General features: G+C 57.0%; 48 protein-coding genes, 2 tRNA genes and 2 pseudogenes (1 of these 52 cut by a window edge). 48 read left to right on the top strand and 4 right to left on the bottom strand.

Annotated elements, in window-relative coordinates:
- The 16 genes and pseudogenes from tuf to C5F52_RS27265 form a co-directional block, all read left to right on the top strand.
- A pseudogene (tuf, locus tag C5F52_RS27335) lies at window positions 1–228 on the top strand (elongation factor Tu); the annotation flags it as partial.
- 11 nt (window positions 229–239) lie between these two features.
- Window positions 240–313 (top strand) — tRNA-Trp (locus C5F52_RS27330).
- A 94-nt stretch (window positions 314–407) separates the two neighbouring features.
- Window positions 408–791: a preprotein translocase subunit SecE gene (gene secE, locus C5F52_RS27325; protein WP_104801523.1), complete on the top strand. Its 384-nt coding sequence runs from the start codon at window positions 408–410 to the stop codon at window positions 789–791.
- Entirely contained in the window at window positions 791–1,375 is a 585-nt protein-coding gene (gene nusG / locus C5F52_RS27320) for a transcription termination/antitermination protein NusG (protein ID WP_104801522.1), read from the top strand. Before secE ends, nusG begins: the two co-directional genes overlap by 1 nt.
- A 104-nt stretch (window positions 1,376–1,479) precedes the next feature.
- On the top strand, window positions 1,480–1,911 hold the full coding sequence (rplK, locus tag C5F52_RS27315) for a 50S ribosomal protein L11 (protein ID WP_100134397.1): 432 nt from the start codon (window positions 1,480–1,482) through the stop codon (window positions 1,909–1,911).
- Complete coding sequence (gene rplA / locus C5F52_RS27310) at window positions 1,912–2,607, top strand: 50S ribosomal protein L1 (protein ID WP_104801521.1); 696 nt, start codon at window positions 1,912–1,914, stop codon at window positions 2,605–2,607.
- A gap of 149 nt (window positions 2,608–2,756) precedes the next feature.
- On the top strand, window positions 2,757–2,891 hold the full coding sequence (locus tag C5F52_RS30380) for a hypothetical protein (protein WP_255416404.1): 135 nt from the start codon (window positions 2,757–2,759) through the stop codon (window positions 2,889–2,891).
- Window positions 2,872–3,378, top strand: a complete 507-nt coding sequence (gene rplJ, locus C5F52_RS27305; RefSeq protein WP_104801520.1) for a 50S ribosomal protein L10 — start codon at window positions 2,872–2,874, stop codon at window positions 3,376–3,378. Before C5F52_RS30380 ends, rplJ begins: the two co-directional genes overlap by 20 nt.
- Window positions 3,379–3,418: 40 nt before the next feature.
- Window positions 3,419–3,793 carry a 50S ribosomal protein L7/L12 gene (gene rplL, locus C5F52_RS27300; RefSeq protein ID WP_104801519.1) on the top strand — a complete coding sequence of 125 codons (375 nt, stop codon included), beginning with the start codon at window positions 3,419–3,421 and terminating at the stop codon, window positions 3,791–3,793.
- Window positions 3,794–4,051: 258 nt separating this feature from the next.
- On the top strand, window positions 4,052–8,164 hold the full coding sequence (gene rpoB / locus C5F52_RS27295; RefSeq protein ID WP_104801518.1) for a DNA-directed RNA polymerase subunit beta: 4,113 nt from the start codon (window positions 4,052–4,054) through the stop codon (window positions 8,162–8,164).
- Between the two features lie 73 nt (window positions 8,165–8,237).
- Window positions 8,238–12,464 (top strand): DNA-directed RNA polymerase subunit beta', encoded by a 4,227-nt coding sequence (gene rpoC / locus C5F52_RS27290; protein WP_104801517.1) that lies wholly within the window; start codon window positions 8,238–8,240, stop codon window positions 12,462–12,464.
- Between the two features lie 81 nt (window positions 12,465–12,545).
- On the top strand, window positions 12,546–13,103 hold the full coding sequence (locus C5F52_RS27285) for a LemA family protein (RefSeq protein WP_146100178.1): 558 nt from the start codon (window positions 12,546–12,548) through the stop codon (window positions 13,101–13,103).
- The gene (gene rsmB / locus C5F52_RS27280; protein ID WP_104801515.1) at window positions 13,100–14,452 is read left to right on the top strand and encodes a 16S rRNA (cytosine(967)-C(5))-methyltransferase RsmB; all 1,353 of its coding nucleotides are present in this window, start codon (window positions 13,100–13,102) and stop codon (window positions 14,450–14,452) included. Before C5F52_RS27285 ends, rsmB begins: the two co-directional genes overlap by 4 nt.
- A complete protein-coding gene (locus C5F52_RS27275; protein ID WP_104801514.1) occupies window positions 14,406–15,065 on the top strand; it encodes a DUF4390 domain-containing protein in 660 nt (219 codons plus the stop codon). The genes rsmB and C5F52_RS27275 overlap by 47 nt, the downstream gene beginning before the upstream one ends.
- On the top strand, window positions 15,062–17,332 hold the full coding sequence (locus C5F52_RS27270; protein WP_201747103.1) for an ATP-binding protein: 2,271 nt from the start codon (window positions 15,062–15,064) through the stop codon (window positions 17,330–17,332). Before C5F52_RS27275 ends, C5F52_RS27270 begins: the two co-directional genes overlap by 4 nt.
- Window positions 17,333–17,362: 30 nt before the next feature.
- On the top strand, window positions 17,363–18,025 hold the full coding sequence (locus C5F52_RS27265; RefSeq protein WP_104801513.1) for a response regulator: 663 nt from the start codon (window positions 17,363–17,365) through the stop codon (window positions 18,023–18,025).
- A gap of 5 nt (window positions 18,026–18,030) precedes the next feature.
- Here C5F52_RS27265 and C5F52_RS27260 read toward each other — a convergent pair whose 3' ends face one another.
- Complete coding sequence (locus C5F52_RS27260) at window positions 18,031–18,645, bottom strand: hypothetical protein (RefSeq protein WP_104801512.1); 615 nt, start codon at window positions 18,643–18,645, stop codon at window positions 18,031–18,033.
- A gap of 423 nt (window positions 18,646–19,068) precedes the next feature.
- Complete coding sequence (locus C5F52_RS27255; RefSeq protein WP_104801511.1) at window positions 19,069–19,500, bottom strand: hypothetical protein; 432 nt, start codon at window positions 19,498–19,500, stop codon at window positions 19,069–19,071.
- Here C5F52_RS27255 and C5F52_RS27250 point away from each other — a divergent pair.
- The gene (locus C5F52_RS27250; protein ID WP_104801510.1) at window positions 19,499–20,374 is read left to right on the top strand and encodes a hypothetical protein; all 876 of its coding nucleotides are present in this window, start codon (window positions 19,499–19,501) and stop codon (window positions 20,372–20,374) included. The genes C5F52_RS27255 and C5F52_RS27250 overlap by 2 nt on opposite strands.
- A gap of 149 nt (window positions 20,375–20,523) precedes the next feature.
- Here C5F52_RS27250 and C5F52_RS27245 read toward each other — a convergent pair whose 3' ends face one another.
- Both C5F52_RS27245 and C5F52_RS27240 read right to left on the bottom strand, forming a co-directional pair.
- A complete protein-coding gene (locus C5F52_RS27245; RefSeq protein ID WP_104801509.1) occupies window positions 20,524–21,501 on the bottom strand; it encodes a hypothetical protein in 978 nt (325 codons plus the stop codon).
- Window positions 21,502–21,629: 128 nt separating this feature from the next.
- Window positions 21,630–21,911, bottom strand: a complete 282-nt coding sequence (locus C5F52_RS27240) for a hypothetical protein (protein ID WP_104801508.1) — start codon at window positions 21,909–21,911, stop codon at window positions 21,630–21,632.
- Window positions 21,912–21,948: 37 nt separating this feature from the next.
- On the opposite strand from C5F52_RS27240, the gene C5F52_RS27235 reads away from it, so the two are divergent.
- The 31 genes and pseudogenes from C5F52_RS27235 to C5F52_RS27085 all read left to right on the top strand — a co-directional run.
- A tRNA-Phe gene (locus C5F52_RS27235) sits at window positions 21,949–22,024 on the top strand.
- 485 nt (window positions 22,025–22,509) lie between these two features.
- Window positions 22,510–23,313 carry a UvrD-helicase domain-containing protein gene (locus tag C5F52_RS30455; protein WP_104801507.1) on the top strand — a complete coding sequence of 268 codons (804 nt, stop codon included), beginning with the start codon at window positions 22,510–22,512 and terminating at the stop codon, window positions 23,311–23,313.
- Window positions 23,270–23,515 (top strand): annotated as a pseudogene (locus C5F52_RS30305) (recombinase family protein); the annotation flags it as partial. The gene C5F52_RS30455 and the pseudogene C5F52_RS30305, both read left to right, overlap by 44 nt.
- Before the next feature lie 59 nt (window positions 23,516–23,574).
- On the top strand, window positions 23,575–23,781 hold the full coding sequence (locus C5F52_RS30300; protein ID WP_236658029.1) for a hypothetical protein: 207 nt from the start codon (window positions 23,575–23,577) through the stop codon (window positions 23,779–23,781).
- The gene (locus C5F52_RS27220; protein WP_104801506.1) at window positions 23,778–24,248 is read left to right on the top strand and encodes a hypothetical protein; all 471 of its coding nucleotides are present in this window, start codon (window positions 23,778–23,780) and stop codon (window positions 24,246–24,248) included. The genes C5F52_RS30300 and C5F52_RS27220 overlap by 4 nt, the downstream gene beginning before the upstream one ends.
- A gap of 101 nt (window positions 24,249–24,349) precedes the next feature.
- On the top strand, window positions 24,350–24,676 hold the full coding sequence (locus C5F52_RS27215; protein WP_104801505.1) for a helix-turn-helix transcriptional regulator: 327 nt from the start codon (window positions 24,350–24,352) through the stop codon (window positions 24,674–24,676).
- Window positions 24,677–24,687: 11 nt separating this feature from the next.
- A complete protein-coding gene (locus C5F52_RS27210) occupies window positions 24,688–25,197 on the top strand; it encodes an ArsI/CadI family heavy metal resistance metalloenzyme (protein WP_104801536.1) in 510 nt (169 codons plus the stop codon).
- A 9-nt stretch (window positions 25,198–25,206) separates the two neighbouring features.
- A complete protein-coding gene (locus C5F52_RS27205) occupies window positions 25,207–25,713 on the top strand; it encodes an arsenate reductase ArsC (RefSeq protein ID WP_104801504.1) in 507 nt (168 codons plus the stop codon).
- 2 nt (window positions 25,714–25,715) lie between these two features.
- Window positions 25,716–26,786, top strand: coding sequence for an ACR3 family arsenite efflux transporter (arsB, locus tag C5F52_RS27200; RefSeq protein ID WP_201747102.1), 1,071 nt, complete (start codon window positions 25,716–25,718; stop codon window positions 26,784–26,786).
- Window positions 26,787–27,196: 410 nt separating this feature from the next.
- Window positions 27,197–27,487: an HNH endonuclease gene (locus tag C5F52_RS30095; protein ID WP_369954487.1), complete on the top strand. Its 291-nt coding sequence runs from the start codon at window positions 27,197–27,199 to the stop codon at window positions 27,485–27,487.
- A gap of 74 nt (window positions 27,488–27,561) precedes the next feature.
- Window positions 27,562–28,050 (top strand): phage terminase small subunit P27 family, encoded by a 489-nt coding sequence (locus C5F52_RS27185; RefSeq protein WP_104801502.1) that lies wholly within the window; start codon window positions 27,562–27,564, stop codon window positions 28,048–28,050.
- A gap of 5 nt (window positions 28,051–28,055) precedes the next feature.
- Window positions 28,056–29,768 carry a terminase large subunit gene (locus tag C5F52_RS27180; protein WP_104801501.1) on the top strand — a complete coding sequence of 571 codons (1,713 nt, stop codon included), beginning with the start codon at window positions 28,056–28,058 and terminating at the stop codon, window positions 29,766–29,768.
- 4 nt (window positions 29,769–29,772) lie between these two features.
- Entirely contained in the window at window positions 29,773–31,257 is a 1,485-nt protein-coding gene (locus tag C5F52_RS27175) for a phage portal protein (protein WP_104801500.1), read from the top strand.
- Window positions 31,254–32,180: a S49 family peptidase gene (locus C5F52_RS27170; protein WP_104801499.1), complete on the top strand. Its 927-nt coding sequence runs from the start codon at window positions 31,254–31,256 to the stop codon at window positions 32,178–32,180. The genes C5F52_RS27175 and C5F52_RS27170 overlap by 4 nt, the downstream gene beginning before the upstream one ends.
- 122 nt (window positions 32,181–32,302) lie before the next feature.
- Window positions 32,303–33,619 (top strand): phage major capsid protein, encoded by a 1,317-nt coding sequence (locus C5F52_RS27165; protein ID WP_104801498.1) that lies wholly within the window; start codon window positions 32,303–32,305, stop codon window positions 33,617–33,619.
- 29 nt (window positions 33,620–33,648) lie between these two features.
- A complete protein-coding gene (locus tag C5F52_RS27160; protein WP_104801497.1) occupies window positions 33,649–34,095 on the top strand; it encodes a hypothetical protein in 447 nt (148 codons plus the stop codon).
- Window positions 34,096–34,116: 21 nt separating this feature from the next.
- Window positions 34,117–34,740 (top strand): head-tail connector protein, encoded by a 624-nt coding sequence (locus C5F52_RS27155; RefSeq protein WP_104801496.1) that lies wholly within the window; start codon window positions 34,117–34,119, stop codon window positions 34,738–34,740.
- The gene (locus C5F52_RS27150; RefSeq protein ID WP_104801495.1) at window positions 34,737–35,087 is read left to right on the top strand and encodes a phage head closure protein; all 351 of its coding nucleotides are present in this window, start codon (window positions 34,737–34,739) and stop codon (window positions 35,085–35,087) included. The genes C5F52_RS27155 and C5F52_RS27150 overlap by 4 nt, the downstream gene beginning before the upstream one ends.
- Window positions 35,080–35,568, top strand: a complete 489-nt coding sequence (locus tag C5F52_RS27145; RefSeq protein ID WP_104801494.1) for an HK97-gp10 family putative phage morphogenesis protein — start codon at window positions 35,080–35,082, stop codon at window positions 35,566–35,568. The genes C5F52_RS27150 and C5F52_RS27145 overlap by 8 nt, the downstream gene beginning before the upstream one ends.
- Window positions 35,569–35,570: 2 nt before the next feature.
- Complete coding sequence (locus C5F52_RS27140) at window positions 35,571–35,921, top strand: DUF3168 domain-containing protein (RefSeq protein WP_104801493.1); 351 nt, start codon at window positions 35,571–35,573, stop codon at window positions 35,919–35,921.
- 16 nt (window positions 35,922–35,937) lie between these two features.
- Window positions 35,938–36,348 carry a phage tail tube protein gene (locus C5F52_RS27135; RefSeq protein WP_104801492.1) on the top strand — a complete coding sequence of 137 codons (411 nt, stop codon included), beginning with the start codon at window positions 35,938–35,940 and terminating at the stop codon, window positions 36,346–36,348.
- Window positions 36,349–36,362: 14 nt separating this feature from the next.
- The gene (locus tag C5F52_RS27130) at window positions 36,363–36,701 is read left to right on the top strand and encodes a phage tail assembly chaperone (RefSeq protein WP_236658026.1); all 339 of its coding nucleotides are present in this window, start codon (window positions 36,363–36,365) and stop codon (window positions 36,699–36,701) included.
- 23 nt (window positions 36,702–36,724) lie between these two features.
- Window positions 36,725–37,033 (top strand): DUF4035 domain-containing protein, encoded by a 309-nt coding sequence (locus C5F52_RS27125; RefSeq protein WP_146100177.1) that lies wholly within the window; start codon window positions 36,725–36,727, stop codon window positions 37,031–37,033.
- Between the two features lie 14 nt (window positions 37,034–37,047).
- Window positions 37,048–39,492, top strand: coding sequence for a phage tail tape measure C-terminal domain-containing protein (locus C5F52_RS27120; RefSeq protein ID WP_104801489.1), 2,445 nt, complete (start codon window positions 37,048–37,050; stop codon window positions 39,490–39,492).
- Window positions 39,493–39,509: 17 nt separating this feature from the next.
- The gene (locus tag C5F52_RS27115) at window positions 39,510–39,848 is read left to right on the top strand and encodes a phage tail protein (protein ID WP_104801488.1); all 339 of its coding nucleotides are present in this window, start codon (window positions 39,510–39,512) and stop codon (window positions 39,846–39,848) included.
- Window positions 39,845–40,549 carry a phage minor tail protein L gene (locus C5F52_RS27110; RefSeq protein ID WP_104801487.1) on the top strand — a complete coding sequence of 235 codons (705 nt, stop codon included), beginning with the start codon at window positions 39,845–39,847 and terminating at the stop codon, window positions 40,547–40,549. The genes C5F52_RS27115 and C5F52_RS27110 overlap by 4 nt, the downstream gene beginning before the upstream one ends.
- On the top strand, window positions 40,549–41,277 hold the full coding sequence (locus tag C5F52_RS27105; RefSeq protein ID WP_104801486.1) for a C40 family peptidase: 729 nt from the start codon (window positions 40,549–40,551) through the stop codon (window positions 41,275–41,277). The genes C5F52_RS27110 and C5F52_RS27105 overlap by 1 nt, the downstream gene beginning before the upstream one ends.
- Window positions 41,252–41,845: a tail assembly protein gene (locus C5F52_RS27100; RefSeq protein ID WP_104801485.1), complete on the top strand. Its 594-nt coding sequence runs from the start codon at window positions 41,252–41,254 to the stop codon at window positions 41,843–41,845. The genes C5F52_RS27105 and C5F52_RS27100 overlap by 26 nt, the downstream gene beginning before the upstream one ends.
- Complete coding sequence (locus C5F52_RS27095) at window positions 41,842–45,351, top strand: phage tail protein (RefSeq protein WP_104801484.1); 3,510 nt, start codon at window positions 41,842–41,844, stop codon at window positions 45,349–45,351. The genes C5F52_RS27100 and C5F52_RS27095 overlap by 4 nt, the downstream gene beginning before the upstream one ends.
- 99 nt (window positions 45,352–45,450) lie before the next feature.
- Window positions 45,451–45,882 (top strand): hypothetical protein, encoded by a 432-nt coding sequence (locus C5F52_RS27090; RefSeq protein WP_233250168.1) that lies wholly within the window; start codon window positions 45,451–45,453, stop codon window positions 45,880–45,882.
- A gap of 13 nt (window positions 45,883–45,895) precedes the next feature.
- Window positions 45,896–46,206, top strand: the 5' end (the start) of a protein-coding gene (locus tag C5F52_RS27085) for a hypothetical protein (RefSeq protein WP_104801483.1). It continues 880 nt past the right edge of the window; the window shows 311 of its 1,191 coding nt (coding positions 1–311); its start codon is at window positions 45,896–45,898; its stop codon lies beyond the right edge, outside the window.

Raw genomic sequence — 46,206 nt, 5'->3', positions numbered from 1 at the left:
CACACACCATTCTTCAACAACTACCGTCCCCAGTTTTACTTCCGTACGACTGACGTGACCGGTGCTATCGAGTTGCCAGAAGGCAAAGAGATGGTGATGCCAGGCGACAACGTGTCGATCACTGTGAAGTTGATCCACCCGATTGCGATGGAAGAAGGCTTGCGCTTCGCTATCCGCGAAGGCGGCAAGACGGTTGGTGCTGGTGTGGTTGCTAAGATCATTGCCTAATTGTTAAATCTAGGGGCGTAGCTTAGTGGTAAAGTAGCGGTTTCCAAAACCGTCGATGGGGGTTCGATTCCCTCCGCCCCTGCCACTAAGTCCTTGGATGATGTGGTTGCCAAGCCCGCCAATACGGCGGGCTTCGGTGTCTTCACAAACGTAAAAACGGTACAGGAAAATCTTGATCCATGTCTGCTGCAAACATTGAAACCGTCTCTACGTCTGCTGACAAAGCCAAACTTGTTGCGGTGGCTGTGTTGGTTGTGGCGTCTATCGCCGGTTTTTACGGCTTGTCTGCCAAGGGTGTGATTGTTCAGTGGCTGGTTTTGCTGTTGGGCTTGGCTGCTGCTGTCGTCATGTTTGCGATTTCTTTGCCTGGTCGTCAGTTGTCGGCTTTTGGCAATGATGCTTGGCGTGAAGTCAAAAAGGTCGTCTGGCCGACTCGCAAAGAATCAACTCAAATGACTTTGTATGTGTTTGCCTTTGTGGTGATCATGGCGTTGTTTTTGTGGTTGACCGACAAGACCCTTGAGTGGGTGTTTTACGACTTGATTTTGGGCTGGAAAAAATAATGACCGACATCATCGATAACCCTGCTGCTGAAGTGCCGGTCCCGACCAATCCTGATTTGCGTTGGTATGTGGTTCATGCCTACTCGGGTATGGAGAAGGCGGTTGAGCGCAATATTCGCGAAAGCATTGCGCGCGCAGGCATGGAAAACAAGTTCGGTCGCATCTTGGTGCCGACTGAAGAAGTTGTGGAAATGAAAAACGGTCAGCGCCGTACCGCTGAGCGTAAATTTTTCCCTGGTTATGTGTTCGTTGAGATGGTCATGGACGATGAGTCATGGCATTTGGTCAAGCACACCAATAAGGTGACGGGTTTTGTGGGTGGTGCTAAGAACCGTCCTGCGCCTATTTCTGAGTCTGAAGTTCAAAAGATCGTCAGTCAGATGCAGGATGGTGTCGATAAGCCGCGTCACAAAGTTGAATTCATGGTGGGTGAGTTGGTTCGCGTCAAAGACGGTCCATTCACTGACTTCAATGGCTCTGTCGAAGAAGTTAACTACGAGAAGAGCAAGGTTCGTGTGTCTGTGACCATTTTTGGTCGCGCCACGCCCGTTGAGTTGGAATTCGGCCAGGTCGAAAAAACCTAACAAATTTGAGTGCTTGGCGCTACCCGACTCGGTGCCAAGTTGTAGAGAAGAGTCGCTAACCCCGGGAAGCTCTTTGTGAGCGTTTGACCCGTAAGGAGAAAAGCATGGCGAAAAAAATCGTCGGCTTCATCAAGCTGCAAGTGCCAGCTGGTAAAGCTAATCCATCGCCACCTATTGGCCCAGCATTGGGTCAACGTGGTTTGAACATCATGGAATTTTGTAAGGCGTTTAACGCCCAGACCCAAGGCGTCGAGCCAGGTCTGCCATTGCCTGTGGTGATCACTGCATTTGCAGACAAATCATTCACTTTCGTGATCAAGACGCCTCCAGCGACTACATTGATCAAGAAAGCTATCAAGTTGGACAAGGGCTCTGCTCGTCCTCACGTCGACAAAGTTGGCAAGATCACGCGCGCTCAGCTCGAAGAAATCGCCAAAACAAAGATGGAAGACTTGAATGCCGCTGATTTGGACGCAGCTGTTCGCATCATCGCCGGCTCTGCCCGTTCGATGGGCGTGACTGTGGAGGGCGTGTAAATGTCTAAGTTGACTAAAAAACAAAAAGCCTTTGTGGGCAAAGTGGACAGCAACAAGTTGTACGCCTTGGCTGACGCCCTTGGCATCGTCAAAGAGTGCGCAACTGCTAAGTTCGACGAGTCGATCGACGTTGCTGTGCAACTCGGTATCGATGCGAAGAAATCTGACCAAGTCGTGCGCGGCGCTGTTGTGTTGCCTAACGGCACCGGCAAAACTGCTCGCGTGGCTGTATTCGCACAAGGTGCTAAGGCTGAAGAAGCCAAAGCCGCTGGTGCTGACATCGTGGGTATGGACGACTTGGCTGCCATGGTCAAAGCTGGCGATATGCCGTTTGACGTGGTGATCGCTGCGCCTGACGCGATGCGCGTTGTGGGTACATTGGGTCAAATCTTGGGCCCACGCGGTCTGATGCCTAACCCCAAAGTCGGTACTGTGACGCCTGACGTTGCAACTGCTGTGCGCAATGCCAAGGCTGGTCAAGTCCAGTTCCGCGTTGACAAAGCCGGTATCGTGCACGGCACCATTGGTCGCCGTTCGTTTGACACAGACAAACTCCAAGGTAACTTGGCAGCTTTGATCGAAGCGTTGAACAAGTCCAAGCCAGCCAGCAGCAAAGGTGTTTACCTGCGCAAAGTGGCCGTCTCATCCACCATGGGTGTTGGCGTGCGCGTGGACGTGCAAACACTCGGCGCCTAAGTCGACGTTTGTCAATTCGAACGCTGAATAAGCGTTCAAAATTTGAGCCGCACTTCGGTGCAGCTCAGAGTGGTGGGCTGGTCATCCTCTATGAGTTGTGACCAGGCCATCCAAGACCGTTGGTGTGGAGCTTGACTTCACTTAATTAAATGACCAACGCAGATGGCGATCCCGCTGAAATGGATTTTTTCCTGACAGTTAGGTCGCTGCAAAAGTGGCGTGTTGAAGAGCAAATGCTTGACGACACATTTAAAGGAGTAGACCTTGAGTCTGAATCGCAGTGAGAAAGAAGCGGTCATTTCTGAAGTGACCACACTCGCCGCCCAAGCTCAAACGCTGGTGATTGCGGAATACCGCGGCATCACGGTCGCCGACATGACCAAACTGCGCGCCAAAGCCCGTAGCACTGGTGTGAGCCTGAGCGTGTTGAAAAACACCTTGGCCCGCCGTGCTGTGGCTGGTACACAGTTTGAAGTTGTCGCTGATCAGATGACCGGCCCGTTGATCTATGGCTTCTCTGAGGATGCAGTGGCTGCCGCTAAGGTGGTGGCTGACTTCGCGAAAACCAACACCAAGTTGGTCATTCGTGCAGGTGCATTCGCAGGCAAAGTCCTAGACGTTGAAGGCGTTAAGCAATTGGCAAGCATCCCTTCGAAAGAAGTTTTGTTGGCTCAGTTGTGTGGCTTGTTGATGTCGCCTATGTCGCGTACAGCCGTTGTGCTGGGCGCGTTGGCGGCCAAAAAAGGCGAAGGCGAAGCTGTTGCCGCTTAAGGCCAGCGTTCGTGTTTTAACCAATTGTTAGGAAATAAAAATGGCATTCGATAAAGACGCATTTTTGACCGCGCTGGACAGCATGACGGTCATGGAACTCAACGAACTGGTGAAAGCCATCGAAGAGAAATTTGGTGTGAGCGCTGCCGCTATGGCTGCTCCCGCTGCTGCTGGTGGCGCTGGTGCTGCTGCTGCCGAAGAGAAGACTGAATTCAACGTCATGTTGATGGATGCCGGCGCAAATAAAGTGTCCGTGATTAAAGCTGTGCGCGAAATCACCGGTCTGGGCTTGAAAGAAGCCAAAGACGTGGTGGACGGTGCTCCTAAGGCCGTCAAAGAAGGCGTGTCTAAGGCTGACGCTGAAGCCGCCAAGAAGAAGCTTGAAGAAGCTGGCGCTAAGGTTGAACTGAAGTAATTCGGCTCTCCCACAAGGCTGGAGTGTCCCGCAAGGGCCTCCAGCCTTCTGTGCTTACAGAGCACACCCAAAAGCAGGTTCAACTAAATCGGTTTTTGAGTGTCTTCTGACCCCAACTGCAGAAGATGCCTTGGTTCGGGTTGCGTGCAATGCGCAACCGTCCGCCAACGCTGGTAGAGGCCAGCCGCCAAGCCTGTTGTATGAGACTTAGTAATCTCATGCAGCTCACAGTTCTGAAAGATCAAGCCCGGAGATCTCATGGCCTATTCATACACCGAACGCAAGCGTATCCGCAAGAGTTTCGGCAGCCGCGACAGCGTGCTGGAAATTCCTTATTTGTTGCAAATGCAAAAAGACGCGTACACCGCGTTCTTGCAAGCTGACGTTATCCCTAAAAAGCGCACCAACGAAGGTCTGCAAGCTGCATTTGAAGCTGCATTCCCCATCGTGTCGCACAACGGTTTTGTCGAGATGAAATATCTCGAGTACAACTTGGCCAAGCCTGCGTTTGACGTGCGCGAATGTCAAACCCGTGGCCTGACTTTTTCGTCAGCCGTGCGCGCTCGCGTTCAATTGATCATTTATGACCGTGAGTCATCGACCCCTCAGTCGAAAGTGGTCCGTGAAGTGAAAGAGCAAGAGGTCTACATGGGCGAAGTGCCTTTGATGACCGACAAAGGCTCGTTCATCATCAACGGTACAGAGCGCGTGATCGTGTCTCAGTTGCACCGCTCACCTGGCGTGTTCTTTGAACACGACAAGGGCAAGACCCACAGCTCTGGCAAATTGTTGTTCAGCGCCCGCATCATTCCTTACCGCGGTTCATGGCTCGACTTCGAATTCGACCCCAAAGACTTGCTGTATTTCCGCGTTGACCGTCGTCGCAAGATGCCCGTCACCATTCTGTTGAAAGCCATTGGCCTGACACCAGAAACCATCCTCGCGAACTTCTTTGTGAACGACAACTTCCGCTTGATGGACAGTGGCGCACAAATGGAATTTGTGGCCGAGCGTCTGCGCGGCGAAGTGGCGCGCTTTGACATCACCGACAAGTCGGGCAAAGTCATCGTCGCCAAAGACAAGCGCGTGACCGCACGTCACACCCGTGAGTTGGAGCAGTCCAACACCACCCACGTCAGCGTGCCTGAAGACTTCTTGATCGGTCGTGTGATCGCCAAGAACATCATCGACGCTGACACCGGTGAGTTGATTGCCCGTGCCAACGACGAGTTGACCGAAGCCTTGCTCAAGAAATTGCGCGAAGCTGGCGTGCAAGATCTGCAATGCATCTACACCAACGAACTCGACCAAGGCGCCTTCATCTCGCAAACTCTGCGCACCGATGAAACCGTCGACGAATTCGCTGCACGCGTGGCCATCTACCGCATGATGCGCCCTGGCGAGCCACCGACCGAAGACGCAGTGCAAGCTCTGTTCCAGCGCTTGTTCTACAACCCCGATACGTACGATTTGTCGCGCGTGGGTCGCATGAAGTTCAACGCCAAAGTGGGCATCAACGAATCCACAGGCCCCATGGTCTTGACCAACGAAGACATCTTGTCTGTGGTCAAAATCTTGGTGGACTTGCGCAACGGCCGTGGCGAAGTCGATGACATCGACCACTTGGGTAACCGTCGCGTGCGTTGCGTGGGCGAATTGGCCGAAAACCAATACCGCACAGGTTTGGCACGTATTGAAAAAGCCGTGAAAGAGCGTTTGGGCCAAGCCGAGCAAGAGCCGCTCATGCCCCATGACTTGATCAACTCCAAGCCTATCTCTGCTGCGTTGAAAGAATTTTTCGGCGCATCACAGTTGTCGCAGTTCATGGACCAAACCAACCCATTGGCCGAGATCACGCACAAGCGTCGCGTCTCTGCCTTGGGCCCAGGCGGTTTGACACGCGAACGCGCAGGCTTTGAAGTGCGTGACGTGCACGTGACCCACTACGGTCGTGTGTGCCCTATTGAAACGCCAGAAGGTCCAAACATTGGTTTGATCAACTCTTTGGCTTTGTACGCGCGTTTGAACGAGTACGGCTTCATCGAAACACCTTACCGTCGCGTGGTCGAAGGTAAAGTGACGATGGACATCGATTACTTGTCCGCCATCGAAGAAGGCAAGTACGTCATCGCGCAGGCCAACGCCACGCTCGACAAAGACGGCCAACTGATTGGCGACTTGGTGTCTGCCCGTTCCAATGGCGAATCTATTTTGTGCGGCGCTGAGCGTATCCAGTACATGGACGTGTCGCCTGCGCAGATCGTCTCTGTGGCGGCCTCTTTGGTGCCGTTCCTTGAGCACGATGACGCGAACCGCGCGTTGATGGGTGCCAACATGTCACGTCAAGCCGTGCCTGTGTTGCGTCCAGAAAAACCCATGGTCGGTACTGGCATCGAGCGCGTCGCTGCGGTCGACTCAGGCACTGTGGTGACAGCGACTCGTGGTGGTGTGGTGGATTACGTTGACGCAACCCGCGTTGTGGTTCGCGTGAACGACGCCGAAGCACAAGCTGGCGAAGTGGGCGTGGACATCTACAACCTCATCAAGTACCAACGTTCTAACCAAAACACCAACATCCATCAGCGTCCAATCGTCAAGCGTGGCGACAAGATTGCCAAGGGTGACGTGATTGCTGACGGCGCATCGACTGACTTGGGCGAAATCGCCATCGGTCAAAACATGTTGATCGCTTTCATGCCTTGGAACGGTTACAACTTCGAAGACTCGATCTTGATCAGCGAGCGCGTGGTGGCAGAAGACCGCTACACCTCCATTCACATCGAAGAACTCGTGGTGATGGCACGCGACACCAAGTTGGGTGCCGAAGAAATCACACGCGACATTCCTAACTTGGCTGAGCAACAACTCAACCGCTTGGATGACTCCGGCATCATCTACGTGGGTGCAGAAGTGCAACCCGGTGACACACTGGTCGGCAAGGTCACGCCAAAAGGCGAAACCACACTGACACCAGAAGAAAAGCTGTTGCGCGCGATCTTCGGCGAAAAAGCCAGCGATGTGAAAGACACATCTCTGCGCGTGAGTCAAGGTTCGCAAGGTACGGTCATCGACGTGCAAGTCTTCACCCGTGAAGGCATCGTGCGCGACAAGCGTGCTCAGCAAATTATTGATGACGAACTCAAGCGTTTCCGCCTCGACTTGAACGACCAGCTCCGCATCGTGGAAGCTGACGCGTTTGACCGTATCGAAAAACTCTTGACCGGCAAAGCTGCGAACGGCGGCCCGAACAAGTTGGCCAAAGGTAGCGTCATCGACAAAGCCTACATGTCATCGGTTGAAAAGTTCCATTGGTTCGACATTCGTCCCGCAGACGAAGAAGTCGCCAGCCAATTGGAAAGCATCAAAAATGCGATGGAACAAACCCGCCACAGCTTTGACTTGGCCTTCGAAGAGAAGCGCAAGAAGTTGACGCAAGGCGACGAGTTGCCAGCAGGCGTGTTGAAGATGGTCAAGGTCTACTTGGCTGTCAAGCGTCGCTTGCAGCCTGGTGACAAGATGGCCGGCCGCCACGGTAACAAGGGTGTGGTTTCTAAGATCGTTCCGGTCGAAGACATGCCTTACATGGCCGACGGCACACCTTGCGACATCGTGTTGAACCCCTTGGGCGTTCCTTCACGTATGAACGTGGGTCAGGTGTTGGAAGTGCATTTGGGCTGGGCCGGTAAAGGTATCGGTCAGCGCATTGGCAACATGTTGCAAGCCGAAGCCAAAGTGTCTGAAATGCGCACCTTCATGGAAGAGTTGTACAACTCGACCGGTCGCAAAGAAGACCTGAGCCAGTTGTCTGACACGCAAGTGTTGGAAATGGCCGGCAACTTGACCAACGGTGTTCCTTTTGCAACCCCCGTGTTCGACGGCGCTGCAGAAGAAGACATCCGCACCATGTTGAAACTGGCTTACCCAGAAGACATCGCCAAGGCGAAAGGTCTGACGGCCACACGCACGCAAGCGAACTTGTTTGACGGTCGTACTGGCGAAGCTTTCGAGCGTCCCACCACCATCGGCTACATGCACTTCTTGAAGCTCCACCATTTGGTCGACGACAAGATGCACGCACGTTCTACAGGTCCCTACAGCTTGGTCACACAGCAGCCGCTGGGTGGTAAGGCTCAGTTCGGTGGCCAGCGTTTCGGTGAGATGGAAGTGTGGGCGTTGGAAGCTTACGGCGCGTCTTACACATTGCAAGAAATGTTGACCGTCAAGTCCGACGACGTGCAAGGCCGTACCAAGGTGTACGAGAGCATCGTCAAAGGCGAGCACTCGATCGAAGCGGGCATGCCCGAATCGTTCAACGTGTTGGTCAAGGAAATTCGTTCATTGGGTATCGACATTGAGTTGGACCGCGCCTGATAGGAATTTGGACAGCGCTCGCGCGCTGTCCGAAACAGATCAAGCCTCTCCAACCAAATTAAGGATTTAAAACATGAAATCGTTACTCGACCTGTTCAAGCAGTTCACGCCCGATGAGCATTTCGATGCCATCAAAATCGGCATGGCTTCTCCTGAGAAGATCCGTTCATGGTCTTTCGGCGAAGTGAAAAAGCCAGAAACCATCAACTACCGCACCTTCAAGCCTGAGCGCGACGGTCTGTTTTGCGCCAAGATTTTTGGCCCTATCAAAGACTACGAATGTTTGTGCGGCAAGTACAAGCGTCTCAAGCACCGCGGCGTGATTTGCGAGAAGTGCGGCGTTGAAGTCACACAGACTAAAGTGCGTCGTGAGCGCATGGGTCACATCGATTTGGCCGCACCTTGCGCCCACATCTGGTTCTTGAAGTCGTTGCCATCACGTTTGGGCCTCGTGCTCGACATGACGCTGCGTGACATCGAACGCGTGTTGTACTTTGAAGCTTACGTGGTGACCGATCCTGGCATGACCCCGCTGAAGAAATTCGCGATCATGACCGAAGACGACTACGACGCTAAAGTCATCGAATACGGTGACGAGTTCATCGCCAAGATGGGCGCTGAAGGCATCAAAGATTTGCTCGAAGGTTTGGACCTCGACATCGAAATCGAGAAGCTGCGCAACGACTTGACCGGTTCTGAAATCAAGATCAAGAAAAACGCCAAGCGTTTGAAATTGATGGAAGCGTTCAAGAAGTCTGGCATTAAGCCCGAGTGGATGGTGCTGACCGTCTTGCCCGTGTTGCCACCTGACTTGCGCCCATTGGTGCCGTTGGATGGTGGTCGTTTTGCGACTTCCGACTTGAACGACTTGTACCGTCGCGTGATCAACCGTAACAGCCGCCTGCGTCGTTTGCTCGAACTCAAGGCGCCTGAAATCATTGCGCGCAACGAAAAGCGTATGTTGCAAGAAGCCGTGGACAGCTTGCTGGACAACGGCCGTCGCGGCAAGGCCATGACCGGCGCCAACAAGCGTGCCCTCAAGTCTTTGGCCGACATGATCAAAGGCAAGAGTGGTCGTTTCCGTCAAAACTTGTTGGGTAAGCGCGTCGATTACTCAGGTCGTTCTGTGATTACCGTGGGCCCAACTTTGAAACTGCACCAGTGCGGTTTGCCCAAGTTGATGGCACTCGAATTGTTCAAGCCCTTCATCTTCTCGCGTCTCGAAGCCATGGGCATCGCGACCACGATCAAGGCTGCGAAGAAAGAAGTCGAATCCGGTTCAGCCGTGGTGTGGGACATCTTGGAAGAGGTGATCAAAGAGCACCCTGTGATGTTGAACCGTGCGCCTACGCTGCACCGCTTGGGCATTCAAGCGTTCGAACCTATCTTGATCGAAGGTAAAGCCATTCAGTTGCACCCACTCGTCTGTTCAGCGTTCAACGCCGACTTCGACGGTGACCAAATGGCCGTTCACGTGCCTTTGTCTGTGGAAGCACAGATGGAAGCCCGCACCTTGATGCTGGCCTCGAACAACATCTTGTTCCCTGCCAACGGCGAACCCTCTATCGTTCCTTCACAAGACGTTGTGTTGGGTCTGTACTACGCCACCCGCGATCGCATCAACGGCAAAGGTGAAGGCCTGATCTTCTCCAATTTGGGCGAAGTGCAACGTGCGTTGGACGCCAAGGTGGTCGAATTGACCGCCAAAGTCAGCGTGCGTTTGACTGAGTGGACCAAAGACAAAGAAACCGGTGAGTTCATCCCATCGACCAGCTTGGTCGACACCACCGTGGGTCGTGCCTTGTTGTCGGAAATCTTGCCTAAGGGCTTGCCTTTCTCGAACATCAACAAAGCGTTGAAGAAGAAAGAAATTTCTAAACTCATCAACGTGTCATTCCGCAAGTGCGGTTTGAAAGAGACCGTTGTGTTCGCTGACAAGCTGTTGCAAAACGGTTTCCGTTTGGCCACGCTCGCCGGTATCTCGATCGCGATTGACGACATGTTGGTGCCGCCAGAAAAAGGCGCCATCATTAGCGCGTCTGAAAAAGAAGTCAAAGACATCGAACAGCAATATGTGTCCGGTTTGGTGACTTCTGGCGAGCGTTACAACAAGGTGGTTGACATCTGGGGTAAGGCTGGCGATGCTGTGTCCAAGGTGATGATGGACCAACTCCGCAAAGAGAAGACCATCGACCGCCACGGCAACGAAGTCGAGCAAGAGTCGTTCAACTCCATCTACATGATGGCCGACTCTGGCGCGCGCGGTTCTGCCGCTCAGATTCGTCAGTTGGCCGGTATGCGTGGTTTGATGGCCAAGCCTGACGGCTCCATCATTGAGACCCCCATCACGGCGAACTTCCGTGAAGGTCTGAACGTGTTGCAGTACTTTATTTCCACCCACGGTGCACGTAAAGGTTTGGCTGACACGGCGTTGAAGACAGCGAACTCGGGTTACTTGACCCGTCGTTTGGTTGACGTGACGCAAGACTTGGTGGTGACCGAACTCGATTGCGGTACACAAAACGGCCAACTCATGCGCGCCATCGTCGAAGGCGGTGAAGTGATTGAGTCATTGCGCGACCGTATCTTGGGTCGTACTGCGTTGGAAGACGTCGTGCATCCAGAAACCCGCGCGGTGTTGGTCAAGGCTGGCGAGATGCTGGACGAAGACTACATCGACATCCTCGAAGCCGAAGGCGTCGACGAAGTCAAAGTGCGCACCGCCTTGAACTGCGAAACACGCTTTGGTTTGTGTGCCATGTGCTACGGCCGTGACTTGGGTCGCGGTGGTTTGGTCAACAACGGTGAAGCTGTCGGCGTGATCGCTGCGCAGTCCATCGGTGAACCCGGTACCCAGCTGACCATGCGTACGTTCCACATCGGTGGTGCTGCGTCTCGTGCGGCCGTCGCGTCCAGCGTGGAAGCCAAGTCCAACGGTGTGATCGGCTTCAACGCCGCCATGCGTTATGTGACCAACAGCAAAGGCGAGTTGGTGGTGATTTCTCGCTCTGGCGAGATCATCATTCACGACGAACACGGCCGTGAGCGTGAGCGTCACAAAGTGCCTTACGGTGCGATCTTGTCCGTCAAGCCTGACCAGACCTTGAAGGCTGGCGTGATCTTGGCAAACTGGGATCCATTGACACGTCCTGTGATCACTGAATTCGCGGGTAAGGTCCAATTCGAAAACGTCGAAGAAGGCCTCACCGTTGCGAAGCAAGTGGACGAAGTGACCGGTCTGTCCACCTTGGTGGTGATCGATCCGAAGCGTCGCGGTTCGACCAAAGTGGTGCGTCCACAGGTCAAGTTGATCGACGCATCTGGCAAAGAAGTCAAGATTCCTGGCACCGATCACTCGGTGACGATTGGCTTCCAAATCGGTGCGCTGATTCAAGTGCGCGACGGCATGGATGTGGGCCCTGGCGAAGTGCTGGCACGTATCCCTGTTGAAGGTCAAAAGACCCGCGACATTACCGGCGGTTTGCCACGTGTGGCCGAACTGTTCGAAGCACGTTCACCCAAAGACAAGGGCATGTTGGCTGAGATGACCGGTACCGTGTCGTTTGGTAAAGAAACCAAAGGCAAGGTTCGTTTGCAGATCACCGACCCAGAAGGCAAAGTGTGGGACGAACTCATTCCTAAAGAGAAGAACATCTTGGTCCACGAAGGCCAAGTGGTCAACAAAGGCGAGAGCGTTGTGGACGGCCCAGCCGACCCACAAGACATCTTGCGTTTGCTCGGCATGGAAGAGTTGGCGCGCTACATCGTCGACGAAGTGCAAGACGTTTACCGTTTGCAAGGCGTGAAGATCAACGACAAGCACATTGAAGTGATCGTGCGTCAAATGTTGCGTCGCGTTGTGGTTGAAAGCGTGGGTGACACCAACTACATCGCTGGCGAACAAGTTGAGCGCTCTGAGATCCTCAACACCAACGAAGCGTTGCAACGTGATGGCAAGGTCCCTGCGACTTTCACCAACTTGTTGCTGGGTATCACCAAAGCTTCGTTGTCCACCGACTCGTTCATCTCGGCGGCTTCTTTCCAAGAAACCACACGTGTGTTGACCGAAGCGGCCATCATGGGCAAGCGCGACGAATTGCGCGGCTTGAAAGAGAACGTCATCGTCGGTCGCCTGATTCCTGCAGGTACTGGCATGGCTTATCACAAAGCCCGCAAGGTCAAAGATGCGATGGACGACGCTGAGCGCCGCGCCATTGCAGACGCCGAAGCGGCTGAGTTGGCTGGAGAGTCTTCGGAAGAAGAAACTCACGTTGATCACGGCGCTGGCGAAGAAGCGTAAAGTGACCCTCTCAACAAAGGCCCGCAAGGGCCTTTGTTGTTGGTGGACCTGTGTTTTGACAATCCGATCAAAGGTGACAGCATGGTAGAAGCGTGGTGGTTTTGGGCTCTGGTGGCCGTGCTCGTGTTTTGGGCTGTCGGGGCTTACCAGCGTTTGGTGGGTTTGCGCACGCAAGTCATCAAACAGTTTGCGGTGTTGGAAGAGTTGATGCTGCGCTACCAAAGCTTGGTGCAAGAGGCGACCACGGCTGCTGTGACGTCGCCTTCCGGTTGGCACACGTCCGTGGCGCCAGAGTTGGGCGCCAGCCATTGGACGCGCCTGCAAGTCGCGGCCAACTTGTCGGCCATGGCCATGGCGCGCATGCAAGAGCATCCGCTAGACCCGTCGTCCGCCGTTGCCTTGGTAGCGACCAGCCGAGATTTGCAAGATGCCTGGGAAGCCTTGACGCACCCCGATGTCTATTACGTGTCGGTGCCCACCGAGCTCACCCAGCATTGGCGTGAGTTGGGCATTGCCATCCAACCCGATTTACAGCGGTTCAACCAAGCGGTGCGCCTCTACAACGACGCCATCGCCATGTTTCCAGCCGTGTTGCTGGCCCGAGTTTTTAAGTACAAAGCAGGACGCGTTCTCGAATGACACAAGCACCTCACACGTCAGGCGCATCTGTGCCTCTTTGGCAGCAGCTGCAAGCCGTCGCGCAAGCCGTGGCGCAAGTGCGCCGAGGTGTTTCTGGCACGGCGGCACTCGATGCGGTGCCGCCCTCTTTGCGACCCGGCGTGCAAGCGCTGTTGTTTCAAGTGCTGCGTCAATTGGGCCGCGCGCAAGCTTTGCGCGCGCAATTGGCAAGCCGTACACCACCGCCTTTGCCCGATGCCTTGTTGTGCACCGCCTTGGCCTTGGCGTGGGACCCTGATCACGCGCCTTACGAACCCCATACCTTGGTGAATCAAGCCGTGGAGGCTGCCAAGAACACGCGCACCTTGCAATCCAACGCCAGTTTTTTGAATGCCTGTTTGCGTCGCTTTTTGCGAGAGCGCGATGCCTTGGTGCGCGCCACCGACGACGACGTGCAAGCGCAATGGAATCACCCCGCTTGGTGGATCAAACGCGTGCAGACCGATCACCCCACGCATTGGCAAGATATCTTGAGGGCCAACAACCAAGCCGCGCCCATGACCTTGCGCGTCAACACACAGCGCATCACGCGTGATGCGTTGCAAGCGCGTTGGCATGAAGCAGGGCTGATCGCCCAAGCCGTTGGCGAACAAGGTTTGGTGCTTGAGCAGGCGCGATCGGTGCGTGACATTCCAGGTTTTGACGAAGGCCTGTGTTCCGTCCAAGATGCTGCGGCCCAGTGCGCTGCGCAACTGTTGTTAACCGGATTAGTGTCTGCACAAAAAGGCGGCATGCGGGTGTTGGATGCTTGCGCCGCACCCGGTGGCAAAACCGCACATCTGCTGGAAATGCTGCCCGCCAATGCGCAAGTCACCGCCTTGGACATTGATCCCAAACGCTGCGAGCGTGTGGCTGAAAACCTCGCCCGCCTTGGTCTGCGCGCGAACGTGATCGCGGCTGACGCTGCATTGCCCAAGGGCTGGTGGGACGGCGACGTGTTTGACGGCATTTTGTTGGACGCGCCTTGTACGGCCTCGGGCATCGTGCGTCGCCACCCCGACGTGCGGTGGCTGCGCCGCGAGTCTGACATTGCGCAACTCGCTGCCATTCAGAAAAATTTGCTGAAACGGCTGTGGCCCATGGTGCGTCCTGGTGGCCGCTTGTTGTATTGCACCTGTTCGGTTTTCAAGGCGGAGGGCGACGGTCAGCTCAAAACGTTTCTTGAACACAACACCGATGCCCGTTTGATGCCTTCTTTGGGGCATTTGAGGCCGCAAAACAACACGCAAAGCCCGACTCTCACCGACAATCTGGCCGGTGATCATGACGGCTTCTACTACGCACTGTTGGAAAAAACGCCAGCCCTTTGACCGCCTGTGGGCGAGGGTTGTGCAACACCTGCGTCTGTACGTGCTGGTGGCCCTCGGCCTATTGAGTGCGGGGGGCGTTTGGGCTGATACGCCTGTGGATTTGCAAGGGCTCAAAGTCGAGCGGGTGGATGGTGCTGTGACCGTCTCGGCTAACTTGCATTTCGACCTGCCCCTGCCCTTGGAAGAGGCCTTGCTCAAAGGCGTGTCGCTTTATTTCGTGACCGAAGTCGATATTTCGCGTGAGCGTTGGTATTTTTATGACAAACGCGTCGCACACGCCGAGCGCCATGTGCGTTTGTTTTATATGCCCCTAACGCGCCGTTGGCGTGTCAACGTCTCACCACGGCCTTTCAATGCCGGTGGTTTGGGCATGAGTTTGGCGCAAAGTTATGACACGGTGGACGAGGCCATGAGCGCCGTGCGTCGTATCGCCCAATGGCCGGTGGCACAAGTGTCCGATGTCGACATGGACGCCAAACAAAATATCAGCGTGAGTTTTAAGTTGGACTTGAGCCAACTGCCACGTCCTTTGCAAATTGGCGCTGCAGGTCAGAGTGAGTGGAATTTGAACCTTAACAAATCGATGCGCTTGGTGTTGGAGCCCGGGCGGTGACCACGCAGCAAGACAAAAGCGTCAAGCTCACTGGCTTTCAGTTCCGTTGGTTATTGGTGATCAGCGCCGCCGTGGTGCTGGCTTTGGGCTTGGTGCTGCTGTTTTTGTTGACGCAAGCCACTGACAACCGCCAGCTTTACGAGCAAAACTACCGTCAACTTTTTGGCCTCAATGTGGTGGTCGCCGCTTTATTGATGGGCGTCATTGCATGGCTGTCGGTGCGCTTGGTGCTGCGTTTGCGTCAAGGTAAATTCGGCAGTCGCTTGCTCTTGAAAATCGCCGCTACCTTTGCGCTTGTGGGTCTGTTGCCGGGCTTGTTGATTTACAGCGTGTCGTACCAGTTCGTGTCGCGCTCTATTGAGAGTTGGTTCGATGTGAAGGTGGAGGGTGCGCTTGATGCGGGCTTGAGTTTGGGGCGTGCCACGCTCGACACCTTGGCCAATGACTTGGGACAAAAAACCCGCAACGCCAGCGTGCAAATCAGCGATTTACCCGATGCCTCTGCTGGCCTGGCCATGGATCGCATCCGTGACCAATTGGGCGCCGATGACGCGATTTTGTGGAGCCTCTCCGGTCAGGCCTTGGCCAGTGCGGGCGAGTCGCGCTTCAAGATCAATCCGGTGCGACCGTCTTCGGCGCAGATGAAGCAGGTCAAAGCGCAGGGCATCGTGACTGTGATTGAGGGCTTAGAAGATGCCAACGCACAAGGCACAGCGCAAGCGCGTATTCGGGCTTGGGTGACGGTCGCGCCCTCCAGTCTTGGCTTGCTCGACGAAGTGCGAATTTTGCAAGTGACCAAAGCCATCCCCCCCACCTTGGTCAGCAATGCCTTGGCGGTGGAGGCGGCGTACCGTGAATACCAAGAGCGCGCTTTGGGGCGCGATGGCTTGCGCAGCATGTACATCGGTACCTTGACCTTGAGTTTGTTTTTGGCGGTGTTTGGTGCGGTGCTGCTGGCTGTGTTGCTGGGCAATCAACTAGCGCGTCCCTTGCTCATGTTGGCTGAAGGCGTGCGTGATGTGGCGGCGGGCGATTTGAGCCCCAAACCCGCATTACAAGGCCGTGATGAACTGGGCGGATTGACGCGCTCGTTTGCCGATATGACCCAACAGTTGTCAGATGCTCGGGCGGCCGTCGATCGAAGCATGCAACAAGTGCACACCTCGCGGGCCAATTTGCAAACTATTTTGGACAACCTCACCGCGGGCGTGATTGTGTTGAGCGACCAAGGGGTTATTCAATCCTCCAACCCAGGGGCGACGCGAATCTTGCGTGTGCCTTTGGCGGCGTGGGAGGGGCGTGTACTCGGCGAGATTGAGGGCTTGGCTGAGTTTGCCAAACATGTGCAAGATGAATTTGAGGGTTTTTGGGGGGAACGCAGCCAGCACGGCTTGGACCACTGGCAGCAATCGTTTGAGTTGCATGCCACCGCCATGAGCCCTGCGGTGCAGTTGACCGATGAGCACCGCCAGCACATCACGTTGTTGGCGCGTGGTGCGGTGTTGCCTAACAACGCCCGTTTGCTGGTGTTTGACGATATTTCTGAAATCGTGTCTGCCCAGCGTGCGCAGGCATGGGGCGAAGTGGCGCGTCGCTTGGCGCATGAAATTAAAAACCCACTCACGCCCATTCAGCTGTCGGCGGAGCGTTTGGCCATGAAGCTCGAAGGCAAAGTCGAAGAGCCTGAGCGCTTGATTTTGAACAAATCCGTCAAAACCATCGTCGATCAAGTGGATGCGATGAAGCGCTTGGTCAACGAGTTCCGCGACTATGCGCGCCTGCCCGTGGCCGAACTCAAATTGCTAGATTTGAATGCCTTGGTGCAAGATGTGATGCAGCTCTATGGCAGCGAAAACGCGGCTGTGCCGGTGTATGCCGAGCTCGATGCAGCGTGTCCCTTCATTCAAGGCGACGCGCAGCAATTGCGCCAAGTGGTGCACAACCTCTTGCAGAACGCGCAAGATGCGACGGGCAGCAGCGACCACCCCCAAGTCTCGATTGCCACGCAATGGGTGCCGACTTCGGGGCGCGTGCGCTTGGTGGTGCGAGACAACGGGCCCGGTTTTCCTCTGAAAATTTTGAAGCGCGCGTTTGAGCCTTATGTCACCACAAAGAGCCGAGGGACAGGTTTGGGCTTGGCGGTGGTCAAGAAAATTGCGGATGAACACAATGCGCGCATCGATTTGAAGAACCGTGAATCAGAAGGTGCGGTGGTCGGGGCGCAAGTGTCGTTATCATTCCAAGTTGCAGATTCGCAACACACATAATTTTTCAAGCGCAAAGAGACACGGGCAGACATGGCAAACATATTGGTGGTGGACGACGAGTTAGGTATTCGTGACCTGTTGTTTGAAATTCTTAACGACGAAGGTCACGCGGTTCAAGTGGCTGAAAATGCCTCACAAGCCCGCGCCGCGCGCTTAGAGGCGAGGCCCGATTTGGTGTTGCTCGATATCTGGATGCCTGATACCGATGGTGTGACTTTGCTCAAAGAGTGGGCCGGTTCGGGGTTGCTCACCATGCCCGTGATCATGATGAGTGGTCATGCCACCATTGACACAGCGGTCGAGGCGACACGCATTGGTGCTCACGCATTTTTAGAAAAACCCATCACGCTTCAAAAGCTCTTGAAGGCGGTTGAGCAGGGTCTTTTGCGTAAGCCCGCTGCCGGTACTTTGAAAGCGCCGGTCGCCCATCAAGTTGGCAGCGATGGGGTTAAAACAACGAATACGGTTTCGCAGGCGGTGGTCCTGCCGCCTACGCATCAAAGCTTTGAATTGGAATTGCCCTTGCGTGAAGCGCGCGATGCCTTTGAACGCGCTTACTTTGAGTATCACTTGAACCAAGAGAGCGGGTCGATGACGCGCGTCGCTGAAAAAACGGGGTTGGAGCGCACGCATCTCTACCGCAAGCTCAAGCAATTGGGTGTGGACCTGTCCAAAACCAAACGCGCGGCTTGAGATCGTTAGTTTTTGAGGTCTGAGTCCGTCTCGTTGAGAGGCGCTTGTGTGGCCCGCGTTCGCGCAAAAGCCACCAAGCGCGTGTGACGAGCCAGCCAGCGCAACACCAGCGCGCCGATCACCGCACCATTGATGTCGCCCACCATCATGAACGCCAATTGATTGGGATTGACCAGTTGTGAAGGGTCGAGCATCGACCACAGTGCGTGGTGAATTAAGGCGTTAAGCAACGCATACAGCAAGGCCAGTGACAGCAAGTCGCTAAAACGCGCCAATGACAGCGGTCTTTTTTGCATGAAGCGCATCAGCATCACCGCTAAAGCCGCACAGCCTGCTGATGCCGTGGCGTTAACGAGGCTCAGAAAGACGGTGTCTTGCGACCACGGCATCAAAAGAAGGCAGCCTATAGCGGTGCCCAAGCTGCCCCACACCATCCCCAATACCAGCACGTTGACCAAGCGCAAAAAACTGGGCAGATAGAGAAAACTGATGTGGTCTGAAATCTCAAACGATGACAGCAGCCAACCATTGAGCAAGTGCACGACACAAAACAAGACGCCGGCCAAAACAGCTAAAAGTAAGGCTTCAAAGTGGAACGAATGTTCCTCGTCTTTTTTCATAAATAGATTATTTTTGTAAGACATTAAATTATCTGTGCAATTTCGTCTGCGGTCAGATAGCGCTTTGATGGGCGCATGCAATGTGTGTCCTTTGTGTACGTTGCGGCGTCCAATCAAGCCGTCGTTTGCCGCATACGGTCACAAAAATGGGTTTCTCAATGTTGTTTGAACGTCAGATCTGCTCAGTCAGTGCTACAAATTGACTTATGGCCCGGTAACTCAGTTGGTAGCGTAGCGAATTAAAAAAGTCAGCTCGGTGCTAGAGATTAAAAATTAATGCCTCCTGCAAAGTGGGTGCAAGTCAGCCCTACGGCAAGCTTTTAGCTTAGCGGCTAAACATTGAGTGTTGGGCGGTGGGATCAGTGCTTGTAGAGCTATTTCAGCTTGGGCAGCTTCGCGCGATTAAAGAAAATTGACGCTTAACTATTCGATACCAAGCGGGTTGCCTTTTACCGAGATCAGCGTCCAATCGCACTGCCCTTTGGCATCGCACAAGTAGTGCTTTCCATTGTCTATCTTATGAAGCGTGAAGCAAACTTCTTGACCTCCGCCACTGGATTGCTCACAGCGTTTACCGTCCTTGATCTTGTACCAGCCTTCAAATCGCATACCAATGTTGGCTGCACCTGAATAAAAGACTCTGTTACCAGTCTCCTTGTAATGCATGTCCAGTTTTTGAGAGCCTTGAAGCTTGGTGTGTCGCAATGTATTCCCGATAATCAAAGCGGTCAGTTCGTCCTGTGTCAATGCTGGTATTCCTCGCATACCTAATTCGGAAACGGTGGTCCTGTCCTGAGCCAAGGCTGAGCCTGTCAAAATGATTGCTGTGAGCAATAAAAAACCGGTTTTGATCATGATTCAAGTATTTGGTGCATTGAAGATAAGTTTAGTCACGCTGACTTTTATGCTGGCATGCTTTCAGTCGCATGCTAATACGGCTGCGGGCAGCTCGACAAGTAGCGTTTCCGATGATGCTCAAGAGCTGCAACGTACTTGGCTCAAAGGCGCACTGATGCTGCCCAAAGACTTGTCTAAGCAGCTGGGCATACCTGCTGGGGAGATTACCCGGATCGATAAAGTCGTAGAGCGGTTGCCGACGTTGAAATTTGATGCACCTATGCCTCTTGCTTTACTGGTGCACGGTTGCTTTGGCATTGGGCAGGAGCAAATTGAGCAGGCAAAGCTGCTGACTGTTCGTGGGTATGTGGCATTCATGCCAAGTTACTATGGACGTGCGAACTCTTTCCAACTTTGTGGTGGCAATGCTGCAGGTGAGGTTCAATTTACGAAAGTAACGCTTCCCATACTTAAGCAAAGACTGGAAGAAGTTGACTATGGATTAGAAAAGGCTAGGGCATTGCCCTTTGTTGACAAAGATATTACGCTTGTCAGTGGTCACAGCATAGGTGGAATAACTGTGGGCATCATGAAGCGGGTTGATGTAACGGCATACGTCATTACAGGATGGGGTTGCAATCCAAAAGTGATTGGACGTCCGCCTAGAAAAATACCATTACTTGCTATTCGTTTTAAAGATGACCCGTGGCTCAACGACAGTTTCCAATGCGATGGAGGGCTCTTCACGGGACGAGATAAGGAAAACACAATCAGCTTGGTGCTTGATGGACAACGGACGCACGAAGTGATTCACGATCCGAGGGCTGTATCCGCTTTCTTGGACTTTGTTGGCAGCGTGGTTGGTTTTCCTGACCCGACTGCAACTAAGTAGGCGTCAAATTAATTTATGCCTGAGCAAGTCATTCTGACGGTCTGATTCGTTCACGAATGAGGCGACGAATCACCTGAGTCCGTTCAATCTGGTGGGCTATCCACATAGCTCAAGTACTGCGAATAATTACTTTACTTTTTTAAAAATATTTACGGCTCTAACTTCATTACGCGAATAGCATTTTCTGAAGCCACGAGCTTCGCTGTTATTCGGGACAAGTTCTGCAGGAGTCCGCCTCTGATCTGTCGTACTGTCTTTTTCACATCTACCCAAGAGTTGAATGTGTCAGTGCCCACCATAAATCGGGTAGGGTGCTTTTCGATAAGATTTTTCCATTTAGTCTGAAGATTTTTGTCGTCGAAGACAATCCAATCAAATTTATCGGCGTGCTGCTTTGCATATTGATTCATAAAAATAGCGTCATTGCGGGCTGACATCTCACAATATATATTCGAATGTTTGAGCAGCAGTTCATCTATCAATCCTGTGTTTGATGTGAACATGCAGTGCGCCAAGATAATGGGAACAGATGGGTACGCAGCGGCGATGTTTTGTAGTTCCTGAACCGAGTTAGGGTCGTCTTCCGCATGTATGTTAACGAACCCCTCCCAGCGCTTGGCAACTTCTAGCAATTGAAGAATACCATCTGAGTCTATTTTTGCCTTGCGTTGAAAGGAAGTGTTGGGGTTGCTATTTTGGTTATTGAGAATGAGTTCACCTATACCTTTAATTTGCTTGGCCGCAAAAAGCCGATCTGCCTCTTCAATGAGTTGAACGTAGTCGGGGGTAGTAGCATCTTCAATGCCCTTAACTCCTTTGCGGCGATATATGTCAGTTAAGGTAACTTGTCCGGTAGTAGCAATGTATTTGTTGCCAAGTAGACGTGAGTAAGGTTGTGTATCCCATGGGCCGTATGGGGCTCCAACGCCACCCGCCCAGCCAATATTGAGCGCCTTCATTTCCGCGTCCAGCTCAGACGGAGAGATCCAGCGTTGCACGTGTCGATGAACATCAACAATCATCAGACTTGAGGCATCAAATGGTTTTGCTTCTTGGGCTACAGCTTCGACGGCAAAGAGCAAGATAGTTGCTGAAATTGCACACTGAATTTTTTTTATGATCTTCATCAATGATTACCTCGTACAGGAGCAATGGACATTAAAGACAATAAATGCTTGCGCAACTCATTTCTTTGTTCTTTGCACAATGCCACTTTGTTGAAAACCTTACAAATGGTATCAAAACGCAAATAATCTCAAGCTGGCTTTCCAGCCGCCATGGATGTGCCCATCTGACGAGCCAAAGTATGTATGTTTGTATCCGTCAAAAAAATAAATCCAACACGGCAGCAAATCCAACTCAAACGTAAATCTTCTTTACGCTCATCCACCTCGGTCAATCTCAAGCCGGTGGCGCATCCGCACCCCAGCATGGTGCTCAAAAAGTCTGCAATGTTTGTGCTAAGACGCTGGCACAGCAAAATGGCAGCCAAGATTTCGACCAGCCGGTGATGCACTTTTTTGAACACCGCAGGCATCCTCAAGGAAAAGTCCTGCTACAATCTTGTCCTTACCGGCCCGGTAGCTCAGTTGGTAGAGCAGCGGATTGAAAATCCGCGTGTCACAGGTTCGATTCCCGTCCAGGCCACCAATCCAAGACGCCCAACTGTTCTCAGTTGGGCGTTTTCATTTGGGCCATCCCCAGAGCACGCGGGGTGCGGCGCAATTCTACGTGTGCCAACCCCCTCCGGTACTTGAGGTGGTATTGCCCCCCAAATCTCATACTCTGCCTTCTCTTCTCACGAAACTTCTTCAAACCCTCACGCTGTGGCACACGCAGAACGCGTTTCCAGGCAACAACTTACGCGTGTGTCGGATACGAAGGTTTTGCTATCGACTTGCTGAGGCGCGCCTTGTGGTTTGTGTGCTGTCACACACAAAGTTCTGAGAATTTGCAAGAGAAGTCCACGTTTTCGATTCTTTAATGGGGCAGCAAGGGGCAAATGTTTGTAAACACTAGCTTTGTATTTTTGTGATGACGACCAGTTGATCTGGCACATGTCGGTCAATAGTCGTCGATGGAAAAGCTGCAAAACATAATGCGTATCATCCGAGGAGTACTAATCTCATTTGTGAATGGCACGACACTGGACCCCTGGATTTTTTTCCCGGATTCTTTTCGGAGGATCCTGGTCGTTGGAGGTCGTCCCTGAAGGTCTGCGTGTAGATGACCGACTTTATGGCTGGAGTGACCTAACATGCTGTTCCGTGGCCCCGGCTTTTTTCTGGGGTCACTTGCGGCTTGGACAAGGTGATCAGGAAATTTTCCTGCGTGGAATGTCGCGGCGACTAGCAGAGGAAATTTCCGCCTGCGCAAAGACCCTTGGCGTTATGCTGCCCTCAATCAAGGCACTGAGAGCCGCCATGGCCAGCGACCGTTATGTGTCCAACAGGATGGTCCGCGAGGCCTTGGCCATTTCAGGCGCTCATGCTTCCCATTGGCACCCAGACCAATCAGGGCTGCTTGCCCCTGACCTAGAGCCCTTAGGTCCGGACCTTAAGTTGTTCGAGCAAGTCACCTCCGGCGATTACAGCGCTATTGAGGCTCGCAACGACAAATTTGTGGCCCAAGAGACGGTGCTGCACGATGAGTATTTCTGCTCTGTGGAATCAAGTGTACTGACCCTCGAGCAGCGCGTGGCAACCGTCGTGATGGAAGACTGCAACTTGGTTATAGCTGCAGCTGGGTCGGGAAAAACCTCAGTGCTCGTGGCCAAGGTCGGCTACTTGGTGAAAAAGGGCTATGCCTCGCCTGAGGAGATCTTGGTTCTTTCCTTTAATGCAAGCGTTGCCGATGAGATAGAAGCTCGCATTAAGGAGCGGCTGGTTCAATCGGATGGTGGTCTACAAGATCGACCGTCTCACGCGCAGCTTGCCTGACTTTGCCAAGCTGGTTGAGGTTTTCGATCGCAACAACGTCTCGTTTGTCTCGGTGACCCAGCAGTTCAACACAACCACATCGATGGGGCGGCTGACGCTCAACATCCTGCTGTCCTTTGCACAGTTTGAACGTGAAGTCACGGGCGAACGCATCCGGGACAAGATCGCAGCCAGCAAAGCCAAGGGCATGTGGATGTGTGGCGCTCATGCCTGCAGCACAGTGCCGGAGCCGATCTTCAAGAAGACCAGGTGGTGGTGTCGATGCGACGAATCGCCGATGTCTGGAAGCAGTTGTTTCCGGCGGAGCAACAGCGCATTGCACAGTTGCTCATTGAGCGCGTGGATTTCAAGGACGGTAGCTTGGACATCCATTGGCGCGAGGATGGCTGGATCGGACTGGATCCAAGCATCGTGGCTCACCCCTACGTGGAAGAGGCCAAAGAGTATGCAGAGGAGGTGATGGCATGACTAACGATGCATATCAGGGCAACCCAAGGTTGCGCAATGTGCGTATTGAAGTGGGTGGGGCTGCGCGGCAAATCATGGACGGCACGCAACGTGTGACGATGGTCCCGCTGACGATCCGTCGCAAAAAAAACCGCAAGCTCTTGACCCCACCGTCAGGCTCCAGTGCGAACGTCATGTCTGGCGGGATGGACATTCCGATGATCAAAACGCTGGGCAAGGCGTTTTACTGGCAACGCTTGCTTGATGAGGGCAAGTACGCCACGGCGACAGATCTGGCTCGTGCATTCAAGCTGGAGCCGGGCTGGGTCGCGGAGGTCCTGCGCATGGCGAATTTGGCTCCCGAGATCATTGAAGCCATCCTGGATGGTTCCCAGCCACGGCATCTGAATCTGCAGATGATCCGTGGGCGTCATGAGCCCCTTCCACGCGACTGGGAGAAGCAAAAAAAGATGCTTGCCTTTGTGTGATTTGGTTCCGCCTGTTTTGATGGTAAACGTCCGATAGCAGCCCTCTGAATTCTTGGATTAGGTGTCTTGTTTTTGTCATATATTTTTACGATAATGGAAATATGGAAGAAAAAGACGTCGTCAAAGCTTTAGCCGCCATGGCCCAGCCCAACCGCCTGCAGGTGTTCCGCTCCCTCGTGGTTGCGGGAAAACAAGGTGCGACGCCAGGGCAGTTGGGCGAGCTGCTAGGGGTGCCTAACGCCACGCTCTCGTTTCATCTCAAAGAGCTGATGGGCGCGGGCCTGATCAGCCAGGAGCGCAGTGGGCGCAACCTGATCTACCGCGTCGAGTTTGACCAGATGAATGGTCTGCTTGCCTACCTCACTGAGAACTGCTGCCAGGGCGCCGAGGCCTGCCTCGACGCCTCATCCACCAACTGCCAATGCTGAAAGTACCGAACATGAAACGGTTTCACGTACACCTCCATGTCCAAGACCTGCAAGCGAGCATCGCGTTTTACTCACGCTTGTTCTCTGCCCAACCTGCGCGGATCGAAACTGACTACGCCAAGTGGATGCTTGAAGACCCTCGGGTGAACTTCGCCATCTCAACGCGAGGCAGCAAGCCTGGCCTCGACCACCTGGGCTTCCAAGTTGATAGTGCCGAGGAGTTGGTTGAGATGAAGGCGGCTGCTCAAAACGCCGACATGGCCATGCTCGACGAAGGCGAGACGACCTGTTGCTATGCCCGCAGCGACAAACACTGGATCACTGACCCGCAAGGCGTCGCCTGGGAGCAGTTCCATACCCTTGGAGACATCCCAGTTTTTAACGAGGCCTCTCAACCCGCTTCTGGCGCGGCATGTTGCGCACCCACACAGCCAACTGCTGCAGCATGCTGCGCCCCGAATACGGTTGCAACAGCCAGTTGCTGCGGCCCCGCTATTTCCTCTAAATCCTCTTGCTGCTGAAAGAACAACATGACCACTGAATCCAAACCTTTAAATGTCCTCTTCTTGTGCACGCACAACTCAGCGCGCAGCATCTTGGCCGAAGCCCTGCTGAACCACCTCGGCCAAGGGCGTTTTAAAGCCTATTCGGCGGGCAGCAGCCCGCGTGAGAACCAGCAGCCCAACCCACTGGCACTTGAAACGCTGACCAAGGCTGGCTTACCTGTGGAAGGTCTCTACAGCAAAAGCTGGGATGAGTTCGGCAAGCCTGATGCTCCTCATATGGATTTGGTGATCACAGTCTGTGACAACGCCGCTGGTGAGGTGTGTCCTTTCTGGCCAGGCCAACCTGCGACGGCTCATTGGGGTTATGCCGATCCATCCGAGGTTGAGGGCGACGACGACAAAAAGCGAGAGGCGTTCAAGCAGACCCTGCACATGATGCGCAAGCGCCTGGACATTTTTGTCAATCTGCCCCAGAGCAGCTTGAGCAAGATGGCCATCGAGAAAACCGCCCGCGATCTGGCCAAGAGTTGACCATGAGCGTTCAATGTGAAGTCACGGCAAAGGTTGCGGCCCAGGCTCCGATGAGTCTCTTCGAGCGTTACTTGACGCTGTGGGTGTTCCTGTGCATCTTGCTGGGTATAGCGCTTGGGCAGTTTTTTCCCGGCGTGTTCCAGGCCGTCGGAGCTATGGAAGTCGCCCAAGTCAACTTGCCCGTAGGTCTGTTGATCTGGGTGATGGTCATTCCGATGCTTGTGAAGGTGGACTTCGGTGCGCTGGGTGAGGTGCGGCAGCATGTGCGCGGCATTGGAGTGACCCTGTTCGTCAACTGGCTGGTGAAGCCGTTTTCAATGGCGTTTCTGGGCTGGCTCTTCATCCGCCATTGGTTTGCACCGCTTTTGCCCTCAGACCAGCTCGACAGCTACATCGCTGGCCTGATCCTGCTGGCGGCAGCCCCCTGCACGGCGATGGTGTTTGTCTGGAGCCGTCTCACGAATGGCGACCCGCTGTTCACGCTCTCGCAGGTCGCGCTCAACGACACGATCATGGTGTTTGCGTTCGCGCCGCTGGTGGGTTTCCTCTTGGGCATCTCCGCGATCACCGTCCCGTGGGCCACTTTGGTGACCTCGGTCGTGCTTTACATCGTCATCCCCGTGATGCTTGCTCAGTTGTGGCGCAAGGCATTACTGGCCAAAGGGCAGGAAGCATTTGACGCGACGATGGCCAAGATCGGGCCTTGGTCGATCGCGGCGCTGCTGGTAACGCTGGTGCTGCTCTTTGCATTCCAGGGTGAGGCTATTCTCAAGCAGCCGCTTGTCATCGCCTTGCTGGCCGTGCCCATCTTGATCCAGGTGTTCTTCAACTCGGCGCTGGCTTATTGGCTTAACCGCCAGCTTGGAGAGAGGCATTCCGTGGCTTGCCCATCGGCTCTGATCGGTGCGTCCAACTTCTTTGAACTTGCGGTGGCCGCCGCAATCAGCCTGTTCGGTTTTGAATCCGGCGCAGCACTAGCCACAGTGGTCGGCGTGCTAATTGAAGTGCCCGTGATGTTGCTCGTGGTACGTGTTGTCAACAGTAGTCATGAGTGGTATGCGGGAAAGACGTGAGCCAACGGGGGCGGATTCTGCCTTGGCTCGGTCTGAGACATTCACCTAAGAGTGTCCGTAAAAGGGCATCTGAACCACAGAAACTTCGTGCCTGAGCATCAGGCAAATTTACCACCGGCGAGCCAAGTGCTCGCCGTTTTCATTTGTGGCGGTGCATTGGCGAACCAGAAGTTTCCACGTGGTTCGCCAATCGGTCCCTCGTATGTTCGCCACCCGAAATCTCCAATGACACCTGTTCCTCAACAACGTCAAAGGAGTAATCCATGCCAGCAACGGCAACCTCACTTACCCGATCGACTCAAGAAGCGATCAACACCCTGTCACCCGGAGATCGCCGGGTGCTCAACGAGAACGAACTGGCCCAGCGCTGGGGCACCTTTTAGATTGGCCGGAAAGTCGGTCAGCCCCAAGTGCACCGTGAGTACGGGCGTGCGCGGCGTGGGTTCGACACCGAGTTGGGCTTCTATCAGTCGACCAGGTGGCGTAACACGCGTGCAGCGGTGCTACGGGATAACCCGCTTTGCTGCAGGTGCCAGGCCAAGGGTGTGCTCCAGCCCGCCAACGTGGTCGATCACATCGTTCCGGTCAAGCAAGGCGGTGAGCGCTTTGATCGCTCAAACCTGCAAAGCCTGTGCGTGCCCTGTCACAACGCCAAGACCGCCTCAGAGACGGCATCCTTGCGCAACCAGCCCCCCTCCTGAGGGGGTAGGGGGGTGAATCTCTACAGGCTGGCGCCACAGATGCGTGCGCTTGCGCAATTTTTTGCGCGTGCAAATTGAAATTCTTTTTTTTAGTCCACATGGCCGGTCGTAAACCCCTTCCCGTTGCAGTCAAGAAGATCAAGGGGACGCTGCAAAAGTGCCGCACCAACCCCAACGAGCCCCGCCCAATGGGAAAGCTGGGCGATCCGCCGGAATACATGTCCGACATCGCCAAGGAAGCGTGGACCTACGCGGTAGAGAACGCTCCGCCGGGGCTGCTGTCTTCGCTGGATGCGGCCGTGCTCGAGCGCTGGGCTAATTGCGCCGGGCTGTACCGGGAGGCGCTGGCCAAGATCAATCGTTCGGGGGTGGCGGGGATGATCATCAAGACCCCCAGCGGCATCTTGCGCCGTTCGCCTCTGATGGACGTCATTCGGGACCTAGCCCAGGAGATGAAGGGCTACGAAGCTGAGATGGGGTTCACGCCCGCGTCACGCTCAAGGGTCCATGTTGCACAAGAGCCTGGGACAAATGATGACCCCTGGGCCGATATTGCGGGATAAGTTCAATGGCTCAAGGCAGTTATGCGGACATTGCCAAGATGTACGCAGAGAAAGTCGTGGCCGGAGAGATCCTGGCGTGCAAGTGGGTGAAGGCCGCCTGCCAAAGGCAACTCAGTGATCTGAAAAAGTACAAGGGCAAGGCCAGCCCCTACCGTTTCAATCCCAAGCTCACCAGCAAGAGCGGCAAGACCTACTACCCGGCGGACAACCTGTGCGCATTCATTGAGCGACTGCCGCACGTCAAGGGCCCGCTTGCCGGAGAGCCCATCACGCTGGAGCCGTGGCAGGTGTTCATCCTCTCGACGGTGTTCGGCTGGGTCAAGGCCGATGGCACGCGGCGCTTTCGCCGCTCCTACATCGAGGTGCCACGAGGCAATGCCAAGTCCACTCTGTCGTCTGCGGTGGGCCTGTACATGCTGGCAGCCGATGGTGAAGGTGGTGCTGAGGTCTATTCGCTGGCGACCACCCGTGACCAGGCCCGCATTGTGTTCGGGGATGCGCAGACCATGGCACGCCGCAGCCCGGGGTTTCGCAACCGGTTCTCGGTGAATGTCGGGGCGCACAACATGAACGTGATGGCCACGGGCTCCAAGTTTGAGGCGCTCTCGGCCGAGGGCTCCACGCTGGACGGTCTGAACATTCACTTTGGCTGCGTGGATGAACTCCACGCCCACAAGACTCGCACGGTCTATGACGTGGTAGAGACCGGAACCGGCAAACGGGACAACTCGCTCTTGTGGGTGATCACCACGGCGGGTAGCAACCGCGCAGGCATCTGCTACGAGGTTCGGTCTTTTGTGACCAAGCTGCTCGATGGCGTGTTCGAGGATGACACCCAGTTCGGGATCATCTATGGCCTGGACGATGGGGATGACTGGACAACCGAAGAGTCGCTCATCAAGGCCAACCCCAACTGGGGCATCTCGGTGAGGTCCGAGGTGCTCGGGCCGCTGCAGGCCAAGGCGATGCAGCTGCCCAGCGCCGTCAACAACTTCAAGACCAAGCACCTCAATGAATGGGTGAACGCCGACACAGCCTGGATGGACATGCGCTCCTGGGACGCCTGTACCGAGAACGGCATGTTCATTGATCAATTCGAAGGTCAGCCCTGCTGGATTGGCCTGGACCTGGCCAGCAAGACGGACATTGCCGCCCTGGTAGCGGTGTTTCGGCATCCGGAGATTTCGGACGCCTACGTGACCTTTGGCAAGTACTACCTGCCCGAGGACACGGTCAACGGCGCAGGCAATAGCCAGTACGGCGGCTGGATGCATTCGGGGCGGCTCATCGTTACTCCGGGCAACGTGATCGACTTCGGCTGGATCGAGTCGGACTTGCTGGACATGGCCACCCGTTATGAGATTCAGGCGGTGGCCTTCGACCCGTTTCAGGCCACGCAGCTCTCGACCCGGATGCTGGCCGAGGGCCTGCCCATGATCGAGGTGCGCCCCACGGTGCTGAACTTCAGCGAACCGATGAAGACGCTTGAAGCCCTGGTCTTGCAAAAGAAGCTCGTCCATGACGGCGACCCGGTACTGGCCTGGATGGCCAGCAACGTGGTGGCGCACCTGGACGTCAAAGACAACATCTATCCACGCAAGGAGCGAGCAGAAAACAAGATAGACGGCATCGTGGCACTGATCATGGCCCTCTCAAGGGCGATCAAACCGGGGGACTCGGTGGTGCTCGGATCCGACTATGAGTTGATGGTGCTCTGAGGCAATGGGACTTTTCACATTCATCGATCGATTCAGAGCTTCGAGCAGTGACCGATCCCCTTGGGGAGACTTCTTCTTTGAGCCGGTGTCGGTGCGCAGCGCCTCAGGCATGCGCGTCTCGCCTGACGGGGCGTTGCGGCTCGCAGCGGTATATGCCTGTGTGCGCATCCTGTCGGAGACCATGGCGTCTCTTCCGGTGGTGGTGTACCGCCAGCGCAAAGACGGAGGCAAGGATCGGGTGACCGATCACTGGCTCTACGGCCTCCTTGCCCGCAAGCCCAACCGGTTCCAGAACCCCTTTGAGTGGCGCGAGATGCTTCAGGGACACCTGGCCCTGAGGGGCAATGCTTTCTGCCAGATCATCGCCAACCCCAAGGGAGAAATCACCGAGCTCATGCCGATTCACCCCGACCGGGTGCGCGTGGAGGTGATGGACAGCGGGGACTTTCGGTACCGGGTTCGGATGCAAAACGGGGATGAAACCGTATTCCCACGCGGGCAGATCTGGCACCTGCGCGGCCTGTCCTCGGACGGTCTGATGGGCATGAGCCCCATCGAGTTGGCCCGCGAGAGTCTGGGCATGGCCCTGGCCGCTCAGGACTACGGGGCGAGGTTCTTCACGAACGACGCCAAACCCACGGGCGGCTGGATCGAATTTCCCGGCACCTTCAAGGACCCTGAGGCCAAGCGGGTGTTCAGGGATTCTTACCAGGCGGCGCAGTCCGGCTCCAACCGGGGCAAAGTCCTGGTGCTGGAAAACGGCATGAAGTTCCATGAGGTGGGGGTCACGAACAAGGACGCCCAGTTCCTGGAGCTGCGCAAGTTCCAGATAACAGATATCGCTCGAATGTTCCGTGTGCCACCACACATGATTGCCGATTTAGATCGCGCGACGTTCTCGAACATCGAGCAGCAGAGTCTGGAATTTGTCATGCACACCATGACGCCCTGGGCCGAACGCTGGGAGGCCTCGATCGAATCCGATCTGATGCTCGATGGCGATCAGCTGGAAGTCGAGTTCGACTTTGCCAACCTGATGCGCGGCGATGCAGCCAGCCGCTCGGCCTACTACCAAAGCGGCATCCAGAACGGCTGGCTCACCCGCAACGAGGCACGCATTGCAGAAAACCTCAACCCGCTGCAAGGCCTGGACCAACCCCTTCGCCCACTGAACATGGTGGAGGAAGAGGATGCCGAAGAGGCTGAGCAGGAGACCGAATCCTCCGATCCGGCGCCTACCGAGGACGAAACGGACCCCGCCGATCAGGAATCGAGCTTGCGCTTTCGCAAGCTGGTGCAGTCCAACTCAGCCCGGCTAGCCCGGCGCATCGCCAAGAAGGGTTCCCTGGGAGCCAACGAAACCGACCTGATTGCCCAGGCCTTTGGACTTGAGGTGAGCAAGGTCAGCGCCTGGGCGCAGCTGCAAACACAGCCCTTTGAGGAGGCCGCACTGGCCGCTTCTCTGATTCAACTTGGAATGAACACATGAACAAACAACTTCTGCTTTCAGAATTCCTGACCACCCCCTGGGCGCTGATGCCCGAGCGTTTGCAGGCTATGTCCGGCATCCTGACACGCTGGTCTGCGGGCGAGCCGCCAAGCGACGAGACCCTGTTTCAGGTCAACACCGACCGCGTGCTGCGTGACACCCGCAAGCAAATGGCAGCCGCCAGCACGGGCACCGGTATCGCGGTGCTGCCCCTGTACGGGGTGGTGACGCAGCGCGGCAACATGGTCGACGACATCTCCGGGCCGGGCAGCACCAGCACCCAGCAGTTCACATCAGTCCTGCGCCAGATGCTGGCCGACGACACGGTGGGCCAGATCCTGATCGACATCGACAGTCCCGGGGGCAGCGTCTATGGCGTCTCCGAATTGGCCAGCGAAATCGTCAAGGCCCGAGCCCAAAAGCCTGTCATTGCCGTGGCGAACAGCCTGGCGGCCTCGGCCGCTTACTGGATCGGCTGCTCGGCCAGCGAGTTCTATGTCACCCCGGGTGGCGAGGTGGGCTCGATCGGTGTGTGGCAGGCCCACTTTGATTACTCGAAGGCGTTGGAAGAGGAAGGGGTCAAGCCCACCTTGATCTCGGCGGGCAAGTTCAAGGTCGAGGGCAACCCGTATGTTCCGCTCGATAAACAGGCTCAGGCTTTCATGCAGTCCCGTGTGGATGACTACTACAACGCCTTCATCGAAGCCGTGGCCCAAGGCCGTGGTGTCTCGGCAAGCGAAGTGCGCTCGGGCATGGGCGAAGGTCGTGTGCTTGGGGCAGACGCCGCACTGGCCGCTGGAATGGTCGACGGCATTGCCACCTTTGACGATGTGCTGGCCAAGATGCAGGCCAGCGTGCGAAGCACCAAGCCACGCAGTCAGTCCCACCTGAAACAGGCCCGTGACGCTCTTGCGCTGATCTGATCCATTTCATTTAGCAGCCCTCCGTTGAGGGTTGCGCCTTCCTGCGACCCGTTGGTCGTCATCCCTGTCGCCGCCTTGAGTCATCTCGACCAGGCGGTTTTTTCATTTCTGGAGTTAATCCCATGAGCAAGCAACTGCGCGAGCTGCAAGCCCGCAAAGCCACCCTGGTCAAGGACGCACGCGCCCTGACCGATATCGCTGCCGCCGAGCAGCGCGACATGAACGAAGAAGAGGTCAGTGCTTTTGAAGCCCTCAAAGCCAGGATCGAAGCCACCTCGGCCGCGATCGACCGTGAAGCGGCCTTGATTGCCGAGGAAGCGCAGATGGGCCACGCAGCCCAACTGCCCAATGGCTCGGTGATCACGGTGGTGAGCAACGCCGAATCGGATCCCAAGCATGGCTTCAAAAGCGTTGGCGAGTTCCTTAAAACTGTCCGTCATGCTCAAAACCCTGGTTCCTCGATCGATGACCGCCTGCTGATTGGCATGAATCGCGGTGCCGTGGCCCCTGCCTCGTTTGGCAGTGAAGGCGCGGCGCAAGATGGCGGTTTCCTCGTGCCCCCGCAATTCGCACAGGAAATTTTCCAGCTCTCGCTGGGCGAGGATTCCCTGCTGCCGATGACCGACAACGTCGAGATCACGGGCAACACCATGGCCTTCCCCAAGGACGAGACCACGCCCTGGGGCACCAACGGCATCCGAGCCTACTGGCAAGGCGAAGCCGCATCGGCCGTGGGTACCAAGCCTGTCCTGGGTCTGTCGACTCTGCGCCTCAAAAAGCTCATGGCCCTGGTGCCGGTGACCGATGAGCTGCTGGATGACACCAATGCGCTCTCCACCTACCTGCCCGACAAGATCGCTACCTCCATTCGCTGGAAGACCAACGAGTCGATTCTGTTCGGCTCGGGCACGGGCCTGCCGGTGGGTTGCATGACCAACGCCACCACGGTGACAGTGGCCAAGGAATCGGGACAGACCACGCAGACCCTGTTGGCGCAGAACTTGGCCAAGATGATCTCGCGCCTGCCGCCGGGCTCGTTTGGCAAGGCCGTGTGGATCGTCAACAACGACGTGCTGCCAGCGCTCTTCACGCTGACGCTGGGCAACTACCCGATCTACCTGCCCACGGGCATGAACCCGGGTGGCATCCAGGTCTCGCCCTACGGCATGCTGCTTGGCCGCCCTGTCTTCGTCTCGCAACACGCCAACACCTTCTCTTCTGCGGGTGACGTGCTGCTGGCCGATCTGTCGTACTACCAGACCATCACCAAAGCCGGTGGCATGCAAACGGCAACCTCCATGCACTTGTACTTCGATGCGGACCTCACGGCTTTCCGCACCACGTTCCGCATGGACGGCCAATCCAAGATCGCTGCGCCGATCTCCCCCGCCAAGGGCAGCACGACCATGTCGCCCTTTGTCCAACTGGGCGCACGTTGATCGTCCCCGCACTTTGAAGGAGAACTCTGATGTTTCCCAACGCAAAAGGCAGCGAACTGTTCTCGGTTCTGGCCACCATCGATCCCGCCAGCCAGGCTGTGGGCACTGTCACCACCGGCTGGATCTCGGCGGGTAACCACCACAGTCTTCTGGCGCTTGTGCAAAGCGGCGTCCTGGGCACGGGTGCCACACTGGACGCAAAGCTGCAGCAGGCCACTGACGCCTCTGGCACGGGTGCCAAGGACGTTACGGGCAAAGCCATCACCCAGATCGTCAAGGCCGCAGGTGACAACAAGCAGGCCCTGATCAACCTGCGCCCCGACGATCTGGACATCACCAACGGCTACGCCTTTGTGCGTCTGTCGCTGACGGTGGCTGTTGCGGCCAGCCTCACGGCGGCGCAATTGCTGGGCTTTAACCCCCGCTTTGCGCCGGGGGACGCCAGCAACCAGGCTGCGGTCGCGCAGGTGGTCTGAGCCTGAGGGTGGAGCAATCACATGCCCATGCAGTTGATTACTCCGCCCGCAGGGGAGCCCATCTCGCTTGCCGAGGCCAAGCTCCACCTGCGGGTGGACTTCGATGACGACGACAGCCTGATACAGGTCCTGATCTCGGCGGCACGCCAGGCGGCCGAGACCCTGACCAACCGGCAATTCGTCACCGCGCGCTGGCGGATGGTGCTCGACAGCTTTCCCGGACCCAGCCTGATGGGGGTGCCCGCAGGGCAGACCTTCACGCTGCCCGGGCATGCTGTTTTGCTGCCCAAGTCGCCATTGGCGTCGGTGGTGGAGATCCGCTATCTCGACATGGCAGGCCTCTGGCAGACCATGCCAGCAGCCAACTACACCGTCGACAACGCCTGCGAGCCCGCGCGCATTACCCCGGTGTTCGGGCAGATTTGGCCGATTTCTCTGCCCCAGATCGGGGCCGTGAGCGTGATCTTCGATGCCGGATACGGGAGCGCCGCAGCGGTGCCCGAGGGCATCAAGACCTGGATCAAGCTGCGCGTGGGCTCTCTTTACGTTCACCGCGAGGAGGTGGCATCCATGACTCGAGGGCGTATTGATCCGCTGCCCTTCATCGATGGCCTGCTCGATCCCTACAAGGTACCCCTGATATGAACCCCATCGGAGCCGGAACGCTGGGCCGACGCATCAAGATTCAGCGCCCCAGCACCGTGAAAGACAGTCTGGGCGCACCCAGTCGGACCTGGATCGATGTGGCCACCGTGTGGGCCGATATCCAGCCCCTGTCTGGCCGTGAAGCCGCGATCGCCAGTCGCATCTCGGCCGAACTCACGCACCAGATCACGGTGCGCTACCAGAGCATCTTTGACAACCCTCAGCAAGTCGCCCAGTACCGGGTGCTCTACCGGTCGCGGATCTTCAACATCCATTCGGCCCTGAACGAGGACGAGAAACGCGTCCTGGTTGTCCTGCTGGCCAGCGAGGGGCTGGACGATGGCTAAACATGAACGCTTCAAGGTCGAGGGGCTGGCTGAATTGGCCAAAGCCCTGCGCGAATTGCCCGACCGGGTGGCGAAGAACGGCCTGCGCGTTTCGGTTTATGCCGGAGCCAAAGTCATCCGCGATGAAGCCCGCATTAGAGCCCCAAAGGCGGCCGAGGTCCTGGGGCCCAACCAGCCACCACCCGGAACGCTCAAGCGCTCGGTGATCATGAAGCAGATCCCTGAACTCTCCAGCCTCACGCGCCAAACCTTCTTCGTGACGGTGCGACACGGTAAGAAGTTCCGCAAGCAAGGCAAGAAGGGCAACCTGTCTCAGGATGCCTGGTACTGGCGCTTTGTGGAGTTTGGCACTCGCAAGATGCGCGCGCGGCCATTCCTTCGGCCAGCCCTGGAAGCCAAGCGGCGCGAAGCGGTGCAGGCCATGAAGGACCGGCTGAGTGAGCGCATTGAGCAGGAAGCCAAGAACCTCTACAGGAAATAGCCATGCAGGACTTCTTTGATGCCATCAAGGATTTGGCCGGTGGTGAGGTCTACGCGCTTGTCGCTGCAGAAAACACCCAGTACCCAGCCATCGTCTACACGCCCATCGTGCAGGAGCACATCTTCGGCATTGATGGGCCGCATGGCTTGCAGCGCGTGCGCGTGCAGGTCGACACCTATGCCAGAACGTACCAGGAGGCCTTGCACCTGCAAGACCAAGTCCTGGCTGCGCTGCTGGCAGACAAGAGCACCGTCGCAGATGTGCGCATGGGGCTGTCCGAATTTGAAGATCAGGCCCGGCTGTACCGGGTGAGCGTGGACTACACCTACCACCGGCCGGTGGGTTCACCGTAAAACAAGGAGCATATGCATGAGCAGCACCGCAATTACCGCGCAGGGCATTGCCATTGCCCGGTTTGGCACCACCGCCTTTGAAACCATCCCCAACGTGGTCTCGTTTCAGGGGCCTGGCGGGCAGGCCGCCGTGATCGACGTCACGAACCTGGCCTCCACCGCTAAGGAAAAGCGCGTGGGCCTGCGTGACGAGGGTCAGTTGTCTCTGACCCTGCACTACAACCCCGACGATCTGGTCCATCAGGGCCTGAGAACCGACCGCGCCAACCGCGTGCGTCGCCAGTTCAAGATCACATTTACCGACACCAACCCTGCCACCTGGACCTTCTACGGCTATGTCACGCACTTCAGCGTGCAAGGCGGCGTGGACGCGGTGGTGCAGGCCTCCGTGACCATCGAAATCGATGGCGACATCACCGAAGCTTAAAGAGAGATATCCCCATGTTGACCCGTGAACAAATCCTGCAGAGTGACGATCTGCCCCGTGAAACTGTCCAAGTCCCTGAGTGGGGCGGTGAGGTGCAGGTTCGCACCATGACCGGTACCGACCGCGACGCCTTTGAGGCCAGCTTGATTGGCAAAGAGGGCCGGTTGGAGAACGTCCGTGCCCGCCTGGTCTCGCTCACCCTGTGCGATGAGACTGGCAGCCGCCTTTTCAGCGATGGTGACATCGCAGCTCTCGGCGGCAAGAGTGCCAAGGCACTGGACCGTGTGTTTGCTGTGTCTCAGCGCTTGAACGGCATTGGCGCCGATCAGGTGGACGCTGCAAAAAACGACTGATCGCCCATCCCTCGCGGCGCTTTGTGTTCCGGCTGGCGCTGGCTTTGGGCCTGCCGGTGCGCGAGATGCTCGCATCGATGGGCTCGGACGAGCTGACCGAGTGGATGGCGTACTACCAGCTCGAGCCCTTTGGGGACTACCGGGCCGATTACAGATCGGGTGTGGTTGCCTCCACGTTTGCAAATGCCCACCGGGCCAAGGATGCGGGGCCATTCAAGCCTGAGGACTTCATGCCATTCCTCGAAAAGCCGAAACCCCAACAACCTCAAGATGAAACCCAGCTCAATGTGGCCCGATTCAAGGCCATGTTCGCGCACAAAGTTCGCGCATAAGGTAGGCAAGCAACATGGCTGATATCGGCTCTCTGGTGATCAAACTCGCAGCGGAAACGGCCGATTTCCGGGAGGATTTGGGCAAGAGTGCGCTGCTTTTGGAGCGTCACGCTGAATCCATGCGTGGCTCCCTTGAGAAAGTCGCAGAAGTCGCCAAAACCACCTTTGCCATCGCCATTGGCGTGGAATCGGTGGGCGCGCTCAAAGAGCTGGTCATGCACACGCTGGAAACGGTGGCTGCTCTGCAGGATCTGGCCGAGCAGACCGGGGCGAGCGCCACGGCCCTGTCAGGTTTTGCACCCGTGGCCACCATTTCTGGTGTGGCCATGGAACAGATCGGGGTGGGCCTGACCAAGCTCTCCAAGGGGCTGGCAGGAGTCGATGATGAAACCAAGGGCGCCTCGCAGGCCCTGCAGTTTCTGGGTATCAAGGCCAAGGATGCGGGTGGAAACCTGCGCGATCCTGCCGAGGTCATGAACGACATTGCCCTGAAACTGTCCAACTTTGAGGACGGGGCGGGCAAGACGGCTATTGCGCTCGAACTGTTCGGCAAGTCAGGTGCTGGCTTGCTGCCCTTCCTTAAGGACCTGGCTGCCAACCAGGACCTGAATATCCGGCTCACCGAGGCCGAGATCGAGTCGGCCGAAAAAGCCTCCAAGGCACTGGGCCGTATGCGGGCCGAGCACAACTTTGTGGCACAGACCATCGTGACGGCGGCACTGCCTGCCCTTGAAGAGTTAGTCAGTGAGCTCAAAGCTGTGATGCTGGGCACGCATAACACGGCCGATGCCATGGTCAAGCTGCGGGATGACGGCACGCTTAAGACCTGGGCTCAAGATGCGGCCTATGGCATGGCTGTCGTGATCGATGCGCTGCGTGCCGTGATTCAGATGACCAAAGCGGTCACTGGCAGTTTTGAGGCGGTATGGGCCGACATCGAATTGCTAGGCACGTTCCTCGCTGGTGGCAAAGGGCTAAACCCGTTTTCTGAAGAGAACCAGGCAATCCTCAAGACCGCATTGGAAAAGCGCAATGCGATTGTCGAGAAGGCCAACCAGACCTACGTTGACTTGTGGAAGATGCCGCTCTTGGCCGATGCGGTCAAGGAACGGTTCGACGCCATCAACCGGGGTGAGACAGAAGCAGCAGGTGAAGCAGCTAAACCGAAGCTCAACTACAACTCAGCCACTGGCGCACTCACTGCTGCGGCCATGGCCAAGATCGAGAGTGACATCAAGCAGCTGCAAGGGCTGACGGATGTCGAGACGGGCCTCCTGAAGGACCGGCAAAAGATCATCGATCTGTACGAGGGGCAGGGCTACATCAGCTACAAGGAAGCCAGCGAGGCACGGCTGAACGCTCAGCAGGAATTCACGGACCGTCTTGGCGAGTTGTATGCGCAGGAAGAATCGATCCTGAAACGGGGCTTGGCCACTGTGGCCAAGACCACCCAGGACAAATTGAAGCTCCAGGACAAGCTCACAGAGATCACCTTGCGTCGTGAAAGGCTCGAGCGCGAGGCGCAGCAGTCGAACCTCGAGCGCGAGATCAAGCTGCCGGGCGAAACGCTCAAGGACTTGCAGGAGCAGGTGGCCAGGAGTCAGGGACAGCTGCGCTCGACCGAGGAACAGATCAAGGTCCTGCGTGAGACGGGCTCGATCAGCGAGATCGACGCCTTGCGCCGTCTGTCGGCTGCGCGAAAGTCCAGTGCGGATGAGCTGGCCGACTTCGCGTCCAAGGCTCGGGAACTGGTGGAAGCCACCCCGGGCAATGACAAGTTGGCCGAATCCTTCCGACGCATTGAGGAAGCTGCCCGTCAGGCGGCCGATGGCGCGAAGCTACTGGGTCAACGAGCGCTGGAGTTGTCAGACCCAGGCGCTGGGTTTGCCAAAGCACTCCGCACGCTCGGCGAGGAAACCGAGCAGGTGGGCAAGCAGATGGAGGCGGTGACCACCAAGGCTTTCAACGGCATGACGGACGCACTCACCAATTTCGTGATGACCGGCAAGCTGGACTTCAAGTCGCTTGCCACCTCCATCATCTCGGACCTGATTCGCATCCAGATCCAGCGCGCGGTCACCCTTCCTATGGCTAAGGCGCTGGGCAGTCTGTTTGGATTTGCCGATGGCGGGGTCATGACCTCGACCGGTCCCTTACCGCTGCGGGCGTATGCCAGTGGCGGAGTGGCCACCACACCGCAGTTGGCGGTCTTTGGCGAGGGATCCATGGCCGAAGCCTATGTGCCGCTGCCAGACGGCCGTTCGATCCCCGTGACCATGAACCAGTCCCAATCTGGGGGCGGGGACGTTTTCAACGTTTCGGTCAATGTGGTCGAGGGCGGGGTGACTACCAATGCGGGCGAAGGCAAGGAACTGGGCAGGGCGATTTCCAGTGCGGTGCGTCAGGAATTGCTCAACCAGAAGCGGGCCGGTGGCCTGCTGGACCCGCGTCGGCAGTGACGCATTGAAGGATTTCCATGGCGACATTCACTTGGATCGCCTCGATCGGGGCATCACTCACCGTTAAACCCAATGTCCGCAAGGTTTCCTTTGGGGATGGCTACGAGCAGCGCCTGGCCTACGGCATCAACACGCAGCCGGAGGTCTGGTCGCTCGAGTTTCGGGGCAAGTCCACGGTAGACGCTGCTGCGATCGACAACTTTTTACGCGCACGGGGTGCGGTGCAGTCCTTTGACTGGACCACCCCGAGCGGTATCACGGGCAAGTTCCTCTGTGAGGAATGGAGCCGAAGCATCGAAGAACCCAATCTGGAAAACATCCACGCCAACTTCCGGCAGGTGTTTGATCTTTCATGACCAGCCAAGCCATCACCTCAGAAATTCAGAAGCTGGCCCCGAGCGCGGTCATCGAGCTCTTTGTGCTGGACCTGTCTCTCTTCAACGAGGGGGTGGTTCGGTTTCACGCGGGTACCAATGAGCTGCGCCGTCAGGTGGTCTGGCAGGGCAACACCTACGAGCCGTTTCCCATTCAAGCCGAAGGCTTCGAGTTCAACGGCAACGGTCAGGTGCCGCGCCCCAAGCTCAAGGTGGCCAACGTCACAGGCAGCATCACCGCGCTCATCCTGTCCTACCAGGACCTCGTGGGGGCTAAAGTCACCAGAAAGCGCACGCTCCTGAAGTATCTGGATGCGGTGAACTTTATCTCTGGGGCCAATCCGACAGCGGACGCCACGGCTGAATTTGCCGACGATGTGTATTTCATTGACCGCAAGTCGCGTGAAACCCGGGATGTGGTCGAGTTTGAGCTGGCGGCCGCTTTTGATCTGGAAGGGGTGTCTCTGCCCCGGCGACAGATCGTGCAAAACGTCTGCCCCTGGCTCTACCGTGGCTCTGAATGTGGTTACACCGGCACTGCTTACTTCAATGCCAATGACGAAACCGTGAGCTCACGAGCGCAGGATGCTTGTGGCAAACGTCTGATGTCCTGTCAGAAGCGCTTCGGGGCGAACGCCGAGTTGCCCTTTGGCGGGTTTCCTGCAGCGGGGTTGATCCGGTGATGCTCGAGACCAACCAGACGCTGGCGCTGTCCCACGCTGCTCGGGAGTTTCCCCGCGAGGCATGTGGTCTGCTCGTCATTCACAAGGGCCGGGAGACCTATGTCCCGTGCCGAAACATCGGCGTGGGGACCGATCAGTTTGTGATCCACCCCGAGGACTATGTGCGCGCCGACCAACTTGGCGAGATCGTGGGGGTGTTTCATTCCCACCCCAATCTGCGTCCTGACCCCAGCCAGGCTGACCGTGTGGCCTGTGAAGCCACGGCGCTGCCCTGGTTCATCGTGAGTTTCCCGGCTGCGCATTGGACCGAGTTGCAGCCGCAAGGCTATGTCGCCCCGCTGGTCGGCCGTGAATGGGCGCATGGCGTGCTCGATTGCTACTCGCTGATCCGGGACTGGTACGCCCAGGAGCGCGGCATTGACCTGCCCGATTTCGCACGCTTTGACGAGTGGTGGAAGCGCGGCGGGAATCTGTACATGGACAACTTCGCTGGCGCGGGTTTCCACGTGGTGGAGGCCTCCGACATGAATCCGGGCGATGTCCTGCTGATGCAGGTTGCATCGCCTGTACCGAATCACGCTGCCATTTACCTGGGCGACGAACTCATCTTGCATCACCTGCAGGGCAGGCTGTCCAGTCGCGATGTCTATGGCGGCTACTGGCAAAAGATCACCACCCACACCCTAAGACATCAACTTCTGAATGGTCACGATTCTTTTACTCGGTGAACTGGGCAAGCGCTTCGGGCGACGCCACAGGATGGCAGTGGCCTCAGCCGCTGAGGCTGTGCGCGCCCTGTGCGCCAACTTCCCCGGCTTCGAGCGAGAACTGGTTGCCTCGGGCGAACGTGGGGTGGGCTACCGGGTGTTAGCCGGGCGTGACGCCCTTAGCCTGGACCAGTTGCACGAGCCCAGTGGCCAGCAACGCATCACCATCGCCCCGGTCGTATCCGGGGCAGGAGGCAACGGTCTGGGCCAGATCCTCCTGGGCGCTGCCTTGATCGCGGTGTCCTGGTGGAACCCGATGGGCTGGGCCGCAGCAGGCTCGTTCCTGTCTCAGGCCACGCTGTATTCGGTGGGCACTTCGATGATTTTGGGTGGTGTGGCCCAGATGATTGCTCCAACGGCCAAGGCGCAGGATCCATCCGAGCGGCCAGGCAACCAGCCCAGTTATGTTTTCAACGGGGCGGTCAACACCACGGCGCAGGGCCATCCCGTACCCGTGGGGTACGGCCGCCTGATCGTTGGTTCGGCCGTGATCAGTGCTGGCATTGATGTGGATGAGATCGCGGTATGAGCACCCCTGAATCTGGATTGATCATCGGCGCAGGCGGTGGCGGCAAGGGTGGAGGCGGTAGCGCCCGTGTGGCCCAGGAAGCTCCGGACAGCCTGCGCTCCAAGGCCTATGCCCGTGTTGTGGACCTGGTTTGCGAGGGGGAGATCGAAGGGCTAGCTTCTGGCCTGCAGTCGGTGTACCTCGACGACACCCCGATCCAGAATCCGGATGGCAGCTACAACTTCACGGGGGTCACGCTCGAAACCCGACCCGGTACCCAGCAGCAAAGCTACATCCCCGGCTTTTCCTCGGTAGAAAACGAGGTGGCCGTCGGTGTGGAGTGCAAGTCCAGCCAGCCGGTGGTGCGATCCATCAACGACCCGGACGTCGATGCCGTGCGCATCAAGGTCAGCATTCCGACCCTGTCGCTGCAGGACACGACCAATGGAGATCTCAACGGCACCTCTGTCAGCTACGCGATCGACGTGCAGGCGCATGGAGCCGGGTATGTGCAGGTTTTGGCCGACACGGTGTCCGGCAAGACCACCTCGCGCTACCAGCGCAGTTACTACGTCCCCTTGACTGGCACTGGTCCGTGGGATGTTCGTCTGCGCCGCATCACGGCAGACTCCACGCAGACCAGCCTGCAGAACAAGACGTTTCTGGAGTCCTACACCGAGGTCATTGAAAGCAAGCTGCGCTACCCCAACAGTGCCTTGATGGCCCTGCGGGTGGATGCCTCTCAGTTCACATCGATCCCTCGGCGCAGTTATGACCTCAAACTCCTGCGCGTCCGGATTCCCTCGAACTACTTTCCCGAGACCCGGTCGTACACCGGGGTCTGGGACGGCACCTTCAAGGTAGCTTGGACGGACAACCCTGCCTGGTGCTTCTTTGACCTGGTGACAAATACCCGCTACGGGCTGGGCAGTTTCATTCCCGAGTCGCAAGTGGACAAGTGGGCGCTGTACCGAGTGGCCCGTTACTGCGACGAGTTGGTGCCAGATGGTTTGGGCGGCTATGAGCCGCGCTTCACCTGCAACCTATACCTGCAAAGCCGAGAGCAGGCCTACAAGGTGGTGCAGGACATGGCCTCGATCTTTCGGGGCATGGCTTACTGGTCGGGCGGTGCCATCACCGTGACCCAGGACGCGCCGCAGGATGCGGTCTACCAGTTCACGGCAGCCAACGTGATCGATGGCGAGTTCGCCTATCAGGGGTCCTCAGCCAAAGCACGGCACACGGTGGCCCTGGTCAGCTGGACCGATCCCGACGATTTCTACCGCCAGAAGGTGGAATACGTCGAGGACATGGCAGGCATTGCCCGCTACGGCGTGGTGCAGGCCGATGTGGTGGCCATGGGCTGCACCTCCCGTGGCCAGGCCAACCGGGTGGGCAAGTGGCTGCTCTACTCCGAGCAGTCTGAATCGGAAATCATCACGTTCCGCACGGGGCTTGAAGGCGCTGTTGTTCGTCCCGGCGATGTCATCAAGGTTGCAGACAGCAGCCGGGGTGGCCTGCGCTTGGGTGGGCGCATCGCTGCGGCAACCACGGTGAGCGTCACGCTGGATCAGGACCTGCCCGCCGGATCGTGGCGCATCTCTGTGCTGCTGACCACGGGAGCAGTGGAGGAACGTCAAGTCGGATCTCTGTCTGGCCGCACGGTTGGTGTGACCAGCGCATTCTCTACGGCACCTCAGGTGGGTGCCATCTGGGTGCTGGCCTCTACGCAAGTGGAGACGCAACTGTTCAGGGTGGTGCAGGTCTCCGAGAGCGAGCCGGGCATCCACGAAGTGACGGCGCTGGCCCACAACCCGAGCAAATACGACGCCATCGAGCAGGGCCTGGCTCTGCAGCCGCGTGACATCACGGTGCTTTCAACTACGCCGGTGGCCCCTACGGGTCTCACGGTCACTGAGAGTCTTTACCGGGTCAAGGATCAGGCGCTGGTGCTCATTCAGGTGGGCTGGGAGCAAGTCTTCGGTGCTCTGGAATACCAGGTGAGCTACCGGGTCAATAGTGGCAACACCATCACCTTGCCCCGCGTCTCCAGCACCTATCTAGAGATTCGTAACGCAGAGGCCGGGGACTATGTGTTCACCGTGCGGGCCGTAGGGGTGTCCGGCAAGCTTGGGGCATCGGCCACACTGAGTCAAACCATCCTGGGCAAGTTGCAGCCCCCCGATGATGTGCGGGACTTTGTGGTGCTGCGTCGCACGACCGATTTGCTACTTCGTTGGAGCGCCAATACCGATGCCGATCTGGCAGGGTACGAGGTTCGCGTAGGCACGGGCTGGGATGCTGGTGCATTGGTTGGGCAAACCGCTGGCACCCAGCTCGTGCACGATCAGAGTGAATCTGGTCAGTACAACTACTTCATCCGGGCCTTCGACACCTCGGGCAAGTACAGCCAGCACGTCACCACCTTTCTTCTGACCCTACTGGCACCTGCTGCGGTTCGTCAGTTCGATGTGGTGCAGTCAGCTAACCGGCTGGAGTTCCGATGGCTGCCCAATACCGAGCCGGAGGTGGTGGCATATGAGCTGCGCGAAGGCACGGCCTGGGACACCTCAATCTTCATTGCCGAGGTCAAGTCCAGCAGTTTCACGCTGCCCTCGGGCTTTGACGGTGAGCGCAATTTCTGGATCAAGGCGATCGCATCGCCCGGCATCTACTCGGAGGAGGCCACCTTCGTCTCCACCGTGGTGGCCCAGCCCCAGAACGCCAACCTGCTGGTCACCATCGATGCGCAGGCCACCCGGTTCCCCGGGGTGAAGCACTTTGCCTCGGTCGAGTCGGTCAACAGTGAGGATGTGCTTCGCATGGACAGTGGGGTGGCGCAGTCTGAGTACCTCTTCGAGGTGAGTCTACCGACCAGCTACCGGGCGCAGAACACGTTGCTGGCCAGCATCGGGGCCACTTTGGACGACCGGGAGACCTGGTCGACGGCCAACTACATCTGGAGCAGCAATGCGGCCAAGCGGCAGTGGACCTATGACGGTGCACTCAAGAGCATCGAGGCCCGGTTTCAGATGGCGCGTGAGGATGCGCTGCAGGCCGGAGAGCTCTATGGCTGGCGCCTCAACGGGGCGCTATCGGGGTATGGAAGCCCGGGTAGTGGTGAGGCCGTTGGCGTGAGCTATGGCGATGGGCGCTACGGCAGCGGGGTGCTGGTCAAGGACACGACCCGGGTTTCCTGGGCCGTGAGTATCCCCGGCATCTTCCATGTGAGCTTCTGGTTCATCCCCAACCAGATCACCACCTCGGTCATCTGGACAGCCACTGGTGTCGGGGTGAGCCTGCTGGTCGGCTTTGATGCGGTCACGGGCTCGTTCTTCCTGGAGGACCAGCTCTTCAACCGGATCGTGGTGCCATACCCCGTGAACGTCAGCGACCGGATCTGCCTGGGCGTGTGCCAGACGGCCACCGAGCGCAGGCTCTTTGTCGGAAAGATGGGCGGTGAGGTGCAATGCGCCAGCAAAGCATTGGCACCCACAGCCGGGTACACGGCACTCAAGCTTTATTGAACGGGGAATCCCCCAAACACGGGCGCTGCATCGCAAGGTGTGGCGCCCATTTCATTTGCAAACCCCAAAGAAAGGGAATGACCCATGATGGAAGAGGGCATGAGCATCAAAGGCTCGATTACGCTGGTGCTGGCCAAGCCCACGGGCGAGGTCGAAGTGGTCCACAAGGACAACATCATCGTCAACGGCGGCTTTGACTTCGTGGCCGACGCGATTGGCAACTCGGGCAGCCGACCTGGCGTCATGGGCTGGATCGCAGTGGGCACTGGCACCACCGCTGCTGCCGCAACGCAGACCGCACTGGTCACCGAAATCAAGCGCAACGCGGCCACTTACGCCCACACTGCTGGCACCAAGGTGTTCACCTTCACGGCCAGCTACGCGGCGGGCGACGCCACCGGGGCACTCACGGAAGCGGGCGTTTTCAATGCTGCCACGGCAGGCATCATGTTCGACCGGGTGGTCTTCCCGGTGGTGAACAAGGGGGTGGACGACAGCCTCACGGCCGTCTTTACCTTCACCATGAGCTGATCGGGCGCCTGAGATGGCCGAGACCGTCAACGTCTCCAGCTCCCCGGGGCCCAATTACAGCTGGTCCTCAGGCACGTTCACCTGGGGGAGTGCCACGGCAGGCAAGAACTGGTCAACGGCTTACCCTGCCGTCTACGCCCTGAGCGTGGCCACGGACCTGAGTTTTGCCGAGCTGGTTCAGAAACTGGGCATCAAGCGAAGTTCAGAGACCCTGGCCTTTGCAGAAAAGCCCAGTCGGGCGGTGACCCTCAGCAAGTTCGAGACCTTGAACTTCGTGGAGACCTACACCGACCTGATCGCCTTCGTGCTGCGTTTCGTGGAGTC

This window comes from Limnohabitans sp. TS-CS-82 (assembly GCF_002943475.1).
The sequence above is the reverse complement of the archived record's forward strand: the minus strand, read 5'-3'. Positions and strand labels throughout refer to the sequence as shown.

Bases quoted from the DNA above. Each gene is read 5' to 3' on its own strand.
- secE (WP_104801523.1), top strand. From the start codon at position 408: ATGTCTGCTGCAAACATTGAAACCGTCTCTACGTCTGCTGACAAAGCC.
- nusG (WP_104801522.1), top strand. From the start codon at position 791: ATGACCGACATCATCGATAACCCTGCTGCTGAAGTGCCGGTCCCGACC.
- rplK (WP_100134397.1), top strand. From the start codon at position 1,480: ATGGCGAAAAAAATCGTCGGCTTCATCAAGCTGCAAGTGCCAGCTGGT.
- rplA (WP_104801521.1), top strand. From the start codon at position 1,912: ATGTCTAAGTTGACTAAAAAACAAAAAGCCTTTGTGGGCAAAGTGGAC.
- C5F52_RS30380 (WP_255416404.1), top strand. From the start codon at position 2,757: ATGACCAACGCAGATGGCGATCCCGCTGAAATGGATTTTTTCCTGACA.
- rplL (WP_104801519.1), top strand. From the start codon at position 3,419: ATGGCATTCGATAAAGACGCATTTTTGACCGCGCTGGACAGCATGACG.
- rpoB (WP_104801518.1), top strand. From the start codon at position 4,052: ATGGCCTATTCATACACCGAACGCAAGCGTATCCGCAAGAGTTTCGGC.
- rpoC (WP_104801517.1), top strand. From the start codon at position 8,238: ATGAAATCGTTACTCGACCTGTTCAAGCAGTTCACGCCCGATGAGCAT.
- C5F52_RS27285 (WP_146100178.1), top strand. From the start codon at position 12,546: ATGGTAGAAGCGTGGTGGTTTTGGGCTCTGGTGGCCGTGCTCGTGTTT.
- rsmB (WP_104801515.1), top strand. From the start codon at position 13,100: ATGACACAAGCACCTCACACGTCAGGCGCATCTGTGCCTCTTTGGCAG.
- C5F52_RS27275 (WP_104801514.1), top strand. From the start codon at position 14,406: ATGACGGCTTCTACTACGCACTGTTGGAAAAAACGCCAGCCCTTTGAC.
- C5F52_RS27265 (WP_104801513.1), top strand. From the start codon at position 17,363: ATGGCAAACATATTGGTGGTGGACGACGAGTTAGGTATTCGTGACCTG.
- C5F52_RS27260 (WP_104801512.1), bottom strand. From the start codon at position 18,645: ATGAAAAAAGACGAGGAACATTCGTTCCACTTTGAAGCCTTACTTTTA.
- C5F52_RS27250 (WP_104801510.1), top strand. From the start codon at position 19,499: ATGATTCAAGTATTTGGTGCATTGAAGATAAGTTTAGTCACGCTGACT.
- C5F52_RS27255 (WP_104801511.1), bottom strand. From the start codon at position 19,500: ATGATCAAAACCGGTTTTTTATTGCTCACAGCAATCATTTTGACAGGC.
- C5F52_RS27245 (WP_104801509.1), bottom strand. From the start codon at position 21,501: ATGAAGATCATAAAAAAAATTCAGTGTGCAATTTCAGCAACTATCTTG.
- C5F52_RS27240 (WP_104801508.1), bottom strand. From the start codon at position 21,911: ATGCCTGCGGTGTTCAAAAAAGTGCATCACCGGCTGGTCGAAATCTTG.
- C5F52_RS30455 (WP_104801507.1), top strand. From the start codon at position 22,510: ATGGCACGACACTGGACCCCTGGATTTTTTTCCCGGATTCTTTTCGGA.
- C5F52_RS30300 (WP_236658029.1), top strand. From the start codon at position 23,575: ATGCGACGAATCGCCGATGTCTGGAAGCAGTTGTTTCCGGCGGAGCAA.
- C5F52_RS27220 (WP_104801506.1), top strand. From the start codon at position 23,778: ATGACTAACGATGCATATCAGGGCAACCCAAGGTTGCGCAATGTGCGT.
- C5F52_RS27215 (WP_104801505.1), top strand. From the start codon at position 24,350: ATGGAAGAAAAAGACGTCGTCAAAGCTTTAGCCGCCATGGCCCAGCCC.
- C5F52_RS27210 (WP_104801536.1), top strand. From the start codon at position 24,688: ATGAAACGGTTTCACGTACACCTCCATGTCCAAGACCTGCAAGCGAGC.
- C5F52_RS27205 (WP_104801504.1), top strand. From the start codon at position 25,207: ATGACCACTGAATCCAAACCTTTAAATGTCCTCTTCTTGTGCACGCAC.
- arsB (WP_201747102.1), top strand. From the start codon at position 25,716: ATGAGCGTTCAATGTGAAGTCACGGCAAAGGTTGCGGCCCAGGCTCCG.
- C5F52_RS27180 (WP_104801501.1), top strand. From the start codon at position 28,056: ATGGCTCAAGGCAGTTATGCGGACATTGCCAAGATGTACGCAGAGAAA.
- C5F52_RS27175 (WP_104801500.1), top strand. From the start codon at position 29,773: ATGGGACTTTTCACATTCATCGATCGATTCAGAGCTTCGAGCAGTGAC.
- C5F52_RS27170 (WP_104801499.1), top strand. From the start codon at position 31,254: ATGAACAAACAACTTCTGCTTTCAGAATTCCTGACCACCCCCTGGGCG.
- C5F52_RS27165 (WP_104801498.1), top strand. From the start codon at position 32,303: ATGAGCAAGCAACTGCGCGAGCTGCAAGCCCGCAAAGCCACCCTGGTC.
- C5F52_RS27160 (WP_104801497.1), top strand. From the start codon at position 33,649: ATGTTTCCCAACGCAAAAGGCAGCGAACTGTTCTCGGTTCTGGCCACC.
- C5F52_RS27155 (WP_104801496.1), top strand. From the start codon at position 34,117: ATGCCCATGCAGTTGATTACTCCGCCCGCAGGGGAGCCCATCTCGCTT.
- C5F52_RS27150 (WP_104801495.1), top strand. From the start codon at position 34,737: ATGAACCCCATCGGAGCCGGAACGCTGGGCCGACGCATCAAGATTCAG.
- C5F52_RS27145 (WP_104801494.1), top strand. From the start codon at position 35,080: ATGGCTAAACATGAACGCTTCAAGGTCGAGGGGCTGGCTGAATTGGCC.
- C5F52_RS27140 (WP_104801493.1), top strand. From the start codon at position 35,571: ATGCAGGACTTCTTTGATGCCATCAAGGATTTGGCCGGTGGTGAGGTC.
- C5F52_RS27135 (WP_104801492.1), top strand. From the start codon at position 35,938: ATGAGCAGCACCGCAATTACCGCGCAGGGCATTGCCATTGCCCGGTTT.
- C5F52_RS27130 (WP_236658026.1), top strand. From the start codon at position 36,363: ATGTTGACCCGTGAACAAATCCTGCAGAGTGACGATCTGCCCCGTGAA.
- C5F52_RS27120 (WP_104801489.1), top strand. From the start codon at position 37,048: ATGGCTGATATCGGCTCTCTGGTGATCAAACTCGCAGCGGAAACGGCC.
- C5F52_RS27115 (WP_104801488.1), top strand. From the start codon at position 39,510: ATGGCGACATTCACTTGGATCGCCTCGATCGGGGCATCACTCACCGTT.
- C5F52_RS27110 (WP_104801487.1), top strand. From the start codon at position 39,845: ATGACCAGCCAAGCCATCACCTCAGAAATTCAGAAGCTGGCCCCGAGC.
- C5F52_RS27105 (WP_104801486.1), top strand. From the start codon at position 40,549: ATGCTCGAGACCAACCAGACGCTGGCGCTGTCCCACGCTGCTCGGGAG.
- C5F52_RS27100 (WP_104801485.1), top strand. From the start codon at position 41,252: ATGGTCACGATTCTTTTACTCGGTGAACTGGGCAAGCGCTTCGGGCGA.
- C5F52_RS27095 (WP_104801484.1), top strand. From the start codon at position 41,842: ATGAGCACCCCTGAATCTGGATTGATCATCGGCGCAGGCGGTGGCGGC.
- C5F52_RS27090 (WP_233250168.1), top strand. From the start codon at position 45,451: ATGAGCATCAAAGGCTCGATTACGCTGGTGCTGGCCAAGCCCACGGGC.